We start from the raw sequence: 56,783 nt of genomic DNA, 5'->3' as shown, positions 1-56,783 counted from the left end.
CAGAATGGCGAGACCCTGTTCGCGCAGCCGGCGCAGTACGTCGAATAGGCGGCGCACTTCGTCGTCGTCGAGACTGGAGGTCGGCTCGTCGAGGATCAGCACTTTCGACGACAGCTTCAGCGCGCGCGCAATGGCGACCATCTGCTGCACGGCGACCGAATAACTCGTCAGCACGCGCGTCACGTCGATATCGAGCCCGATGCGCGCGAGCAACTCACGCGCCTGCCGGTTCGTCGCGTCCCAGTCGATGCGATAGCCGGCAAGCGCGCCGCGTCGCGGAAAATAGCCCGCGAAGATGTTCTCCGCCACCGAGAGATTCGGGCAGAGATTCACTTCCTGATAGACCGTGCTGATGCCGAGCTTCTGCGCGTCGAGCGGCGATTCCGGGCGAATCGCGCGGCCGTCGAGCAGGATTTCGCCGGCGTCGAGACTCACGACGCCGGTGAGCACCTTGATGAGCGTCGACTTGCCCGCGCCGTTCTGTCCCATCAGCGCGTGAACCTCGCCCGGATGAAGGACGAGGTTCACATCCTGCAACGCATGCACGCCGGCGAAGCGCTTGTCGATGCCTCGCAACTCCAGTACGGGTGATGTCATCGGAGATCAGTATTTGCGATTGGGGAATTCCTTCGCCGCGACCTCCATCGGGAAGATGCTTTCCTGCGTAACGATGCGCTTGGGCACGGACTTGCCCGCCTTGATGTCCTTCACGACCGACATCAGTTGCGGCCCGAGCAGCGGACTGCATTCGACCGATACGTTGAGCTTGCCCGCCATCATCGCTTCGAACGCGCCTTTCACGCCATCGACGGAAATGATGATGATGTCCTTGCCCGGCTTCATGCCCGCTTCTTCGATAGCCTGGATCGCGCCGATCGCCATGTCGTCGTTGTGCGCGTAGAGCACGTTGATCTTCTTGCCCTCGGCCTTGAGGAACGCTTCCATCACTTCCTTGCCCTTCGCGCGCGTGAAGTCGCCGGTCTGCGAGCGGATGATCTTGAACTTCGGATCGGACTTGATGATTTCCTCGAAGCCTTTCTTGCGATCGATCGCGGGCGCGGAACCCACCGTCCCCTGTAACTCGACGATATTGATCGGCCCCGCATTGCCTTTTTCCTTCTCGACGAGCCAGCGGCCCGCCTTGCGGCCTTCCTCGGTGAAGTCGGAGCCGATGAAGGTCACATAGAGCGTCTCGTCCTTGCTGCTGATCGCGCGGTCGGTGAGCACGACGGGAATCTTCGCGTTCTTCGCTTCAACGAGCACGGTTTCCCAGCCGGTTTCGACGACGGGCGAGAACGCGATCACATCGACCTTCTGCGCGATATACGAGCGAATCGCCTTGATCTGGTTTTCCTGCTTCTGCTGGGCGTCGGAGAATTTCAGGTCGATGCCGGCTTCTTTCGCGCTCGACTTGATCGACTCGGTATTCGCGGTGCGCCATTCGCTTTCGGCGCCGACCTGCGCGAAGCCGAGCACGATGGGTTTCTGTGCGAAGGCGGGAAGCGGGAGCATTGCGCTCAGGGGCGCGGCGGCCATCGCGACTAACACGGTGCGGCGTTTCATGTCAGTGGTTCCTCCATCCGTTGGCTATTTATCGATCTTGTTCGAATGATTCTGGAATAACCTTTTAATTCGTTGTTCTATTTATCTCCTCGCCATTCCGGTATTTGGGTTTTTCAACTGTCGATGCAACGGCGCCGAGATAGATTGACTATATGAAGCTATTCGCCCACTTTTAATTCACGTTAACCCGCTTTTTGCGCTTAACAGTCATACCATCTCGCCGCCTTCGCCGCGTTGCAGCAATAACTGGTAACAGCGGCGTAACGGCTCGTAAGCTCTCGCGAAAAGCGTGTTTTCCTCGTGCGATCGCCGTATCGCGCGCTCACGGAAGATTGCCGCGTTGCAATCCGCAACGGTCTTCCAAACTGAAGGAGCGCGCAGCATGAACGTCACCAGCCCGAGCACCCAACACACGACGCAAGCGTTGTCGCACACGCTGCCCATCAAGCGCGGCACCGAAACACCGACGGTGGAAACCGGCACGCCGAACGCGAAGACGACGCCAAGCAATCCGGCGCATCTCGGCAATCACATCGACACGACCGCGTGAATCATGGCGACGTCCTTTCGTCTCGTACTCGTGTGCGCCGCGCTCGCGGCGTGCCCGATCGTGCTCGATGGCTGCGCGCTCGCCGCGTTGCCGTGCCGCGTGACATCGGCCGCGCTGAAGATCGTGCCGGTCGTGGGTCACGCCGCGTCCACGCCCTTCGATGCCTGCGCCACCGCCATCGACTGACATGAAGCGAACGTTCCTTGGTTGTGCCTTTCTCGTTTGCATGGCGATGCCTGCGTTCGCGGCGGCGCAAAAGCCTTTCGACTTCCGCGGCCTGCGGCTCGGCATCTCGCTCGATGCGTTCCGCCACGAGGAGCCCGCGCGCGCGACGCCGCCCGGCAGCGTCGCCGTGTGCGACACGGATCTCGAAGCGGCTTCGCTCGGCATGGTGCTGCGCGACGCGCACAGCCTGTCGATCGCGTGCAAGTGGGCGCATCGCACGCAAAACGGATGGAGCGAATCGCTGGCGGTCGTCGATGGCGCGCCCGCGCGCGATCACGTGCTGCGCTTCATGGCGATGCCGGGCGATGCGTCGCCGCGGCTCTATCGCATGTCGTTCGTGATCGACGCGCGTGTCGCCGATGACTTCGCGCAGGCGCTGTCGTCGAAGTTCGGCACGAGCCGCGTCGAGCGCGCGAATGGCTACCAGACGCGAACGTGGGAGAACGCGGCGAGCTCGATCACGCTGGAAGCGAACGGGGCGGCGGCGTCGGCGCGCGTGATCTATCGCCTGAAGGCCTACGAAGCGTGGCTGCGCGATACGACCGACCGATGGCGTCTTGCCGCGGTGCACGACACGCCCTGAATCAACGGAGAGGATTGTTCATGAAACTGGCGTCATTGCCATGCGCGGCGTTCGTGCTCGCGCTCGCCGCGTGCTCGTCGTCCGGGTCGCGCTCGATCGTCGAGATGCCGACTTATGCGCCGGCCGTCGCGCAGCCGGTCAACGTCAACACGTTGGGCGCGATCTATCAGGCGGGCAGCTCGGTCTCGCTCTACGAGACTTCGCGCGCGCAGAAGGTCGGCGACGTGCTGACGATCCGGCTCGCGGAGTCGTACCAGGGCAGCAATTCCGCCGATGCCAGCGCGAGCCGCGCGAGCAGCATCAGCGCCGAGGCCGCCGACAAGTCGAGCGGGGCGGCGGCGCGGCTCGCGCGGCTCTTCAACGTCGGCTCGGCGGATACGTCGTTCAAGGGTAACGGGAGCACGAGCAATCTTTCCGCGATGAGCGGCACGCTGGCGGTGTCGGTCATCGGCACCTTGCCGGGCGGTAATCTCGTGGTCGCGGGCGACAAGATCATCGCGATGAGCGGCAATCAGGACCGGTTGCGCTTCTCGGGCATCGTCAATCCGAAGGATATCGAGGCGGGGAATTATGTGGCGTCGAACAAGGTGGCCAACGCGCGTATCGAACAGGCGGGGGTGGGGATGCTTGCCGATTCGACGACGATGGGGTGGTTGCAGCGGCTGTTTATGAGTGTGCTGACCTTCTGAGATCCTACACACCCATATCCGCCGCAATCCGCCCCGCCGCTGTCGGATCCCCATGCGGCACAAAAATATACCCCTGCCCCCAAACCGTCTGCACATAACGCGGCTCCGACGGATCGACTTCAAGCAGCCGCCGCAGTCGCCATATCGCCACATCGAGACTGCGATCGCGATGCGCGCCGTTCCCGCGCATCTTTTCGTTCAGCTCCGTGCGCGTGAGCACGATCATCGCGTTCTTGACGAGCGTCTTGAGCAGCGCGAACTCGCCCGAGCGCAGCGTGATGCGCTCGCCGTCGCGGCGCAACTCGCGCGCGCCGAAGTCCATTTCGAAGGGGCCAAAATGATAAGGCGGCCGAATCTCCGGCGCGCTGGCCGTGGCCGGTGAAGCGCTCTCGAAGCGCCTCAAAATCGAGCGGATGCGCGCGAGCAGTTCGCGCGGATCGAAGGGTTTGCCGAGGTAATCATCCGCGCCGAGTTCCAGCCCGATGACGCGATCGAGCACGTCCGAGCGCGCGGTCAAGAGGATCACGGGGATATCGTCGCGCGCATTGCGCAATTCGCGCAGCGCGCTGATGCCGTCCTTGCCGGGCATCATCACGTCGAGCACGATCATCGAGGGACGCTCGGCCTGCACGCGGCGTTTGAGGTCCGTGCCGTCGCTTAGAACGGAGACATCGAAGCCGTGCTGCTGCAGATAGTCGCGAACGTGATCGCGCACGACGGGGTCGTCGTCGACCATCAGTACATGTGGTGTCATTCGCGGATTCTAAGCGCAAGGCCAGCGCCGTCGCGATGGCCGCGAACTTTCCATTTCTTTCCGTTACGGCGTGTTTCAACGGCGATGCGCGGCCCGGTCTCCGGCGTGCGCGGGTCCACGGGAATTAGCACGCACGTGCTCCGCGCGTTCATCGCGTCCGGGATGGCTTCCGTAAACATCCGTAATGTCGCGCCGCGCGCACGACGCGCGATTACGGATTAAGGCCGAATAAAATTTTGAGATGTCTACATCGGTTCTCATCGTCGACGACGACCCCGCGGTGCGCGATCTGCTGCGCCGCTTCTTCAACACGCAAGGCATCGACGTCTCCGTGCTGCACGACGGCGGCGGGCTGCGCCGGCGGCTGGAACTCGAACGTCCGTCCATCGTGGTGCTCGACATCATGATGCCGGACATCGACGGCCTGCGCGCGCTGCGCGATCTGCGCGCTGCGGGCGAGGACATTCCGGTGATCTTCGTGACCGGTTGCGATAGCGTGCCGCAAAAGATCGCCGGGCTGCAGTCGGGCGCGGACGACTACCTCGCCAAGCCGTTCGATCCGCGTGAGTTGCTCGCGCGCATCGAGGCTGTGCTCAGACGCCGCGCGAGCGCACCGAGCCGTCCCGAGCCCGCGCCGCGCGAACGCTTCGGGCGCTTCGAAGTGGATTTCGTGACGCGCTCGCTGTCGAGCGGCGGGGAACGCATCGCGCTGCGCGACAGCGAGTTCGCGCTGCTCAAGGTGTTCATCAAGCATCCGTACAAGGTGCTGTCGCGCGTGCTGATTCACGATCTCGTCCATCGCGACGATCTGCCTTTTCGCGATCGCGGCCTCGACGTGCCGATCTGGCGCCTGCGCCGCCTCATCGAAGACGATCCGTCGCATCCGCGTCATGTGCAGACCGTGCGCGGGCAGGGCTACGTTTTCGTTCCCGACACGGACGCTCCGGCTTTCGACTGGACCGGGGCGTAACCACGATGCGTTCCGGTTTCTGGCAGTCCGCGCGCAGGCCGCGCGGTTTCATCGACACGCTGTTCGGCCGCATGGCGATCGTGTCGATCTGCGTGCTGCTCGCGCTTCAGGGCGGATGGTTCGCGATTCTCCACGTGCAAGGGCCGCACAAGGAAGCCGATGGTTACGCGCGCGCGTTGCTCATCGTGCTCGAAGCCGCGCATAACGATGTCGCGCTCGGCGGGCGGCTCATGCGCGAAACGCGCGTGCATATCGTGCCGGTGTGGAACATGCCCGAGCCGCTCACGCTGCGCGATCCCGCGAAGACGCGCCATGCGCACCTCGCGCGCCAGCTCGCCGACCGCTTGCCGGAAGGCTCGCAGATCGCCATCGATATCGACGGCCACAACAAGTCGCGGCTCTGGGTGCGTTATCCGCAGAGCAACGTGTGGATCGTCGCGCCGATCGACCTGCCGCCGCCCGCGCCGTTCATCACCGAGGGCATCGTGCTGCTCGCGGGCGCGCTCGTGCTCTCGCTCATCGCGACATGGCAGTTGCAGCGTCCGCTCGCACGCGTCGCGCAGGCGGCGCGACGCTTCGGCGGCGGCGAGCGGCCGGTGCCCGTCGAGGAAAACGGTCCGCGCGAATTGCGCGAACTGATCGGCGCATTCAATCAGATGATGAAGAAACTCACCGACGCCGACGACGATCGCGCCGTGATGCTCGCTGGCATCGCACACGATCTGAAGGCGCCGCTCACGCGCCTGTCGCTGCGCGCGAGCGTGCTCGCGAAGGACGAGCGCGAGCGCGCCCATTTCCTGCGCGATATCGATTCGATGACGCGCATCGTGCAGCAGTTTCTCGAATTCGCGGGGCGCTCGTCTTCGGACAACACGAAGACCGGTGTCGATGCGTTCATCGCGGAGCAGTTCGCATCGCCCGAAGATGGCGACGAGCCCTTGTTCGCGCTGTCGCTCGAAGCCGGCGATACGTTCAGACTGCCGCGGACTTTCATCGATCGCCTGATGACGAATCTCGTCGACAACGCGCTCGAGCACGGCGAGCCGCCTGTGGAGATCCGCACGGCGCGTCAGGGCGATGACTGGCTGATCGAAGTGCGCGACCACGGACCCGGCATTCCCGATGAACGCCTCGACGACGTATTGCGGCCCTTCGTGCGGCTCGATCCCGCGCGCAGCGGCAACGGCCATTGCGGACTCGGGCTCACCATCGTTGAACGCCTTGCGCGTGAAGAGCGCGGCCGCTGCGAAATCGGCAATGCCGAAGGCGGCGGGCTGATCGTGCGCATCGTCATTCCCTGCGAAGAAACATGAAGCCCGCTTCGTCCATGCGTTCGACGCTTTTGTCGCGTCGTGCTTTCATCCGGGGCGGCGCACGCGTGGCGCTGCTTTCGAGCACGTTCGGCGCGAGCGCGCTGCTGTCGGCATGCGGCGGCTCGGGCGACGATCAGAGCGTCACCGAAACGCCGAAGCTGTCCACCGTCGAAAACTTCCGCGATGTCGCGGGGACGGGCGATGGCTATCCGACCGTCGATGGCGCGCGCTTGCGGCGGGGCGTGTTCTATCGCTCGGGCGCGCTCACGCCCGACGATGCCGACGCGGCAGCCCTCGCGCGTTTGTCGCTGAGCGCGGTGCATGATCTTCGTGTGGTGGGAGAGGCGTCGCTTGCACCGGATCGCGTGCCGTCGGGCGCGGTGCGTGAGACGCATGAGATCGCGCCGATCGACGCCGCCGCCGCGGCACCGGCCGACGCCGCGGCCGCGAGCGCATGGATCGTCGAGCGCCAGCGGCAACTCGTCACGGACCCGGTCGCGCGTTTGCAGTTCGGCCTTCTGCTGACGCGACTCGCGCGCGTGTCGGGCCCGCAGGTGATTCATGGCACGGCGGGCAAGGATCGCACCGGCTGGGCGGCGGCGCTTCTGCTCTCCATCGCGGATGTGCCGCTCGACGTGATCATCCAGGACTATCTGCTGACGAACACCGTGGCGCAGACGCAGATCGATGCACGCATGACCGCGCATGCGACGCGGCTCGGAACCGATACGCAGACGGTCGCGCCGCTGTATCAGGCGCAAAGCGCGACCATCGAAGCGGCGTTCGACGAGATGCATCGCGAATACGGGACGTTGAGCCGCTATCTCGCGCAGGGCTTGTCGATGACCAGCGCGGATGTGGCGATGTTGCGGGCGAAGTTGATCGCGTAGACAACGCGTTCAGGCTTGTGCCGCATGCTCCCGGTACGCCGCGAATTTCGATGTCTTCCCGATTCCGGGATTGAAGCAATTGCACGGATCGAGTTGCTTGTAAAAACCGGCAAGCTGCGGCTTCGCCGCGTACAGATGCCCAACGTTGTGCTCGGCCGGATACTCGGCGCCGCGTTCATCGAGCAGTTCGAGCATCTCGTGCTCCAGCGCCATGCAGTCGTTGCCCTTGGCGACGATGTAGTCCTGATGGAACACGTGACACAGAAAGTGCCCGTAATACAGCTTCAATACGATCGGGCGCTCGATCTTTTCCGGCAGCCGCTCGAACCAGTCGCGGTCGTTGCGCCGTAACGCGATATCGAGCGCGACGATATCCTCGACCTCGCGATGATGCACCGCGCGATAGCGCACCGCCGCGCTCGCCGCCGCGAAGCGATGCAGAAAGGCTTTGCGGCCTTCTTCATCGGTGCATTCGAAAAACGCGCCGCCGCCGTCCGCGAAACGTTGCGCCAGAAACGCGCGTGCTTCCTCGATGCCCGCCGCCGGCACCTTCAGCATCAGATGATGCTCATACTGTTCGCGATATCTCGTCAGACGCGCGGGCAGATGATCCGGCAGACGTTCGCTCAGCCATTGCAGCACGCGATCACTCATATGCTTCGGCATGAAGCCGAGGCGCTCGAACCACGCATCGCAACGCGTCTTCAGATTGAAGAACAGGGGCAATCGATCCGTGCCGAACTTGTCGATGATGACGAAGAGGTCCTTGCCGTATTGCTTCGCGACATCGAACGCATCGCGATGCAGATACTCGCCCGCGATCGGCAGATGCGTGAAGTTCGCGAGCGCGTGGCGTCGAATGTCGGTCAGCACGTTCGTGTCGTTCGTGCCGATGTAGAACACCTTCGCGCCTCGCTCGGCGGCGAACGTGTCGAGACGCACCGCGAACGTCATCACCTTGCCCGCCGAGCCGGATGCTTCGAACAGACGCCGCGGATCGGCGTTGAAGCGCGCGGGCGTGGCAGCGTCGATATCGCGGACATGTGTCGCGTATTCGTGATCCGAGGCGGCCGCGCCTTCGCGAACATCGGCATCGGTGAACGTGCCGTTTTCGATGCGCGCGAGAATCTCGTCGGGCGTGCTGCCGAGCTCGATGCCCAGATGATTCACGAGGCGCAGCACGCCCGATGCATCGACGGCGGCGAACACCGCCATCTCCGTATAAGCCGGCCCGCGATGCACGAGCGAGCCGCCCGAGTTGTTGCTGATGCCGCCCAGCACCGATGCGCCGATGCACGACGAGCCGATCACCGAATGCGGTTCCCGTCCGAGCGGCTTAAGCGCGCGTTCGAGTTGATCGAGCGTCGTGCCGCCGATGCAGACCACTTGACTCCCGCCCTTGATCAGATGCACGCGCTTGATGCGCGTCGTGCTGACGATGACGATGTCGCGATCGTAGCTATCGCCATCGGGTGTCGAGCCGCCCGTCAGACCGGTGTTCGATGCCTGCGTGATGACGATCGCGCGCGCGGCGACGCATGCGGCGAGCACGCGCCATTGCTCGACGAGCGTGCCGGGCCGCACGACCGCCAGCACGCGGCCGCTGCCGAAGCGATAGCCGGTGCGATAGCGGCGCGTTTCGCCATCGCCGGTGAGCACGTTGTGCGTGCCGACGATATCGCCGAGCGATGCGAGCAGGCTCGTGCGTGACGCGCCGACCGAACGGGCGGAAGGGGCGGTGACGGACATGATGGCCTCACGCGCGGCGCGGTGCCGAAGACGACGACTCCGCCGACGAACCCGCCGTCGCGCGCTGCGTGAGCGTCAGCACCGCGCCGACGACGAGCGCACCCGCGACCACGACGAGCCCTGCGTTCGTGCTGTGCGTGACATCCTTCATCCAGCCGATGATCGACGGACTCACGAAGCCGGCGAGATTGCCGATCGAGTTGATCATCGCGATGCCGGCTGCCGCGGCGGTGCCGGTCAGCACGCTGCTCGGATAGGTCCAGAAGACCGGCATCATCGACAGCACGCCGGCCGTGCCGACCGACAGCGTGACCAGCGCGAGCGTGAGGTTGCCCGTGTGAAGCGTGCTTGCATAGAAGCCCGCCGCGGCCGCGATACCCGCCAGCGCGAGATGCCAGCGGCGTTCGTTGCGGCGGTCGGAAGAGCGCGCGACGAGAATCATCGACACCATCGCGACCGCGTACGGAATCGCGGTGAAGAGGCCGACGTCGAGCGCATCTTTCACGCCCGCCGTCTTGATGAGCGTCGGCAGATAGAAGCTCACGCCGTAGAGGCCCATCATGCAGCAGAAGTAGATCGCGGCGAGCCGCCACACACGGCCGTTCGACACGACGCTCCTCAGCGAATGATCGGCGCCGGCGGGTTCATCGCGTGCGATGTTGTCTTCGAGAAGCTGCTTCTCCTGCGCGTTGAGCCACGACGCGGCGCGGATGCCGTTCGGCAGCATGAACAAGGTCAGGATGCCGAGCACGAGCGACGGAACCGCTTCGAGCAGGAAAAGCCATTGCCAGTTCGACAGGCCGTGAACGCCGTTGAACGCCTGCATGATCCAGCCCGACAGCGGACCGCCGACCACGCCAGCCACCGGAATGCCGATCATGAAGAGCGCGTTCATGCGGCCGCGCCGCTTTCCCGGATACCAGTAGGTCAGATACAGCACGATGCCGGGAAAGAACCCGGCTTCGGCGACGCCGAGCAGAAAGCGCAGCGTGTAGAACATCGCGGGCGTCTTCACGAAGAGCGACGCTGCGGATACCAGCGCCCACGTCACCATGATGCGGCTGATCCACACGCGCGCTCCCACGCGATGCAGCAGGATGTTGCTCGGCACCTCGAACAGGAAATAGCCGATGAAGAAAATACCCGCGCCCAGCCCGTACACGGACTCGCTGAACTTCAGGTCGTTGAGCATCTGCAGCTTCGCGAATCCGACGTTGACGCGGTCCAGATAGGCCGCGACGTAGCAGATGAAAAGGAAGGGCAGCAGACGCAAGGTCACTTTCGCGTACGTCGCGTTTTCGAACTCGGTCGTGGCTGTCGGGCTGGTTGGGTTCATCGTGAGAGTCTCCTGAATCGTGCGGCTTGGTGCCGCTAATGGCTTTGCTGCAGCGCATTGTTCCGCGCCGGCAAGAGACTGTCGAGATGCCGAACCACTGGTCCTACCACTTCTTTTTCGCGTGCCAGACGTGCTTTTCCGCGTGAATCAATGGGGACGAGGGCGCGCGGGCTTTCGCACGCTTGTGCGCCTGAGCGCGGCGCGGGATCACGTCCAGCCCTTGAGCCGCAAGGTCGCGCGCACCAGGCGCTGCTCTTCGGCCTCGATTTCCCGCATGCAGGCGGTCGTCGTCGTGATATGCGTGCTCGCGGCCTTGCGCGCCTGCTCCGGCTGTTTGGCGAGCACGGCCTTGTAGAGACGGGCGTGCTGTTTGTCGATGACGCGCTTTTGCGCCTCGCGATGGTAGAGGTTGTTGACCGAAGCGAAGACCGAACTCAGCAGCAGATCCGTGAGCGAGCTCAGCGTGTGCACCAGCACGGGATTGTGCGACGCCTCGCAGATCGAGAGATGGAAGTTATAGTCGAGCCGCGCGCGGGCCGATTCGCCCACGTCGCTCTCGTTCGCGGCGAGCATCTCTTCGTATCGGCGGGTGATGAGCGCGAAATCGGCCTGCGTGCCGCGCAGCGCCGCCAGCCGCGCCGATTCGGCCTCGAGCATTTCGCGCACTTCGAAGATGTCGTACAGGGTGCGCGGCTGCGAGCCGAGCAGATGCATCATCGGTGTGAGCGCGGGCTGCGTCGTCAGCGCGGCGACGAACGAGCCGCGTCCATGCGAAGTCTCGATGATGCCGCGCGTGCGCAGCACCTTTAATCCTTCCCGCACCGCCGATCGCGACGCGCCCAGCTTCGCGGTCAGCCGTCGCTCGGAAGGCAGCGCCTGACCGGGTTTCAGCACGCCGTCGACGATGAGCGCTTCGATACGTCCGGCGACGACATCCGCGATCTGTAACGCCTCTTCCTGGTTGTCTTCGAGCATGCTTCGCCTCACTGGTCCGACCACTTGCAAAAGAATCTTCGCTCAGGGCGATGCTAGCATTCCTGAAGTCGGCGTGAGTGCTCGGCCATTCGAAGTAATCGGACCAAAAAAAGACGGCTCGCCAGAAAACAAATGGCGAGCCGCAAGAGGGATCGGTCAACAACTACAGCGTGGGCAGATTAGCATTGCTTCGACGCGCGAAATCGCATCGGAAAGATGCCGTAAGGAAAGCGCGCCTTACTGTGTGCGGGAGACCACCATCCGGTCCACCAGCGCATCCAGCTTCTGCCGCGCGCTCGCGAAACGGTCGATGTTCAGACCATTCGTGTCATAACGCGCGGTCACGAGAATCTGCCCATGCCGCACGAGCGTCAGATCGATCGCCGACAGATACGACACCGGCTCGCTCGAAAACGCGCGCCGGTCCCAACTGGTCGTTGCGCCGTAGACGAGCATCGCCTCGCAACCGGGCGGCGACGTGCCGGGGTTGTAGACCACTGAATTCACGCCGCGCCGGCGCAATGCGACTTGCAGCACGGGCACGAAATCGCCCGTCGCCACGCTCTGATTCAATTCGATGCATACGGATTGCAGCGTGGCGGGCGGCCCCGTCACCGAAGTCGGCGAAGAGTAGTTCGACGCAACCGTGAAGCCCGCCTGCACGAGCGAGCCCGCGGCATCGGCGGCGGTGATCAGTGTCCACGTGCAGCCGGAAAGCGCGCACGCGCCGACAGCAAGGAGTGCGCGAGAAACGTGCGTTCTGAGCATGCTCTTGCCGTCGTCCGCGTGCGGATGCTCAGCGGACGATGCGCAGGCGCATCGTGTTCGGCGTTTCTATCGTGGCGGTCATCGTGGTCACGCGCTTGCTGGTCACGTTGCGCAGCGCGAAGTGCTGGCGCGTTGCCGTGTTCACGTCGTGACGCACGTCGGGAAAGCAGGCGGCGATGTCCGCGCCCAGTTCCTGCAGCGGGTCGCCCACGACGCCGTCCGGGCCCCAATGCGCTCGCCAGCGGCAGTCATAGACATGCGCGCTGCCGCGGCATGCGCCCTGGCCGGGCGAAGCGGACGGCATCAGCGGGCGACTCTTGGCGAGCGTATCGAATGAGGGCGCATCGACGATCGTCTGCAGCGCGGAGCAGACGTCGGGGAGATCTTCGGCGGATGCGGAAAGCATCGGCCCAATGAGCGATACGGCGACCAGCGCGCGACGCATCGAGAGGAGACGGAGGTTGCCTGAAGGTTGAGCTTGCATGACTTGGCGTAGTATCGAAGGAAGATGGGCGTGATGTCCACGGCGGACATCACGCATCGAGATCTTCCTGCTATGCGCCGCGATTCGATATGCGGAGCAAAGCGCCAATCGTGCAGGTTATTTCAAGCTATTAATTCGGCGGCAACTTTTTTCTTTTCTTGCCGCCGATCGACTTACATCGGGTGGTTCTGCACGAAAGCCTTGTACGCCCAGTAGGCGGCCTTCTTTGTGACGCCGTCGCCTTCGAGAAGACCGTAGGCGCCTTCGCCGTCGTCATAGAGCTGGAAAGCCTGAATCGACTGGATGTTGTACTTCGACGCGACGCTCGCGAATTGCGCCATCATCAGATTGCCGGTCATGTATGTCGCGATCTGATCGTATGAACCGAAGTCCGGGCGCACCCCGAACTCGTTGATCCAGATCGGCTTGCCCATGTCGTGGAGCATCTGGAGCACGTCATGGCATCCCGTGCCGCCGCAGGCATGCGTGATGTCGCCTTCGTTCGAATACCAGTGCCACGAAGTGACGTCCCAGCTCACGGCCGGATGACCCCAGGTGCCATCCGGCTGCGAGCCGTCCGCGAGCATCTGGAAGAACGCGGTGTGCATCCAGGTACCGCCCAGCACGATCTTCGCCGAGCCGTCGACGGACTTCACGCCCGCGATCAAGCCGCGGATCGCGCCGCGCGCGAGCGTGTAGGACCAGTTGTTGTACTGATACCAGACGGTGCCATCGACATTGCCGATGAGGGCCTTCGCTTCCAGCTCGTTGCCGACCTCGTAGTACTTGTAGTGATAGCTGTTCGCGGTTTGCTGACCGAGTTTGAAGCCCGCGTCGTAGGCGTCGTCCTCGCTGTCGTAGTTGAGGTTCACGAGCATCACGGGATACACCGTGATGCCGCCTTCCTCCAACGTCTTCGCGACGCCGGCGACCATGTTCGCCGATGTCTGGCTGTAGACGTCATTGCGATAGATCGTCGCGCCGAGATCCTGCAACTGCGAGAGCTGCGTCTGCACGCTCGTGAAGTCGTATGCGCCGCCGTTGCTGTTATGGCCGTTCGCGCCGTAGAAGATCGAGCCGCTGCCGCTGGCGGCTTTCGCGGTGGATTTCGGCGATGCGGCGCTCTTGCCGGTCGAGGCGGTGTCGGCGGGGCTGTCGCTGCCGCCGCAAGCGGCAAGCATCACGCTTGCTACGACTGCCGCCGCGATGGACTGGGAAAGGACGGGAAGGGCAGAACTGTTCATATCGATGAGTTTGACCAACCGGGATGCGCACAGCGGTCGCGTGCGTTGCGCATCTGAGGCGATTGGTAAGTATCGTTAGTAATCCGAACGACTGCCCGATGTAATTTGAAGCACGAGGCGCAGACGGTGCGCCAGAACATTCAGGGGCAGTGCAGAGATCGGATAGCGGGACCGCCGCCAGATATCTGGCGCGCGCTCGAAGATGACAGGCTCGATTCGAGCGCTTGGCATCGGTAACATGTGCAACGACTGCATGTCGGGGACGTCAAAATTGCTGACGATGACGCGAAGTACTTTCTACGCGGGACATGCGTTGCCGGTATCAACTCAGCGAGGCAAGATTACTTTGTTCTGATGTGGAAGTAAACCGGACATCAGAAAAAACATCTTGCCTGTAGTGACATTTCGAACAGTCCCTTCTACGTTTTGCCTCTTTGCACGTAACCGTTTCTATGGGGAAGAGAGGCGTGCACGGAGCGTAAAGCCGCTACGACTTCCGCAAAAACGCCACGAAGCTCCGCGTGACGTCCGAATGAGTTTCGGCGCGCGTCAATCGCAGGATCTGCGAAGGAAACGGATTGCGCGTAAGCGGCCTGAAGACGGCGCGTTGCGATTGCGTCTTCGCCAGCGCCTGCGGCACCAGCGCGACGCCCATGCCGAACTCGACCATCGTCACGACGGTCTGCCACAAGCGCGCTTCGTGACGAATGGTGGGACTGAAGCCCGCATCGACACACGTTGCGATGATCTGATCGTGATAGTGCGGAGACACGGCGCGCGGAAAGAGAATGAACGGATCGCGCGATAACTGGCTCAGCTCGATGCGTCTTCGTTTCGCGAGCCGATGATCAACCGGCAGGCAACACAGAAACGCTTCCGACGACCATAGATGGCTTTCGACCTCCGCCGGAAAATGTCCCCAATGCGCGAAACCAAGATCGATGTTCAACTGCTGCAATGCGCGCGCCTGTTCCGCCGTGTTCATCTCCTTCAACACGATTTCGACGGAAGGGTGATCGGCTTCGAAGCGCTGCACGGCTTCGGGCAAGCCGCGATACAGCATCGAATTGACGAAGCCGATGCGCAGGCGCCCCGCGAGTCCGTGCGCCGAACGTGTCGTCACTTGCGCGACTTCCTCGGCCTGCTGCAAGAGGCGCTGCGCTTCACCGAGCAATACGTGGCCCGCGTTGGTCAGCGCCACGGACTTGTTGCTGCGCTCGAGAAGCTTCACACCGAGGTGTTCTTCGAAACGACGGATATCGAAGCTCAATGCCGGCTGCGAAATGAAAAGCCGGCGCGCTGCGCGCCCAAAATGCAGTTCCTCCGCGACCGCGACGAAATAGCGAAGCTGCTTCAGTTCCATCGGCTTTCTCCGGCGCTACGATAAACGGATCTTATCGTACGTGCCAGCAATTGTATTGGACGGTTATCGAAAGCGAACGTAGTCTGGTTTCAAGGATGGCGCAGCGCGGGTTGCGCCGCACAAAAGCCAGGAGACAGTTCATGCAAGACATCCGTCCCGATGCGGGCACGTCCAACATTCCCGACAGCCGCGGCATCAACTTCTTCAACAAGGATCCGTCGTTCGGCGCGCTGCTGAAGAGTTATCTCGGCGAGACGGTGTATCGCGGCATCGAAGAACAACTCGTCGATCTCGGTCAGCGCGCATCCGATGAACTCGACACATGGGCGACCAATGCCGATCATCATCCGCCGGAATTGCGTCAGCGCACGCGGCGGGGCGAAGCGTTGCAGCATATCGACAAGCATCCGGATTACGTCGCGCTCGAACGTGTCGCGTATGCCGAGCTCGGTCTCGCGGCGATGAGTCATCGTGAGAACGCGCCGCCGCCACTCGTCAAATACGCGCTCACGTATCTCTTCGTGCAGGCGGAGTTCGGCCTGTGCTGTCCCGTCAGCATGACTGATTCGCTCACGCGCACCTTGCGCCGCTTCGGCACGAAGGCGTTGATCGAGCGCTATCTTCCGATGCTCGCCTCGCAAGACTTCGACACGCTGTACCAAGGCGCGATGTTCATGACCGAGCAGGCGGCGGGCTCGGATGTCGGACGCATCGCGACACGCGCGACACGCAGCGTCGATGCGCACGGCAATGAAGTGTGGACGCTCACGGGCGACAAATGGTTTTGCTCGAACGCGGACGCCGATCTCGCGATGGTGCTCGCGCGCCCCGACGACGCGCCCGACGGCATCAAGGGCCTCGCTCTTTTTCTTCTGCCGAAGACGCGCGAAGACGGCACGCGCAACGCGTATCGCATCGTGCGGCTGAAGGACAAGCTCGGCAGCCGTTCGATGGCGAGCGGCGAGATCGTGCTGGAAGGCGCGCAGGCGTATCTCATCGGCGAAGTAGGGCGCGGCTTTCATCAGATGGCGGACATGATCAACATGTCGCGGCTTTCGAACGGTGTGCGCGCGGCGGGGCTCATGCGTCGCGCGTTGACCGAGGCGCTGCACGTCGCGCGAAATCGCGAGGCGTTCGGCCGCAAGCTCATCGACATGCCGCTCATGCAGCGCCAATTGCTCAAGCTGATGCTTCCCGCGGAACAGGCGCGCTCGATGTTCATGCAGATCGCGACGCTGCTCGCACGCGCGGATCGCGGCGATGCGCTCGCGGCGAAGTGCGTGCGCATCCTCACGCCGCTCATCAAGTTCCGCGCTTGCCGCGATGCGCGCCGCGTGACGGGCGATGCGATGGAAGTGCGCGGCGGTGTCGGCTATATCGAGGAATGGGCCGATCCGCGTCTCGTGCGCGATGCCCATCTCGGCTCGATCTGGGAAGGCACGAGCAATATCGTTGCTCTCGATGTCGCGCGGGCCGCGCGTCGAGAAGGCGCGCTCGATGCACTCGTGCAGCACGTTGGCGCGATGCTCGACGATTGCGCGTTGCCATCGGCGAGCATCGCGATGTTGCGCGATGTGTTCTCACGCGCATGCAGCGCGCTCGACAGCGTCGCCGAATGCGGCCGCGACGAATCCGTGCGCGAGGCGGCGAGCGCGCTCTATCACGCGACGACCGCCGTGCTCATGGCGGCAGAAGCCGCACGCGTCGCGCCCGATCATCGCAGGCTCGCGCTCGCGCATCTTATCGTGCGTCACAAGCTGATGCCGCGCGATCCGCTCGCGCCGCATGACATGCGCGACGACGCGCCGCTTCTGCGCAAGCTCGTCGATGAAACGCCCGTCACCATCGACGAAGCCATGACGCTTCTGCCGCGACGCGAAGGAGACGCACGATGACCACGGCACGTATTCACGGCGCGCTGCACGGCCTGCGCGTGATCGATCTGAGCCGCGTGCTCGGCGGCCCGTATTGCACGCAGGCACTCGCGGATCACGGCGCCGAAGTTATCAAGCTTGAACCGCCGGGCGGCGATGAAACGCGCGGCTGGGGGCCGCCCTTCGTCGGCGAGACGGCGTCGTACTTCGTCGGCGTGAATCGCAACAAGCAGGGGATTTGCGTCGATCTGTCGTGCGAGGAAGGGCGCGCGGTGCTGTGGCGACTGCTCGACGGTGCGGATGTGCTCGTCGAGAATTTCAAGCCGGGGACGCTCGCGCGCTGGGGCATGGATTACGAGCGCGATATCGCGAAGCGCTATCCGCGCCTCATTCATTGCGCGGTGTCGGGCTTTGGTCCCGATGGCCCGCTCGGCGGCCTGCCGGGATACGACGCCGCGATTCAGGCGATGGCAGGCCTCATGAGCGTGAACGGCGAACGCGATGGTCCGGCGCTGCGGGTCGGTCTGCCGGTCGTCGACATGGTGACGGGTCTCAACGCGCTGGCCGGTATTCTGCTCGCGCTCGCGGAACGCGAAAAGAGCGGACGCGGGCAGTCCCTCGATATCGCGTTGTATGACTGCGCCGTGTCGCTGTTGCATCCGCATCTGCCGAACTACTTCGGCAACGGACGCACGCCGCAGCGCAGCGGCAACGCGCATCCGAACATCGCACCGTACGACAGCTATCGCACGGGCACCGCGCCGATTTTTCTCGCGGTGGGCAACGATCGTCAGTTCGCGAAGCTCTGTGCGCATCTCGACGCGCCCGCGCTCGCCGACGATCCGCGTTTCATCGATAACAAGAGCCGTTGCGCGCATCGCCGCGAGTTGAAGGAAGCGCTCGAAGGATTGCTCGAAACGCATGAATGCGAGCCGCTCGCGGCGGCGCTGATTCGCGGCGGCGTGCCATGTGGCCCGGTGCATACCGTCGATGCCGTCGCGGCGCATCCGCATACGCTGCATCGCGAGTTGATCGTCGAGCTGGGTGCGTATCGCGGCACCGGCACGCCGATCAAGCTGTCGCGCACGCCCGCGACGTATCGCACGCCGCCTCCCGCGCTGGGTGGCGACACGCGCAAGGTGCTCGACACGCTCGGCATCGATGCGGCCACGCAGCAGCGCCTGTTCGAAGCGGGCGTACTGAAGGGCTAGACAACCGAACGGACGAACCGGCACGCAGACCGGTCATCAACAGGAGACGACTCATGCACAGCAATGCACACGGCGGCCCCGCCCGCCAGCCCGGCCGCGCGGCGTTCGCCGCGTTCCTCGGCACGACGATCGAGTGGTACGACTTTTATATCTACGCGACCGCATCGGCGCTCGTGTTCGGCAAGCTATTCTTTCCATCGGGCGATGCGTTCTACAGCACGCTCGCATCGTTCGGCACCTTCGCGGTGGGCTTCTTCGCGCGGCCATTCGGCGGGCTCGTGTTCGGGCATCTCGGGGACCGCGTGGGCCGCAAGAAGGCGCTCGTCGCCACGCTCGCGATCATGGGCGTGGGTACGGTCGGCATCGGCTTCCTGCCGACCTATGCGACCGCCGGCGCGCTCGCACCCGCGCTGCTCGTGTTGCTGCGCGTCGCGCAGGGCATCGCGATCGGCGGCGAGTGGGGCGGCGCAGTGCTGATGGCAGGCGAACATGCGCCGCAAGGCAAGCGGACGTTTCTCGCATCGTTCGCGCAGCTCGGCAGTCCCGCTGGCCTGATTCTCGCGTTGCTCGCGTTTCGCACGGTCGGACATCTGCCGCGCGAGGCGCTGCTCGACTGGGGCTGGCGCGTGCCGTTCATGGCGAGCGCGCTGCTGCTTGTCGTCGGCGTGTTCATTCGTGCGCGCGTCGCGGAGTCGCCGGAGTTCACCGCGTATAGCGAGCGGCAGAAGCCGGCGCGCCTGCCCATCGTCGATGTATTGCGCAACGCGTGGCCCACGGTGCTGCTGTGTCTCGGCGCGAATGTGATCGGCGTGGCGGGCGCGTGGTTCGTGAATACGTTCATGCTCAGCTTCACGACGGAAACGCTCGGCCTCGAACGCGCGCTGATCCTCGATTGTCTCTTCGTCGTCGCGTTCATTCAGCTCTTCACGCAGCTCGCGTCGGGATGGATCGCGCAGCGCGTCGGCGCGAATCGCTTTCTCGCATGGGCCGCGGGGCTGGCGATGCTATCGCCTTATCCGATGTTCGTGCTCGTGTCGACGGGACGGCCTGTTGCGATCGTCATTGGTATCGCGATTGCGGTGATGTGCATGTCGAGTTCGTATGCGGTGATGGCCGGACTCATGACCGACGCGTTCGATGTCGGCGTGCGGTATTCGGCCATCTCGCTCTCGTATCAGTCATGCGCGGCGCTGGCGGGCGGATTGACGCCGCTTATCGGCACTGTGCTCGCGCATGCGTGGCCGGGGCAGTGGTGGCCGCTTGCGTTGTTCTACAGCTCGCTTGCGGCCGTATCGCTCGTGTGTCTGCTTGGATTGCAGCGGCGCAGGGTGCATACGCGCGCCGCCGCAACAATGGCGATGATGGAGTGATTGCGTAGCTGCTTACGGCGCCGCGACCCCCTGCGTCTTCGGGCTATACGACGTATAGAAACTCGCCCCTGCCCACGCGGGCGCAGGATCGTTATACAGCGGCGCGCCCTGAGCCCAGTTCGCTCCGTCATGCCAGTCGCCGTTGCCGTTGAACTTCGCCACGGCCGGATACGGATACACCGGACGCGATGCCGTCACCGCGCTCGTCGTCGCATCGGTCTGATAGGTCATAACGGCATTCGGCGCCGTGCTCTGCTCGACCCAGCCGGTGATCTGCGATACGAGATCGATGTTCGGGAAGCCTTCGCCGCCGCCGCAATGACCCACGCCCGGCACCAGATACAGGCGCGAGAATTCGTTCGCGCTGGCTTCGCCCATCGTGTCCTTCACGGCCTGGTAATAGCGGATCGTGAAGAGCGGCGAGATATGCTGATCGGCCCAGCCGTGCCACAGAATCAGCTTGCCGCCCGCATTCTTGAACGCCGACAGATCCGGGCTCGTCGCATCGTTGAGCGCATGGTTGGTCTGCAGATAGTTCGGATAGAAGCTCGCGTCGGTATAGCCGAAGGTGTCGATGTTCGGCATCGTGGGCGATCCCGTGAAGATCAGGTTATACGCGCCGGTCACGATCATGTAGCTGAAGAGGCTCGTCACGGGCACGGGCGCATCCGTCGAGTTCGATGTCGGCACCTCGACGCCGATCCAGTTCGCTTCCGAGCCATACAGCGGCGAGCCGCCCAGCATGAGCATGTTCGTGTTCGCATCGGTCGGGCCGCTGTAGATCTTCTTCGCCGTCGCGACTTCCGCAGCGCTCAGGCAGTTGCTCGTGCTCGACGCGCTGGCCGCGCATTGAATGGTCGCGGGATCGAAATGACACGTGCGCGGATCGGCGATGAGGCCATCGGCCACGCTCGTCTGACCGCCGCATGCGGCGACGACGGCCTTGTGCAGCACCTGAGCCTTGTCGGCGTAGAGCACGGCCTTGCCGGCGCTCGTGCCCGTCGTGCTGTTCGATTCGACGTTCCAGCCGTGATAGAGCGAGTTCTGGATCTGGAAGTGCGCAGCAGGCGCGCCGGCGACGATGCCGTTGTAGTCCGACGGATAGCGTTGCGCGGCCATGAGCGCCTCGCGGCCGCCATCGGAGCAGCCGACGAAGTACGAGTATTTCTGTTCTTGTCCGTAGTACGCCTTGATCAGCTTCTTCGCGGCGAGCGTCGTGATGTGCTGGCCGCGATACGCGAAGTCGGCCTGTTTCTGCGGATCGGTCGTCCATGCGGAACTCTGTCCCGAGTGGCCCATGTCGGTCGCCGCCGTGACGAAGCCGCCTTGCTGAACGAGCGGACAGGTATAGCTGAAGCTGAACGAGCTTTGCTTGGTCGGATCGCTGAGATTGCCGCACAGGCCGCCGCAGCCCAGCTCGGCGAAACGCTGCGTCCACGAGTCGACCGGCAACGCGACCTCGAACGTGTTCGACGGTGCGAGCGTGCCTTTCACCGTGCAGAAGTTGACGGTCGCGCCGTTCACGGTCGCGGCCGTGACCGTGGCCGAGCTGATGGTGCTGCCGCCGCCGCCGATATCGCTGAGATCGATCGATGCCAGCTTCGAACAATCGACCACGGGCTTAACCACGGCCAACGGTGTTTTCGCGGCGCTGTCGCTGCCCGTGCTGCTGCTGCTACCGCCGCCGCATGCCGCGACTGTGGCGGCCACGATGCACGCGGCCAGCAATGTCAATAGTCGCCTGGGATCCAGAGCTCTCATGGTTATCTCCTTGACTTCCTTTTGAATGGCGCGCGTTCGCATCGCCCGCACGACGATGCGTGCAGGCGATCGAACGCTCGAAGCGAAACGATTCGTTGCTGATCAGAAGCGGTGGATGATGCCCACGCCTGCTGCGAACATGCTGCGCGATGCCGACGGTGCGCCCTGGAAGCCATCGCCGATCGTCGCGATCGCTGCGCCTTGGCGCGGGGTCGTCGTCGCGTTGTTGTTCGGGTAGAACAGCGTATTGCCGTTCGCACGCTGGAACGCTTCCAGTGCGTACAGACCCGTGCGCTTCGAGAGCGAGTAGTACTGGGACAGGTTGAACTGATGGTACGAAGCCGCGTCGCTGATGCCGTTCGCCTTGCTCGCCCACGTGTAGCTGTAGCCCGCCGCGAAGTCCCATGCCGACGTCGCCTTCCAGTGCAGCACCGTGCCGGCCGTATTGAACACGGCTTCGTCGGTAAAGCCGGAGTTCACGCCCGGGATGTACTGAACGTTCGTGTACGTGACCGAGATGTCCCACGCGCTGTTGAACTGGTAGCCGCCCGCAACCGCGAAGCGCTGCTGAGCCTGCGCGCGCTGATAACCCGCCGTCACCGCCGACACGCCTGCCTGGCCGCCGCCCGTCGTGCTCGTCGTATCGTTGACCGTGGTCGACTGACCGCTGTAGAAGCCGCCGCCGTTGGCCGCGTTGTTGATGCGCGAGAACGCCACCGCACCACCGATCGGGCCTTGCTGATACTGGATCGCCGCCGACCAGGTCGAACCTTGGTACACGCTGTCGGGCACGCCCGCGAACGAGTACGAACCGCTCACCGTCACGCCGTAGAGCTTCGGCGACGTATAGACGACCGAGTTGTTCGCACGGTAGATCGTGTCCAAACCGTCCAGATCGCCCGGGTGCGCGCCGAAGTAGCCGGTCAGCCAGTTCGTCGGGCTATACGGCGAGAGCAGCGTGTAGTACGAGGTGTACTGGCGGCCGAGAGTCAGCGTACCGTAGCCCGGGTTCGTCAGACCGACCCATGCCTGGCGGCCGAACATCGCGTTGGTGAACTGCTGTTGCCCGCTGTTGATGTCGAAGCCCGATTCCAACTGGAAGATGGCCTTGTTGCCGCCGCCCAGGTCTTCCGCGCCCTTCAATCCGAAACGGCTGCCCGCCCAGATGCCCGACGCCATCTTGACGTTCGAACGGCCCGGGGTGCTTCTGTTCAGGTTCGTCTGGCTGCTTTGGTAGACGATCGAATCGTCGACGATACCGTACAGCGTGACGCTGCTTTGCGCGGATGCCGGCGTTGCGACGGCAGCCGCATACAACAGCACGCCCGCACTCAATGGCTTCAGTTGACCTTTCACTCTTGAACACCCCTCATCGTTGTCGTTCGATTGATGACGCGATGGCATGACGCGCAACGCGCCCATTTGCCCGCGGGTTCGAACGTACGCCGTTCACGGAGCGCAAAAAGAAAGGGTTAACCTGTGGATGAGCCTCGACCGTCGATTGCAAGGCAGCGTCGCGATGACGCGGAACCCTTGCGTAGCGAGCGCGTCCACGCAATGTTCGACGGAACCGAAGCCGGAATCGCGATAAACAAAACTGATGACGGCGTTAAGCCTTTGAATTGGCCTGCCTGCGCTTCCTGTTCGGCATCGCGCGCTTTCGATTCGCATCGGCATATTCGCGGATCATGTCGATCAAGGCGCGCAAGCCGGCGGGCACATGACGCCGGCCCGGATAGTAGAGGCATAGCCCGTCGAGCGGCGGCGTCCATTCTTCGAGCACGCGCACGAGCGTGCCTGCCACGAGGTCGGCGCGGACATTCCATTCGGTCAGATAGGCGAGACCGAGCCCGGCGCGCGCCGCCGCGAGCATCATGCCCGGTTCGTCGAGCGTCAACGCGCCGTCGCCGTCGATGCGCACCGTCTGACCGTGCCGCTCGAATTCCCACTGATAGATCGACCCGCTCGGCATCCGGCTGCGAATGCAGCGATGCGCGGCGAGATCGGCGGGCGTGCGCGGCCGCTTGTGCTCCGAGAAGTACGCGGGACTGCCGACTACGGCAAAACGCTGACGCTCGCCGAAGGGCACCGCGATCATGTCCTGCGGCACGGTTTCCAGCAAACGGATGCCCGCGTCGAAGCCTTCGACGACGATATCGATCAGACGCCCTTCGGTGACGATATCGAGCTTCATGTCGGGATAGCGCTGCAGAAACGCGATGAAGACCGGCATCGCCTGATGCGCCGCGCCCACCGACGTGTTGATGCGCAAGGTGCCCGACGGCGTGTCGCGAAAGCTGCCGGCCTGTTCGAGCGCATCGCGGATGGTCGACAGCGCGGGCGCCACGTTCTGCACGAACTGCGCGCCGGCCTCGGATAGCGACACGCTTCGGGTCGTGCGGTTGAAGAGCCGCACGCCGATGCGCGCTTCGAGCCCCGCGATCGAATGACTGAGCGCGGACGTCGATACGCTCAGTTCGCTCGCGGCGGCGCGGAAGCTGCGATGTCGCGAGACGGCCAGCACGGCTTCGAGTTCGGCTAGACCGGACGTTTTCATTATGCTAAATCGCTCAAGAGGTCATGCCGGATTGTACGTCTAGTCGAATCAATGCAAACGCCTTATCTTTGGGCTGACTACATCGAATCGGACCAATCGGACATGCACTACATCGACCAGATCTACATCGACGGCGCATTCGTTACGCCGCACGGCAGCGAGCTTTTCGACCTCTACGATCCGTCCACCGAACAGGTCATCGGTCGCGTGCGTCTCGCCGACGCCGAGGACGCGCGCCATGCGATCGCGGCCGCGAAGCGCGCATTTCCCGCGTTCTCGCGGACCGACAAGCGCGAGCGCATCGACATGCTGAAGCGCATGCATGCCGCCGTGGTCGCGAAAGAGGACGAGCTTTTCGAGGCGATCGTCGCGGAATACGGAGCGCCGGTGTCGCGCGGGCGCTGGATGGCGCAGCACGCGGGCAACGTGCTGCTCGAAGCGGCGAAGGTGCTTGAAGCGTTTTCGTTCGTGCGCGAAGCCGGTACGGCGAAGGTCGTCATGCAGCCGCTCGGCGTCGCGGGACTGATCACGCCTTGGAACAGCGATGCCGGTTTCATCTGCGGCAAGCTCGCGGCCGCGCTTGCGGCGGGCTGCACGGCCGTCATCAAGCCGAGCGAGATGAGCGCGATGCAGACGCGCGTCGTCACCGAAGCGCTGCATGAAGCGGGGCTTCCCGCGGGCGTATTCAATATCGTCACGGGACGTGGCGAAACCGTCGGCGCGGAGATCAGCGCGCATCCCGATATCGCGAAGCTGTCGTTCACCGGATCGACGGCCGTCGGCAAGACGATCCTGCGCACCGCCGCGGATACGCTCAAGCGCGTGACGCTGGAACTCGGCGGCAAGTCCCCGATGATCGTGCTCGATGACGCGAATTTCGACGCAGCCGTGCCGCTCGCGCTCGACGCGGGCTTCATGAACAGCGGGCAGGCGTGCATTGCCGGCACGCGCATTCTGGTGCCGCGCGCGCGGCTCGCGGAGTTCGAGGACAGGATCGTGAATGCGGTCGGCAAGATTCGATCAGGCGATCCGCGCGATCCGCAAACCAGCATCGGACCGATGGTGAGCCGCAAGCAATGGGAGCGCGTGCAGCGCTATATCCGTATCGGCATCGATGAGGGCGCGCGGTTGATCGCGGGCGGCCAGGGGCGTCCGGACAATGTCGATGCGGGCTGGTTCGTGCGTCCGACCATCTTCAGCGATGTGAAGAACGACATGACGATCGCGCGCGAGGAAATCTTTGGTCCTGTGCTGTCGATCATCGCGTACGGCGATACCGAGGATGCGATCGCGATCGCCAACGATACGCCGTACGGCCTGCAAGCCTACGTCGCTTCATCGGACGCCGCGCGCGCGAATGCGGTGGCGGAGCGCATCGAGGCGGGGCGCGTGCTCGTGAACACGCTCGCGCACGAACCGGCCGCGCCGTTCGGCGGATTCAAGCAGTCGGGTATCGGGCGCGAATACGGCACCTTCGGTATCGAGGCGTTTCTCGAACCGAAGGCGTTGCTTGGCGTGCGCTAACCTCTCGTAAATCTCACGCAATCCGCGAGTCGAATCCGCCGGTGTCCGCGTTCCGATTGCGCCGAAGCGCCGACGCGGGCGGGAAATAGCGCGCGACGCACAGCACATAGGTAATCAGCGCCGAGACGGTATACATCGCGGACCGCTCCATGAAGAACAGAAGGAGCACCGCGATTGCGAGAAGGAACAACTCCACACGCGGCGCGAGCGCGGACAGTTGCAGATCGCGTTGCTCCAGCGCCGTGCCGAGCAGAATCACCAGAGGAATCAGCGCGACGACCATGTGAATCGGTTCGAGGATCGGCGCGGCGAGCAGCATCGTCATGCACGCGAGCGCGTAGTCCATGCGTCTTTCGCGACTGCGGCGGATCACGAGATAGCATGCGAACAGACAGATGATTACGGCGAATATTGTCTGCGTCGTGTGAAGCGTTGCCTCGGATGCCGGCATGCCGAGCTTCTCCGATATCGTCTGCAGGGCGCCGCGCACGGAGCTATTACCGGGCAGCCCGCCCGCGCTCAGGATCTGCGCTTGCGCGCGTGCGATCTCGACGGTCAGGTACTCCCAGATAACGCGAAAGCCCAGCCTGCTTGCGGTGAAGAGCGTGAGCGCGATGGCGCAGACGCCTGTCGATATCACCGTGCGCCATTCACGTCGCAATAACAGCAGGCCGACGACCGCGAGCGGCGTCACCTTGAACACCACTGCAAATGCCAGAAAGAGGCCCGCCAGCCAGCGATTGCCGCGTTCGATCAGGAAGAACGGCGTCGCGAGCAGAAAGAACAGAAGCTGGTTCGATTGCCCGAGATAAGCGTCGTGCAGCACCGGAAAGCTCAACAACGTCACCGCGATGAGCAGCGCGGTCACACGCCTGTCTTCACCGCGATACGACATCTTCGCAAGCAGAATCGCGCCGACGATGCACAGCACGACCGACATCGCGACCCAGACGAGTTTCGCGGTAAACGACGGCAACAACGCGAATGGAGAAAAGATCACCGCGAACTGCGGCGGATAACAATAAATGAGAATGTCGTCCAGGTTGGCGCCTAGATTCGACAGATAGGCAACCAGATGCTCGTTGTTATAGATGAGCGATGGATCGTGCGGCGCGTTCAGCACGGTGCTGAACGCGTAATAGTAGAAATTGAAATCGCTGAAGGCCCGTGCATGATCGGACACATAGGTCAGCGAATAGTGGTAGATGATGACCATGCGGATCGCGAGAAACCCCGCTGCGACCAGCATGAGAAAAGCCGCAATGATCCGGATGTTATCGGTGGATCTGGCGCCAGTCCGAGCGTTCAGCATGGACGTTCTCCCGTATGTCGGCTATCGCGTAGTAAGGACGCTGTAATCAGGATCTTCGGGATCGATCCGCTATTCGTCTCATGAAAGCAACCCTGGACGGGATAGCAGATCCTTACGGCCTACGAATCGTGACAGCATCGCCGGGGCGGCGTCAATCGTGTTTTTGCGCACTGCAACGGTTCGATCATTATTGAAAAAGGGATGACGTGCATTTATTTTTATGCACTCGTGCCGGTCGCAGGAATTTATTAAGTCCTTATGAGACGCATCAATCGTTCGCCGCAAGAAAACGCCACGCGAAGCCATTCGCCGTTTCTTCGATTCTCCCGGCTGATGTCTGAGGAAAGTGTGCGGTGAACACAACGGCTTCGGATTCGACCGCGCGTTTCAGCAGCCAGTCGCGCGAAGCACGCGCGTGCTGTGGTTGCTGGCAGAACACCGAACTCCAATGCGGCATGGCGACCTGAATCGGGCTATGCATCACGTCGCCGGAAAAAATTGCGGTCTCGCCGTTCGATTGCATTTCGATCGCCATATGTCCCGCGCTATGCCCGAAGGTCGGCACGAAGCGAACGCCTTCGATGAGCGTCGCGCCTTCGTCGGGAATCGTGCGCGCGAGGCCCGCATCGATCAGAGGCAGCACGCTGTCTGCATAGGCCATGCGGCGTGGCTCGCCGCCGGGTGTATCGAAGAATGCGCGCTCGCGTTCGCCGAATACATGCGTCGCGTTCGGGAACACCGGCGCCCAATGTCCGTTCTCCCAGTGCGTATTCCAGCCGACATGATCGACATGCAGATGCGTGAGCAAAACATAATCGATCTCGTGCCGATCGAAACCGGCGGCTGCGAAGCGTTCGAGCACGGGATTGTCGAGTTGGTCGAAGAGCGCGCTGAAGGGACGCGACTTGCCGTTGCCGATGCCCGTATCGACGACGAACACGAGACCGTCACGCTCGATCACCCATAGATGCGTGCGCAGTTCGATTGCGTCCGTGCCCAAGTCTTCGTTCCAATCGGGATAGAGCTTCTCCGGCGCGAGCGCGAATGCCGTTTCGTCGATGCGCGTTATCGTCATGTCGCCGATACGGCAACTAAATACGTGATGGTTCATCAGCAAGCCTCCTTTCGCGCGGCCGATATACGAGCCGTCGCCAGCGCATAGAGCAATGCACTCGCAAGCGCCGCGCTTCCGCCGACGATCGCCAGCGCATGCGGGCCGCCGAGTCGTTCGTTCAGATAGCCTACCGCGAGCGGTCCGAGACCGCCGCTGATCGCGTTGGTCATGAAGACGAGCAAGGCGATGGAGCGGCCGCGCATGCGGTTCGGCACGGCGATCTGCAACGGCACGGGCGCAAGCGCCATCGCGATGCTCGCGGCCAGTGCGCAAGCGCCATACAGCATGATCGCGAGCGTGCTGTGAGCGACGAGCGGCATCGCGATCGCGGCGGGCACGAGCGCGGCCACCGCGCCCGTCGATATCGTCAGCACCTTTCGCAGCGTGCGTTCGTCGGTGACGCGCCCCGCAAGCAGTCCCGCAGCCGCGACGCCCATCATTCCGCCGATCATGTAGGCAGGCGCGGCCATCTTGCCGACCTCCGATGGCGCGAGATGAAAATGCCGCATCAGAAGCGTCGGAAACCACGCGGCATGCGAATAGAACAACGTGATGAGCGCGACATACGCGGCGAAGTAGGGCGCGCAGAAGCGATTGCGCACGAACAGTTCGATGAGCACTTCGCGCAGTGAGGGCAGTGCATCATCGCCGGCGCGCATGCGTTCGTCGGCTTCATGTCTTGCGGGCTCGCGCACCGTGAATGCGACAAGCGCCGCCAGCACGAGACCCGGCAGACCGACGAGCACGAACACCGCCTGCCACGGCGTAAAGCCGTGCGCCGCGAGCCGCGCGCTCGTATCGCCGCCCGTCGCGGACAGCAGCATGCCGCCGCCGAAGAGCGCGAGGCCACCGCCGATATACGGCCCGAGCATGAACACGCTGCTCGCACGCGTGACCTTGCGCGGCGGAAAGATGTCGCTGAAGATGGAAAGCGCCGCGGGACTCAGCGCCGCTTCTGCGATCGCGGTGCCGGCGCGTGCGGCGAGCAGTTCAGCGAAGCTGGTCGCGAAGCCGCAGAGCGCCGTCGATATCGCCCAGATCGCGACGCATGCCGCGATCAGGCGCACGCGGTTGGCGCGATCCACGAGACGCGCGACGAAGACGCCCGCTGTCGCATAGCACATCGTGAACGAAAAGCCTTGCAACAAGCCGATTTGCGTATCCGTGATGCCGAGCGTCAGCTTGATCGGCTGCACGAGAATGCTGACGATTTGCCGGTCGAGATATGAGAACGCGAAGCAGACGAAGAACAACAGCACGATATACGTCGGATGCCGCACGTCGATGGACGTGTCCGCACGCGCGGGCAGGGGATGAGCGCTCATGCATGTGCTCCTTGAGTGTCAGTCGAGAGAGGTTTCGGCGGAGATGAGCGCGATGCAATCGCCCGCTTCGACGCGCGCGAAGGTGCGCGCGCACATCACGCGGCCCGCGCCGCGAAACGCGATCTCGCGCGGCGCGCGCCAGGGCTCGTGCGGATCGAAGAGACGGCCCGCGAGCTGGCCTGCGTGCACATCGTCATCGAGCGAAAAGGCGGCTTCGAACACGCCCGCATGCGGCGCGTAGACATAGTGCTGCGCGCCCTCGACGCGGAAATAGCGCGTCGCCGGTGCGGGCGTGATGCGCGCGTCGTGCAAGACGCCGAGACGCTGCAGCACACGCTGCAAGCCATGTTCGACGATCGCGAGATTGCCCACATCGCAGCCCGCGTGACCGCCGAACTCGCCGCATAGAAAGAGCTTGCCGTGACGCTCGGCGGCCGCCGCGAACGTGCGGTCTTCGCCGAGCAGGTCCATCACCATCGTGTTCGGCGCACCGAACGCGCGCACGAGATCGAGATAGCGCGCGCGGCGTTCTTTATCGTCCTTCGATGGCGGCGAAGCGAGCAGCGTCGGCGCATGATCGAACGACGCGCCGCCCGCATGCAGATCGATGACGACATCCGCGCGCGGCAGCAATTCGGTTTCGATGTAATGCGCGATCATCTCCGTGGGCTTGCCGTGGCGCGCGCCCGGAAAGAGGCGGTTGAGATTGCCGCCGTCGATGGGCGACGTGCGCGAGCCGTTGAGAAACGCGGGCATATTGAGCGCGGGAATCACGATCAGCCGGCCGCGAATCGCGAGTTCCGGCATGCGCTGCATCAGCTTCATCAACGCGACGGGGCCTTCGTATTCGTCGCCATGATTGCCGCCCGTGAGCAGCACGGTGGGACCATCGCCCGCATTCAGGACGGCGAGCGGAATCGGGATATGACCGTAGGCGGAGCGGTCGTGCGACCACGGCAAACGCAATGTGCCGGTTTGAAAGCCGATGCGTTCGTAGTCGATATCGGTGGCGATGAGCGAGGGGAGCGTTGACATGAGCGGAGTTCGAGTCGAGTGAGTTCGACTCCACTATTGCCGACGATAAAGCGCGTGGCCAATGCCGTTTCATGCGGCAGGTGATGCCTCGCAGGCATCGCGGCTATTCGGGCCGATGCGCTCTCAGCAGATCGATGAAACGCTGCAAGGCCGCGTTGCCGTGTTGCGCGAGAAAGCAGAATTCCAGCGGCAGACGCACGGACAGATCCGTTACGTCGACGAATCGCACGCGAGCGGGCGGACGATCGCGATTGGCCGCATTGACGAGCGCCGCGCCGACGCCCGCCGCGACGAGCGAGAGAATCGCCGTTTCGGTGGAGGCTTCCTGACGGATATCGAGCGTGAGACCGCGCTCGGCGCAAGCGGAGACGAGGCGGTCGTAATACGCGGCATACACATGCCGTGGAAACGCGATGAAGGGCAGCCCGATCAATTCGCCCGCCTTGACAGGCCCGTTCTTGCCGAGCGGACACGCATCGGGCACCGCGAGCACGACGCCCTGTTCCAGCAGCGGCACGCTCGCGAAGCCTTCGGGCAACGCGCCGAAGCGATAACAAAAGCCGCCATCGAGACGCTCGGCCGCGATGGCGTCGAGTTGCTCGGGCGTGTTCATCGGCTGCAATTCGAGGGCGACGTCGCTTGCGGATTGCTGAAACGCGCTCAGCGCCGACGACACCAGCCCGCTCCACGATGCATTCTCGACGAAGCCGACGCGCAAATGCCCCTGCACGCCCGACGCGATGCGATGCGCGAGCCGGTTCGCCGCATCGACGCGCGCGAGGATATCGCGCGCTTCACTCAGATACGCGATGCCCGCGGGCGTCAGCTTCAGTCCACGCGGTGTGCGCTCGAAAAGCGTTGCGCCGATGGCCTCTTCGAGATCCTGAATCTGCCGCGAGATGGCGGGCTGCGTGACATGCAGATGCTCTGACGCGGCGCGCACGCTGCGCAATTCCGCGACCGCGATGAAGTAGCGCAGATGGCGCAGTTCCATGCCTCACTTTTCCGTGGCGACTTTGTCCTGTGTGCGCGTGGTGAAGTCGGACGCGTCATGGCGCTCGTGCAACTGGGTGGAAGGTTCGCCGAAGGTACGGTTGACCATGCGGCCGCGCTGCACGGCGGGACGCGCGCCGATGGCGTCGGCCCAGCGTCGCACATGCCTGTATTCGTGGACGGAAAGGAACTCGGCCGCATCGTACAGCCAGCCGTTCACGAGGCCGCCGTACCACGGAAAGATTGCTATATCGGCGATGGTGTACGCGTCGCCGGCGATATACGCGCTGTCCGCGAGACGCTTGTCGAGCACATCGAGCTGACGCTTCACTTCCATCGCGAAGCGGTCGATCGGATACTCCATCTTGCTCGGCGCATAAGCATAGAAATGCCCGAAGCCGCCGCCGAGATACGGCGCGCTGCCCATTTGCCAGAAGAGCCACGACAGGCATTCCGCGCGCTTTGCGGGGTCAGTGGGCACCAACGCGCCGAACTTTTCCGCGAGATAGAGCAGGATCGCGCCGGATTCGAATACACGCACGGGCGTCGTGCCGCTGCGGTCCACCAGCGCCGGAATCTTCGAATTCGGATTGATGTCCACGAAGCCGCTGCCGAACTGATCGCCATCGCCGATGCGAATGAGCCACGCATCGTATTCCGCGCCGCGATGGCCGAGCGCGAGCAGCTCTTCGAGCATCACCGTGACCTTCACGCCATTGGGCGTCGCCAGCGAATAAAGCTGCAGCGGATGACGGCCGACCGGCAACGCCTTTTCATGCGTCGGTCCGGAGATCGGCCGGTTGATACTGGCAAAACGACCGCCGCTTTCCTTGGTCCAGGTCCACACGGCCGGCGGCACGTACTCGGGCAATGCGCTCATGCTTCACGCTCCTCGTTGCAAATTCGATTGAATTCGCCCGAGGTTAGCAGTTCGACGGCAAACGTGCTCGACCGCGCCTGGTACGATCAGCGCGTATCGCGGCATGACGCAGCGTCATCGGCCTGCTTCGCGCTTTTCCTGTTCTTCGACGGTGAGTATGGCTTCGGGCATCGCGTCGAGGCGCGCTTTTGGAATGGGCACGCCGCTTTCGTCGGAGAGACCGTAGGTGCCGTCCGCGATCTTCGCCAACGCACGCTCGATATCGCCGATGCGCCCGTCGTTCACGTCGCGCAATGCCTGATTCGCGATGTCCTGCTCCATGCGCTGGGCATCGTCCTCATACTCTTCGGCTTCGGAGCCGCGCTCTTCCTGCAACCGACGCTCGGCCGCGATGCCGCCTTCCTCGTTGCCGAGCAATTCGCGTTTCAGCGCCAGCAGACGCTCGCGTTGTTTCGCGATGAAGTCGTCACTCAAGCCGCTTTGTTGACTGGCCATGTTCATGCTCCATGAAAAGATGACTGAAAGCGAAGGCGGCCGACAGCGCCGCCTTCGCTTCATGCAGGCGATCAGCTTTCGCTCTTCGCGGACTCCTTCTTGCCTTCGGCCTTCGTCGCGCTTTTCTTCGCGGCGGGCCTGGCTTTCTTTTCCTTTTCCTTCGATTGCGCCGGAGCTTCGACCTTGGTGAACGCGACCTTGTCGGCTTCCTTGTCGAAGCTCACATCGACCGTATCGCCTGACTTCAGCTTGTCGCCGAGAATCTCTTTCGCGAGATGCGTCTCCAGTTCCTGACGAATCTGGCGTTTCAATTCGCGCGCGCCGAACTCGGGCCGATAACCCACATCGGCGAGATGATCGATGACCGGTTCCTGAACCTTGAGCGTAATGTCCTGCGCCGCGGCGGTGCGCTTGACGCGATCGATCTGAATCTGCACGATCGAGCGGATGTTCTCGCGCGAAAGCCCATGAAACACGATGATTTCATCGATACGGTTCAGAAACTCCGGACGGAAGTGGCCTTTGAGCACGTCCAGCAGCTTCGCGCGCATGGCCTTCTCCGAGTCGCGTTCCTTGTCGCTCTTTTCGAGGTTGTCCATGATGACGGACGTGCCGAGATTGCTCGTCGCGATGATGATCGTGTTGCTGAAATCGACCACGCGACCTTTGCCGTCGGTGAGGCGGCCGTCGTCGAAAACCTGTAGCAGCACGTTGTTCACGTCGGGATGCGCTTTTTCGATTTCATCGAGCAGGATCACGCTGTACGGACGGCGGCGCACGCGTTCGGTCAACTGACCGCCCTCGTCATAACCGACGTATCCCGGCGGCGCGCCGATGAGTCTCGCCACCGCATGCCGCTCCATATACTCCGACATGTCGATGCGAATCACAGCCTGCTCGTCGCCGAACACGGTTTCCGCGAGCGCCTTCGCGAGTTCGGTCTTGCCGACGCCGGTCGGGCCGAGAAAGAGGAACGTCGCGATCGGCCGGTTCATCTGACCCATGCCCGCGCGTGAGAGACGCACTGCATCGCTCACGGCGACAACGGCTTCGTCCTGTCCGACCACGCGCTCGCGCAGCTTGTTCTCCATGTCGAGCAGCTTCTGACGCTCTTCCTGCGTGAGTTCCGTGACGGGAATGCCCGTGAGACGCGACACGACTTCCGCGACCGATGCGACCGTCACTTCGAGCGTCTCCGATCCGGTCTTGCGCTGCCACGCTTCGGTCAGTTCATCGAGCTTCGCCTGCTTCTCGTTGATGCGTTCCTCGAAGCCCTTCGCCTGATCGAAGCGCTTGCGCGACGACGCGTAATCCTGCTCGCGCTTCAATTGCGTGATCTCCGCCTCGAGTTCCTGAATCTCGGGCGGACGCGACTTCGAACGGATGCGTACCCGCGCCGCCGCCTGATCGATAAGATCGATAGCCTTGTCCGGCAGATAACGCGATGTGATGTATCGATCCGATAACTCCGCCGCCGCGACGAACGCATCGTCGGCGAAGGTCACCTGATGATGTGCTTCGAGCTTGTCGCGCAAGCCGCGCAGAATGACGATGGTCTGCTCGACTGTCGGCTCGGGCACGAGCACCGGCTGAAAGCGCCGTTCCAGCGCCGCGTCCTTCTCGATGTACTTTTGATACTCGTTGAGCGTGGTCGCGCCGATCAGGCTCAGCTCGCCGCGTGCGAGCGCGGGCTTCAGCACGTTTGCGATATCCAGTCCGCCTTCGCCGCCGCCCTGACCCGCGCCGACGATCGTATGCAGCTCGTCGATGAACACGATCAACTCGTCCTGCTTCGCGGAAATCTCGTCGATGAGCTGCTTGGCGCGCTCTTCGAATTCACCGCGATACTTCGCGCCCGCGACCATCGAATTGATGTTGATCTCGACGAGCCGCTTGTTGCGCAGATCCTCGGGCACGTCGTCATTGACGATGCGCTGCGCGAGTCCTTCGACGATCGCCGTCTTGCCGACGCCCGGCTCGCCGATCAGGACAGGGTTGTTCTTCTTGCGCCGCGCGAGCACTTCGATCGTGCTCTCAATTTCCTGCGCGCGCCCGAGCACAGGATCGAGCTTGCCTTGCCGCGCCATCGCGGTGAGATCGCGGCCGAACTTGTCGAGTGTCGGCGTGCCGGTGGGTGTATCGACGCGCCCGTCTTCCGCGCCCTTGCCGACGACTTTCACCACCTTCTGGCGCAAGGCCTCGGACGTGACGCCGTATTTCTTCAGGAGCGTGCCCGCGATGCTGTCGGGCACGGAAGCGAGACCGATCAGCACATGCTCGGGACCGACATAAGAATGACCGAGTTCGCGCGACGCCTGGAACGCGTACTGGAACGCCTTCTTGAGACGCGGCGAAATCGTCATCTTCTCGACCGGCGCGTCGGGTTCCGCCTTGCCTTTCTGCGCGTGCTCGTCGATATAGCGCTTGATGTCGTCGGGCGAAAGCTTCAATTCCTTGAACAGCGCCTGAACGACGTCGGTATCGGCGAGCACGTACAGCACCTGTTCGGTGTCGAGCTCGGTCTTCTGCAGTTCGTGGGCTTTTTCCGCGGCACGCTGCAGCAGTTCCATCGTCTGCTCGCTGAAGGCATCGGTGACATCGACGGAATCGCGCGGCACCGAGGCCACCATGTCGTCTTCGTCGTTCTCATCGCCGGCATCGGGCATACCGCCCATCAGGCGCGACAGCCCGCCGCCGCCCAACAGCGAATCGAACGGATTCAACATGCTTTGATGCCGCATCAACTGGCGGTAGTCGTATTCGCAGATCGACATCGACTTGCGTTGGCCGTTCTGCACGACGGTCACTTGTGCAACCGCGGGCCGGGCATGACAAATTTCGCAAAGGGCAGCCATGATCGTTATCTCCATGTTCAGGGCGGTCGATGCCCGGCCCGAACGATCACGCGCCCTACGATGCAATCGTCAACTCAGGCCGCACCACCGCCAGATGAGCAGTGCATTCCCCTCATAGGTTTTCTTATCGGCAATTCTTCTGATGCGGCTACTCGCCGGCCGCGATGGAAACGGAAGCCTCGCTCGTCAACATCAGGAACGTGAGCGTTTCGCGCAGATAGAGCTGTACGGCTGTGTCGGTATGGCTCGTATAGCCGATCGACAAATCCTGTCCGATATGCAGTTCGTAGTCGCCGCCGCGCGTGGACAGCACGCAGCCGCCCTGAAGCGCGGGCGCCCATACGAGATCGCCGCTCACGATGCGCTTGATGTGCTGGATGACCGGATAGCCCTGATCGCTCGCTTCGGCGAGCGCGGTATAGGCATCCGCGCCGAGCAGCACGGAGTAGGGACCATCGACGCCGGCGAGGCGCAGCTTTTCCAGCGCCTGGCTGATCGCGGCGGGATAGTCGGCGACGTCGGCGGGCAGAAACGTGGGCGCGTTCGAACTGCCTTCGCGAATGCCGGTGATGCCGGCGGCCGCGAAGCCGTCGAAGATCGCGCTGTCTTCGGCGAGCGCGAGCTCGTTCGCGGCGGTTTTGGCGGGCTGCCAGTCGCCGTCGTTCGAGCCGCGCTCCACGCTGTCGATGGCTTCACGCTGCAGCGTGAACGGCACGGTGAGCTGCACGAGCTGCTTCACGTCGTACAGGTTCGCCAGGACACCTTGCTTCGGCGCTGCGATCTTCGTCTGATGTCCCGTGCCGATGCCCGATAGCGCGACGCCGCCGGGACTCTTCACGTCGACGACACGGCGGCCCGCGAGGGCGCGCTTGAAGGTGCGGGCGACTTCCGCTTCGATCTGCGACCATGCGGCGCCGGAGATCGGCGCAAGCTCTCGATGCAGGTTATTCATCTTGTGACGTTCCTTTGAGTGAGCCGATGTTCAATGTGCCTTCGCTTTCGTTCTCTTGCTGGCTATCGCCGATGGAGGTTGGCGCTGCGTTCGGATTCCGGTCGGGCAGCTCGTCGAGCAGATCGTTCGACGGCACGAAGAAAAGGCCGCCCGTTACCGCGCGGCTGTAGTCGAGCAGCCGGTCGTAGTTGCCCGGCGGCCTGCCAACGAACATGTTCTCCATCATCTGCTCGATCGGCGCGGGCGTGCGCGCATAGCCGATGAAATACGTGCCGAACTCCTTCGCGCCCGGACGGCCGAAAGCCATGTTGTGCCGGAGAATCTTCACTTCCTTGCCGTTATCGTCGATCGTCGTGAGCGAGCTGTGCGAACAGGAAGGCTTGATCGATTCGTCGAGCTCGACATCGGATAACTTTTCGCGCCCGATGATCTTCTCCTGCTGTTCGACGGTGAGGCCATTCCACGCATCCAGGTTATGCAGATACTTCTGCACGATCACATAGCTGCCGCCCGCGAAATCCGGATCTTCTTCATCGATGATCGTGTAGCGTGCGGCGCTCGTGCCGCTCGGATTTTCGGTGCCGTCGACGAAGCCCACCATGTCGCGCAAATCGAAATAGCGAAAGCCATGCACTTCATCGACGACCGTGACCGCATCGCCGAGCTTGTTGAGCATCTGCGATGCGAGCTCGAAGCACAGGTCCATGTGATCGGCGCGGATATGCAGAAGCATGTCGCCGGGCGTGGCGATCGCGCGGCGATCGCCCTGGCCGAACTCGCGAAACGGATGCAGCGAAACGGGGCGCGGCGCGCCGAAGAGCCGATCCCACGCATCGGCGCCGAAGCCGCATACGCAGGACAAGTTTGCTGTGGGCGCACGGGTGCCGACCGCGCGGACCAGCGCCGCGATATCGCCGCACCATGAGCGCACGACATCGGCTTTGTCTTCGCCGTGTGCCACGGTTGCGACGATGAAGATCGCGCTTCGGGAAATCGGATTACAGACTGCTTGTGGTTCGGGTGTGTTGTTGGGCATCTGAAGAGTTCGATTGCATGAAGCGGTTGATCGAATCGATCGGCAAATCACGACGGATGCCCGCGCTTTTCAAAAGCGGCGCGCGAATGATCCCTGTGATATTCCAGGCGCGTTCCGGAATCGACGAAATGGTCTATTTACCGGGCGTGAAAGTGTGCCCGGAAAGCCGTTCCGTTTCGGTGGTGAACCACGTTTGCGCGTGCCGGCGTGTTGCAACCCAGGAATGATTGGCGTGATCGGTGAGATGTTGCCTGATCACGCGCCGCGCCCGTTCGATGCCGTCGCGTATCGCCTCGTCCTGGGTGCGCCATTCCGGCTGAACGGTTTCGGGCCAGGGAGCGAGCGCGGCCTTGCCATCGCGATTCACGGACAGGTCGGCCACCCATGCGCCGCGTTCGTTGCGCCGCGTCGCAACTGAGATTTCGAATCCCGCATAAACGTCAAAGGCAGATTCCATCTGTTCCTCCGATGCGGATCAAGACTGCGATAAGGGCAACCTGAAGATTCATAGGATTATATTGCTGATGTATTCCACGCGCTTTGAGCGCAAGCAGTGGACTGACAATACACCAACTCGATGCAATGAATACTCCGGAACGCACGGTTTTGTAACATGACGGCGAGCGCGATGCCGTGATCCATATCATCCTTATCGACTGACAGGAGCGACTGTGAAACTGACCGACTTCGACACGCTGACGTTCGACTGCTACGGCACGCTGATCGACTGGGAAACAGGGATTTTCGAGGCGCTGCGCCCGTTGCTGGATCGCGTCGAACCGGCATTGACGCGCGATCAGGTTCTGGAGGCGCATGCGCGTCACGAGTCATCGCAGCAGAAGTACACGCCGGGCAAGCGCTATCAGGAGCTTCTGGCTATCGTCTATAAGCGGCTTGCTGAAGAATGGGGCGTGTCCTTCACGCAGGACGATTGCATCGCTTATGGCCGCTCGATTCGCGATTGGCCGGCTTTCCCGGATTCCGCGGATGCGCTCCGGTATCTGAAGCAGCATTACAAGCTCGTGATTCTGTCGAATGTCGACAACGAGAGCTTTGCCCATAGCAATGCAAGGCTACAGGTGGAATTCGACGCGATCATGACGGCGGAAGATACCGGATCGTACAAGCCTTCGCCGCGCAATTTCGAATACATGCTGGAAAAGCTGGGCGAGCGCGGTATCCGGAAAGAAACCATTCTGCATACCGCCGAAAGCCTTTTCCACGATCACAAACCCGCGAACGGATTCGGCCTCGCATCGTGCTGGATTTATCGCCGTCATTCGCAGCCCGGTTTCGGCGCGACGATGGACCCGGGCGCTCAGCCGAAAATCGACTTCCGATTCAACAGCATGGCGGAATTGGCAAACGCGCATCGCGAGGCGTTGCTCGATAAGTAGCCTGCGTGTCGGATCGAATTGGATCGGATGACTAACTATCAGTATGATGCAACTAACCGTCAGTGTTTTATGCCACCGTTCACAGCTTCGCCATCGAGTAATTGCCGTCAGTCGAAGTCCACCATGCTGCCGCGCCGCAGTTCGTCCAGCCGTCGAATCTGCGCGGGCATGATCCGCCCCAGCGACAGCGATGGGAGGCGATCGAGATCGAAGAATGCGACGGCATCTGTTTCCGCGCCGATCACGTCGCCCGCTCGCACGATCTCACCGAGGAAAACGAGCTTCCAGATATGAAACACTGAAGGCGGATGAGGATGCTTCGCCGTATCCCAGGCCGCGAGCAGGCGAACGATCTCGACCGTATAGCCGCTTTCCTCGCGCGCTTCCTTGGCGGCGTTTTCGGCGGGTGAGAGCCCCACGTCGGCCCAGCCGCCGGGAAGCGACCACAGTCCATCGGCGGCCTCGCGCACGAGCAGGATCTGTCCGGCGTCGTTGAACACGGCGCATCGGACGTCGAGTTTCGGGTTCGCATAGCCCGACTCGAACGCGAAGAGTTCGGCCACCTTGCCTGTTTCCATCGAGGCGATATCGGCGATTTGCGCATGAGCGATCGCCGCTATTTCCTCGTAACGCTCCTTGTCGAAGACGCCGGTCGTGTAGTGCAGTCCTGTTTGCGCGAGTGCGAGCAGGCGGCGAGCCTGTTCGAGTCGTCGACTGGATGATGGGTTATCGGCTTGCATGATGGCGCTCACTCCTCGGTCTCGATGTATGACTGCGCCGCGATCAGCAGCCAGTGTTCGAATGTTCGCAGCAGCGGCGAGTTCTGCTTGCGCTCGGGATAGACGAGGTAATAGCCCTTGTCGCTCGGCAAGGACAACTCGAAAGGCCGCACCAGTTCGTGAGCGCGAAGCTCATGCGCGACCAGGAACCTCGGCACCAGTGCGATGCCGAGACCCGCTTTCGCCGCTTCGACGAGCATCGAGAACAGCTCGTATCGCTGACCCTTCATGCTGTCGACGTCATGCATGGCCGCCTGAGCGAGCCACTGCCGCCACGCATCCGGACGCGCCGACTGATGCAGCAACGTGAAGCCGGCGACATCCCGCGGCGCGAGTTTCGCTCTGCCCGCAAGCAATCGCGGGCTGCACACGGCGGTGATCTCCTCTCCGAACAAATACTTCGCGACTGAACCGGGCCACACCGGATCGCCGAAATGAATCGCGGCATCGAATGGCGTGTCCTTGAACAGAAACGGCGCGGCTCGCGTGGTCAGATTCACGACGATGTCATCGTGCGCCGCATAGAACTCGGGAAGCCTCGGAATCAGCCAGCGCGTGGCGAATGTCGGGATGACCGCGAGTTCGAGAATGCCGCCCGCGCTACGGTGCGCCATCGCGGCCAGCGTGTCGCGTTCGAGGCGCTCCAGGTTCTCGCGCACGCGCTTCGCGTAGATTTCGCCCGCTTCGGTGAGACTGATTCTTCGCTTGAAGCGGTTGAAAAGCGGCGTCCCCAGATATTCCTCCAGGCTCGCGACCTGACGTCCCACCGCGCTCTGTGTCAGCGACAGCTCTTCGGCCGTGCGAGTGAAGCTCAGATGTCGGGCTGCCGCCTCGAAGGCGATCAAAGCATCGATGCTCGGTATCTTGCGTCTCACACATCCTTCCCGTTACGCACAACGTTGAGTATTTTTTTCGTTTGCAGGCCATTAATGGTGCCATGAGAATCGATCCGACATCACCGCTTTATGAACCGGACGTTCTTATCCAAAACATGAACCACTCTATCGACGACGACGCATTTTCTTTCCAGGCTTTCCTGAAAGGTCATTTTCCCACGTCGAAGCATGTCATCGACAAGGCGCGCAGTTCGTCATATTCGAAGCTGCTGGAAGGACCCGTTGCGATCATGGCCGGCAATGTCCCAGAACGCGCGGACGCCAATTCGGCCGCCATTCTGGGCTACAACTGAACGCGAGGGCAGCCGATGCATCGGATCGTAATCGTAGGGGGCGGCGCGGGCGGTCTCGAACTCGCCACCCGGCTCGGCAACCGGTTAGGCAAGGCGGGACGCGCGCACGTGACACTGGTCGATCGTTGCGCCGTGCATGTATGGAAGCCGCTATTGCATGAAGTCGCCGCCGGCAGCCTCGATACTCACGCCCACGAAATTGCCTATGCGGCCCACGCTCACTGGAACGGCTTCACGTTCGTGCATGGCGAGATGACCGCGCTTGACCGCGCGAGCCGTTCCGTGAAGATCGGTCCGATGTTCGAATCCGATGACAGCGATGCCGAAGTGCTGCCGCCTCGTGGCCTCGAATACGATACCCTGGTGCTCGCCCTCGGCAGCCGGACGCATTTCTTCGGCGTGCCGGGCGCGGAAGAACACGCCATCGCGCTGGATACGCTCGAACAGGCGGAGCGCTTGCGCAAGCGTCTGCTTCAGGTGTGCCTGAGAAAGCGCGCGCACGGGACGACGGAAACGAACGAGGCGGTGGACATCGCCATCATCGGCGGGGGCGCGACGGGCGTCGAGCTTGCGGCGGAACTCAGGCGCATGGAGCACACGCTGAAGCAGTTCAGGCTGCTCTCCGAAAGCCCTCGCGCGGCCATGCGCATCTCGCTGCTGGAACGAGGCGATCGCGTGTTGCCCGCGCTTGCGCAAAGGGTGTCCGATACCACGCGCGACACGCTCGAAAAGATGAATATCGCGGTGAAGGTATCGACATCCGTGACGAGCGTGCGGCCGGAAAGCGTCGAGGTTGCGGGCGGCGTATCGATTCCCGCCGACATCACGATCTGGGCCGCCGGCATCAGGGCGCCGGGCGTTCTCGCATCGCTCGACGGCATCGCGGTGAATCACATCAACCAGGTCAAGGTCACGCCTTCGCTGCAGAGCGAAACCGACGCGAACATCTTCGCGCTGGGCGATTGCGCGAGTTGCGCGTGGACGGCGGACGTACTCGTGCCGCCGAGAGCCCAGGCCGCGCACCAGCAAGCGATGTTCTTATGCAAGGCGCTCGTCGCGCGCATCGAAGGGCGCGCGATCGGTGCGTTCATGTACAAGGATCACGGCTCGCTCGTGTCGCTGGGTTCGCCGACCGCGGTAGGCAGCGTGGCCGGCATCACCAGCACCGGGAAGTTCTTCGTCGAAGGATTCATCGCGAAGCTGATGTACGCGGCGCTTTATCGAAAGCATCTCGTTGCCGTATCGGGCTTGCGTCGGACTGTGTTCGGACTCGCGGCGCATGGACTCGGACGCCTGCTCGCGCCGCGAGTCAAGCTGCATTGACTGGCTTCATCGCTGTGTCGATTCGAGCATGGACAACTTGCGCTTCAGACGATCGATGCGTTGCGCGAGTGGCAACGCCAGGGTCGGACCTCTGAGCGAATCGATGCGCGCATGCCAGTACGCGAACGGGAACGTGCCGTCGCAAGCCTGTTCGACGACGCGCTCGAGATGCAGCAGGTCTCTTTCGATGATGAATTGAAGCATGACTGAGGCGCACGAACGCGTTCGGGTGGAAGGCGTGATGTAGCAACCGCCGTGCCAATGCATGCTGTCCGTGCGCCGCCCGATCCGTCGGCGCGGATAGAGGCGAGAAAACGGTCAGTCGCGTCCGCGCGAACGAGCCGATGTGGACGATTCCGTCCAGTTCACCCGGCGCGAACGCGTCGGTCCGTGAGCATGGGCGAGCCCGATTCCTCGCGAAGTTCGGCCAGCAGATCCATCGCGGCATCCACGCGCGGCGTTGCGCCCGGAACGAGCGTGCGCAACGCACGTTCGAGCGTATCGATGCCCTCGTCGATACGCCCCGATGCACGCAGCAACCCGGCGAGATGACGCGCGGCGTCCACGCGCGCGGGCACGGAACCGAGCGCGAGCGCCGTCGAAAGCGCCGTGCGCAATCCCGATTCCGCGGCGCCCGCATCGCCGAGCGCCCATTGCGCGCGCGCCTGCGTGACGAGCAGTTCGCCCATATAGACCCGCTCCTGGCGCGCGAGCGTTTCTTCGATCGCGCCGGCGAGCATGGCCTTGCAATCCGCGGCGCGGCCCGCGCGCAAGAGCAGTTCGCCGTGCTGCCAAGCTTTGAACGAGAAGAACAGCGCGCCGCCGTTGCTCATCATATGGTTGTCGAAGCCATCCAGCATGACGGCTTCGGCTTCATCGATGCGGTCAAGCGACGCGACGTAACAGCCGCGCAGCACCTGTCCCACGCCGCGATAAAACGCGAAGCCGTGTCTGATCGAGATGCCTTCCAGTTCGCTCGCGAGCCGGCCGAGCCGTTCCATGTCGTCGAAGAGACACGCGAGCCACGCCGCGCCCTGCAGGTTGATCGCGTGCGCGAACGCATGTCCGCCCGTGTCGGATGCGCGCTCGATCAGCATGTCCATCGCGTGGCGCGCCCGATCGAAAGCGCCGGTGTGAAAGGCCGATAGCCCTTCGAACGTCAATGCCAGCGCAGCCAGATCGATGCCTTGCGAACCGGTGCGCGCATCGTGCCGTCCGATGCCGGAAAGATTGCCGCGCGCAAGGCAGGCCAGCGCTTCCTCGCTATCGCCGAGCCAGAACAGCGTGTTGGTCAGCGCGACATGCGCTTCGTCCAGCGCGATGGAATCGCCGCTGTTTTGCGCGCGTTGCAGCATGTCCTGCGCCGTCGCGCGCGCGTGCTTGAGTTGCAGCGTGGTGAGCTGTGTCGTCCAGATGCCGAACTGGATCATCGCGATTTCGCGCGCATCGCAGAGTCCCTCGCCGATCTTCAGCGCGGCCGCATAGCACGCGGTCGCTTCGGCGTGCAGCCAGCCGTGCACGCTGCGCAGACTCATGCCCAACAGACGATACGCATCGAACTGCAGACGCCGCACGTCCTCCTCGCCATTCGCCTGCAGCGTTTCCAGACAGCGGCGCAGAAGCGGCGTGGCTTCCGCGAAACGGGCATCGTCGATGAGCGCATTCGCGCGCGCCAGATCGGTGCGTGCGTTTCGATGATGCTGCTCCCGCGCCTTGAGCCGACGTTCGATGGTCTTTCGCCCGACCCCGAGCAGGACGGCCGCCGCGCTCTTGTTGCCGCCGCTGCGTTCGAGCGCGCGGTCGACGAGCAGATCTTCGGCAGCGGCGAGCTTGTCGCGGCCTTCCAGTTGCAGAAGCATGTCGGCGAGATTCGCGCGCGAGACGCGCTCGGCCTTCTCGTTGGCGAGAAACGGCGCGAGTGCGTCGGCGTCGATCGTCGTGCTTTCCGCGAGCACGCTCAACTGGCTGACGAGATTGCGCAACTGGCGGATGTGTCCGGGCCACGGATGCGCGCAGAGCTGCCTGATTGCGGCGGCGGAGAATTCGAGCTTGCGCGGATGTTGTCCGGCGAAGTGCGTGAGCAGCGACGGAATGTCCTCGACACGCTGATCGAGGCCGGGCACGGCCAGCACGAAAACGGCGAGACGATAGTAGAGGTCTTCGCGAAAGCGCCCTTCGTTCGCGAGCTCGCGCAAATCGCGATGCGTCGCCGCGACGATGCGCCCTTCGAAGCGCAGATTCGTCGACGAACCGACCGGGCGGAAGGTGCGCGTTTCCAGCACGCGCAGCAGTTTCGGCTGCAATGCGAGCGGCAGTTCGCCGATTTCATCGAGCAGCAGCGTGCCTTTGCCGACTTGCTGAAAGAGGCCCTGACGCGTTTCGCCCGCGCCGGTGAATGCGCCTTTGACATGCCCGAACAATTCGGCTTCGACGAGATGCTCGGGAATCGCGCCGCAATTGATATCGACGAACGGGTGATCGCGCTGCTCGCTGCCCGCGTGAACGCGGCGCGCAACCAGCTCCTTGCCGGAGCCCGTAGGCCCGAAGATGAGCACGGGATGCACGGTCGGCGCGATCCGGTCGATCATGCGCACGAGCTGACGAAACGCCGGCGATTTGCCGATGAAACTGCCATCCGCGTCGCCGTGGACAAACGTAACGATTGGGTTACGACTCATTGCTGAGCGCTCCAGGTCAGTGATGGCGGAAACGGTCTGTGCCGCAGTTAACGGCGTTTGTCCGCGATCCTTGAGCACGCTGGAGGCAGCGGCGGCCTATTTTGTTAGCGCTTCATTTTCTCGTCGTCAAGGCGGCAACAATGCCTATACTCGGAGCTAACCCCGCGCCTGTTACGGTCGGCATAATGTCAGACATCAATTAACAGTTGTAATTCGATCGGGGGCCGCAAACCATGAGCGAACAACGAGCAAAACGAGACCCGGAAGGCACGCGACGGCGCATTCTGGAAGCCGCGACCGAGCAGTTCACGAAGTTCGGCCTCGCCGGCGCGCGGGTCGACGCCATCGCCACGGCGGCGGGCACGAACGAACGCATGCTCTACTACTACTTCGCAAGCAAGGAAGGGCTGTACGTCGCCGTGCTCGAATCCATGTACGCGCAGTTCGCGGAGCGGGAGCAGCGCCTCGACCTTTCCGGCCTTCAGCCCGCCGATGCAATCCGCGAACTGGCGCAATCCATCTGGACGCATTTGCGGGAAAACCCCCAGTGGCTGAGTCTCATCAATAACGAGAATCTGCATGAGGGGCGCTATCTGGAGCGTTCGAGCCACCTGCGCGAAACCATCTCGCCGGTGGTCGACCTGCTGCGCGTCACGCTCGAACGCGGCGCGGCAGCGGGGCAGTTCCGTCAGGGCGTCGATCCGCTCGACTTCTACGTGACGCTCGTCGGCATGGGCTATTACATCGTGTCGAACCGCTACACCATCGATGTATTCGTCGGCCGCAATTACGTCGAGCAACGCCATCAGGCGTCGATTGCCGCCATGCAGCTCGACATGTTGCTCGCGTATCTGCGTCCGGCCAGCTAGGCGGCGCGCGGCTTACCTGATGAAGCCGAGCTGCGCGCTGATCCTGTCGAGAATGGGCTTCTTCTTCTCGTTGAACACGGCCTTGTTCTGCTGAATCAGGTTGTTGCCCTTCGTGTCGATGGAAATGATCAGCGGCCCGAACTCCCGCACGCGATTGATCCACAGGGTTTCCGGCATGCCGAGATCCTGCCACTCCGCCCCTTCGATCTCCTCGACGAGCGTCGCGGCCAGCACCGCGCAGCCGCCCGGAAAGATCGCGTGCACGGCCTTGTGCTCCTCGCAGCCCGCGGCCGTTTCCGGGCCCATTCCGCCTTTGCCGACGATCAGCTTCACGCCGGTCTGTTCGATGAACTCGCGCTCGAACTTCTCCATGTGCATGCTCGTCGTCGGGCCGATGGACACCATTTCGAAACCGCCGTCGTCCTTCTTGCGCACGATCGGACCCGCGTGAAAGATCGCGCCGCCTTCGAGATCGACAGGCAGTTGCCGGCCTTGTTCGATCAGCCGCCGATGTGCGACATCGCGGCACGTCACGAGGCGCCCCGTCAGGTAGACGACGTCGCCGACCTTCAAATCCTCGAGATCTTCGCTCTTGATGGGGGTCGTCAGAATCTTTTTCACAGCACCACTCCTTCGTGGGAAAGGACTTCGTAGGACAGGTCGGCATGGATGCGGATCTTGCCGCGCCGATGCGCCCAGCAGCCGGTATTGACAGCGACGCCGATGGTCGACGGATGCCGCGCCGACGACTCGATGTTCACGCCCATCACGCTGTTGTTGCCCTTCAGACCTTGCGGGCCGATGCCGAGCTCGTTGAGCCCGTCTTCCAGCAGTTCTTCCATCAACGCGGCGCGCGGGTTGTCGCTCTTCGAATCGACGGGGCGCAGGATCGCCAGCTTGGAAAGGCGCGCGGCGGTCTCGACCGACGTCGATACGCCGATACCGACCAGGAGCGGCGGACACGCGTTGACGCCGCGCTCCGTGATCACGTCCATCACGAATTCGGCTACGCCTTCGTAGCCTTGTCCGGGCATCAGCACCTTGGCCGCGCCCGGCAGCGTACAGCCGCCGCCGGCCATATAGACGTCGATGGTGCAGCTATCCTTCTCCGGCACGATGCGCCAGTCGAGCCACGGAATCTGTGTGCCCGTGTTGGTGCCGGTGTTCTTTTCGTCGAAGGTTTCCACGGCGTTGTGGCGCAGCGGTCCCATCCGGGTCGCGCCCGCGGTGGCTTCGCGCAGGATTTCCTCGAGCTCGCCGAGCAGCGGAAAGTTCGCGCCGGCCTCGACGAAATACTGGATCACGCCCGTGTCCTGACAACTCGGGCGATTCAGCTTGTCGGCGGCTTCCTGATTGCCGTCCATCGAGTCGTAGATCGACTTGGCGAGCGGATTCGTTTCCATCGTGCGCAATTCCGCGAGCTTCGCCTTCACATCCCTGGGCAGACGCTTGCCGATGTAAGCGGTGAATTTGGCCATCGTGTCCGTGACGGACTGAATGGCGAGTTCCTTATCCATGTTGCATTCCTCTGACGACGTATCGTGGTGATTGGGGGAGAGGCGTCGGGTTTCAGTGCACGGCCGCATTGCCGGGCGTGACCGGCGCTTTCTGGGTGCGGGCCAGCAAGAGCGTGAGCACGGCGGACAGCACGAGCAGGCCCGCAACGAAATAGAGCCCGCCCGCGAAGCTGCCGGTCTGATCCTTCACCCAGCCGATCATCGCCGGGCCGGCGAAGCCGCCGAGATTGCCGATCGAATTGATCGTGGCGATGCCTGTCGCGGCTGCGGCGCCGGAGAGGAACATCGTCGGCATGGTCCACAGGGGCGGCTTCGCGCAACTGATGCCGATATTCACGAGCGTCAGCGCAGCGATGAGCCCGACGACGCTGTTGGCCATCGCGGCCACCACGAGACCGATCGCCGCCGCGACACACGCCAGCACGACGTGCCAGGTGCGCTCGCCGGTGCGGTCGGAATGGCGCGACCAGAAGATCATCGCGACCACGGAGACGATCGGCGGAATTGCGTTGAGGAGGCCCGTCGTCATCGACGAAACGCCGAGCTGGCGGATGATCTGCGGCGCCCAGATGCCGAGCGTATAGAGGCCCGCCGACGTGCCGAAGTAGATCAGCGACAGGGCCAGCACTCGCGGATTCGCGAGGCCGCTGATGATGCCGTGCTTCGCGCCCGACGTCGCGCGGCTGGCGGTCTCCACGTTCATCACGTTGACGAGCCATGCGCGTTCGTCGTCCTTCAGCCATTTCGCCTTTTCGGGCTTGTCGGTCATGTAGAAGAACACGACGACGCCCAGAATGAGCGCGGGAATGGCTTCGAGAATGAACATCCATTGCCAGCCGCGCAGACCCATCACGCCGTTCATTTCGAGCAATGCGGCGGAGAGCGGCGAGCCGAGCGCCGTGGAGATCGGCGCGGCGGCCATGAAGAAAGCCGTCACGCCCGCCCGGTGCCGCGCCGGGAACCAGTAGCTGAGATACAGGATGATGCCGGGGAAGAAGCCCGCTTCCGCCGCGCCGAGCAGAAAGCGTATGACGTAGAAGCTCGTCGGCCCTTGGACGAAGGCCATCATCGCGGAAATGATGCCCCACGTGACCATCACGCGGGCTATCCAAAGCCGCGCGCCGACCTTGTGAAGCACGATGTTGGAGGGCACTTCGAACATGAAGTAGCCCCAGAAGAAGATGCCCGCGCCGAAGCCGAGCATCGAGGAGGTGAAGCCGAGATCGGTCTTCATCGTGATCGACGCGAAGCCGATGTTGACGCGGTCGATATAAGCGATGAAGTACAGCAGCATGATGAACGGCACGATGCGCCAGCTGATTTTGCGCAGGGTGCGTTTTTCCAGATCCATGTCCATGGAATGTCTCCTTGTTCCGACGATCAATCGAAGGTGTCAGCCGTCTTGTGCGGCTTCGTACTAGCCAGGACCAAGGTTAAAACCGATGGAATCGCGTATGAATCGAACTAAACTAAATACATCGTTGCAAAAAATTCACGAATGAACATGGACTCGGAACTGGGTTTCTTCTGCCTGCTCGTGAAGCAGGGCAGTCTCGCGGCCACCGCGCGCGAACTGAATCTGACGCCGCCGGCGGTTTCGCGCCGGCTTTCGGCGATGGAAGATCGTCTCGGCGTGCGCCTGCTCAACCGCACGACGCGGCGCATCAGCCTGACGAGCGAAGGCGAGGTGTACTTCTCGAATGCGCAGCGCATCCTGAGCGACATCGACGATATGGAGCAGCTCGTCTCCAGCAGCCGCGCAGCGCCGAAAGGACTGTTGCGCGTCAACGCGCCGCTGGGATTCGGGCGCTCCTATATCGGGCCATCGATTTCGGTGTTCAGTCAGCGTTTTCCCGATGTCGAAGTGCAGTTGCATCTCACCGACCGGCCCGTCAGCCTGCCCGACGAGAGCATCGACGTCTCCGTGCGGTTCGGCGAGATGCCGGATTCGCGACTCATCGCGAAGAAGATCGCGTCCAACCGGCGGCTGCTGGTTGCGTCGCCGGGTTATCTGCGTGGCGCGGGTCAGCCCGTTCATCCGCATGACCTGACGCATCATCAGTGCATCGTGCTGCGGCAGAACGATTCGGCCTATGGCAACTGGCGGCTGAGCCGCGGCGGGCGCACGGAGACGATCAAGGTGCACGGCAAGCTGAGCACCAACGACGGCGAAGTGGCGCTCAACTGGGCGCTCGAAGGCCACGGCATCTTGATGCGCGCGGAATGGGACATCGCGAAGTATCTTCGCAGCGGCCGTCTGGTGCAGGTTCTCGACGACTACGACACGCCGCCCGCCGACATCTACGCCGTTTATCCCGAACGCCTGAACCTGTCCGCGAAGGTCGCGTGCTTCGTCGATCACCTGCGCGACTATCTGGGCCAGCATGCCGACGGCCCGACGCGCGTCAGTTCGAACTGGTAGCGCCATTCGTGCATAAAACTTAATAATGCATTAAGTTTGACGCCGGTTTCCGCGCCGGGATGTGGGTAAAGTGCAGTCACACACACATCTGGAGGACGGAGACATGAAGACCTATCGCATCGCGACCATTCCCGGCGACGGCATCGGCAAGGAAGTCGTTCCGGCAGGACAGCAAGTGCTCGAAGCGCTGGCACGCAACACGCAAAATTTTGAATTCCAGTTCGAGAATTTCGACTGGGGCGCCGACTATTACCGTGAGCACGGCGTGATGATGCCCGCCGATGGCCTCGACGCGATCCGCGACAAGGACGCGATTCTGTTCGGCTCGGCGGGCGATCCCGACGTTCCCGATCACATCACGCTGTGGGGCCTGCGTCTCAAGATCTGCCAGGGATTCGACCAGTACGCCAACGTGCGCCCGACGCGCATCCTGCCGGGCATCGACGCGCCGCTCAAGCGCTGCAAGCCGGAGGATTTGAACTGGGTGATCGTGCGCGAGAACTCGGAAGGCGAGTATTCGGGCGTCGGCGGCCGCGTGCATCAGGGCCATCCGATCGAAGCCGCAACCGATGTATCGATCCTCACGCGCGCCGGTGTCGAACGCATTATGCGTTTTGCATTCAAACTCGCGCAGTCGCGTCCCCGTAAGCTGCTGACGGTCATCACGAAGAGCAACGCGCAACGTCACGCGATGGTAATGTGGGACGAGATCGCGCTGGAAATCTCGAAGGAATTTCCGGACGTGAAGTGGGACAAGGAACTCGTCGATGCATCGACCGCGCGCATGGTCAATCGTCCCGAGACGCTGGATACGATCGTCGCGACCAATCTGCACGCCGACATTCTCAGCGACCTCGCCGCCGCGCTCGCGGGCAGCCTCGGCATCGCGCCGACGGGCAATATCGATCCGGAGCACCGCTATCCGTCGATGTTCGAGCCGATCCACGGCTCCGCGTTCGACATCATGGGCAAGGGTCTGGCGAATCCGGTCGGCACGTTCTGGTCGGTCGTGATGCTGCTCGAACATCTCGGCGAGTTCGACGCCGCGAAGCGCGTCATGCAGGCGATCGAAGCCGTGACCTCCGACAAGTCGCTGCACACGGGCGATCTCGGCGGCAAGGCGACCACCGCGCAAGTGACCGCCGCCGTGTGCGCGCTGATCGGCACGAAAGCCGCCCACGCCGCCTGAAAGGAGCTGAAAAGCATGCGCCGCACTCGAAATGCAAAGATCGTCGCTACGCTGGGACCGGCGAGCACCAGCCGCGAGACCATCGAAGCGCTGTACAAGGCGGGCGCGGACGTGTTCCGGCTGAACTTCAGCCACGGCACGCACGAGGACCATCAACGGCGGCTCGAAGTCATTCGCGCCATCGAGAAGGACGCGGGCCGGCCCATCGGCGTATTGCTCGATCTGCAGGGCCCGAAACTGCGGATCGGCACCTTTGCGAATGGTCCGGTCACGCTGGAGAAAGGCGCGTCTTTTCGGCTCGATCTCGACGCGGCGACGCCCGGCGATCTCACGCGCGTCGCGCTTCCTCACCCTGAAATCTTCGCGGCGCTCGAAGCCCGCACGAACCTCTTGCTCGACGATGGCCGCGTGCAACTGCGCGTCGAGCGCTGCGGGCCCGACTTCGCGGAAACGACGGTCATCGTCGGCGGTCCGCTTTCCGAGCGCAAGGGCGTCAATGTCCCCGATGTCGTGCTGCCGCTTTCGGCCATGACGGAGAAGGATCGACGCGATCTGGAATTCGGCATGACGCTCGGCATCGACTGGCTCGCGCTGTCTTTCGTGCAGCGCGTCGAGGACATTCGCGACGTGCGAAAGATCGTCGGGGACCGCGTGGGCATCGTCGCGAAGCTGGAGAAGCCCGCCGCGATCGGCAGTCTCGATGCGATCGTCGATGAAGCCGATGCCGTGATGGTCGCGCGCGGCGACCTCGGCGTCGAGATGCCCGCGGAGCAGGTGCCCGCCATTCAGAAGCGCATCGTGCGCGCGTGCCGCAAGGCCGGCAAGCCGGTGATCGTCGCCACGCAGATGCTCGAATCGATGGTGAGCGCGCCGGTGCCCACGCGCGCCGAAGCATCGGACGTCGCGACCGCCATCTACGACGGCGCGGACGCGGTGATGCTGTCGGCGGAGTCGGCGAGCGGCAAGTATCCCGTGGAAGCCGTGCGCACGATGGACCTCATCATCGCGCAGACCGAACGCGATCCGTACTACCGCGAAGTGATCGCCGCGTCGCACGCCGCGCCGCGCGCGAATACATCGGATGCGATCGGCTATGCGATGCGCCACGTGTCGGGCCTGCTCGATGCAGCCGCTACCGTCGCTTATACGTGCTCCGGTTACTCGGCGCTACGCATGGCGCGCGAACGGCCGGGCGCGCCGATCGTCGGCATGACGCCGCAGATCGGCACGGCGCGCCGTCTCGCGCTCGTCTGGGGCGTGCATCCGGTCGTGTGCAAGGAAGTGGTCGACGTGCTCGAAGTGAGCGAGCTTGCATGCGAAACCGTGCGCGCGGAAGGCTTCGGCACGACAGGCGATACGGTCGTGATTTCAGCGGGCATGCCGTTCGGCACGCCGGGCACGACCAATCTGCTGCGCATCGCGCAGATCGAATGAAGCAGGGCCGGGCGTAGAATCTCCGGCGCGTGGCGGCGAGCCCATTCGTCGCCTGACCGGAGACGGATGGCTCATGGAAATCAAGTGGATCGAGGATTTCATCGCGCTCGCCCGCTATCAAAGCTTTTCGCGCGCGGCGGAGTTTCGCAACGTCACGCAGTCCGGGTTCAGCAGACGCATCCAGTCGCTGGAGCAATGGGTCGGTGCCGATCTCGTCGATCGCAGCGGCTTTCCGCCGACGCTCACACCCGCAGGGCAACTCTTTCGCGACGCGGCCGAAGACATTCTCGACAAGCTCTTCGACACGCGCGCGATCATCCGCACCGAGCAGCGCATCGCGGGCAAGAGTCTGCAGATCGCAGCGGGCCATACCATCGCGCTCAACTTCTTGCCCGCGTGGCTGCGAACGCTCGCGACGCATGTCGGCGAAGTGCGCGCGCGGGTGATTCCGGCGAACGTCCACGATTCGATTCTCATGCTCGTCAACGGCAATTGCGAGTTGATGTTCGCCTATCATCATCCGCAGTTGCCGCTGCATCTCGATCCGCAGAAGTACGAGTACGTGACTGTCGGCGTCGATACCTTCATGCCGGTCTGCAAGCCCAATCAAAGGCTCGCGCCCACGCACCGCCTGCCCGGCGCGAAAGATCGCCCGATGCCGTACATCGCGTACACGGACACGAGTTACTTCGGACGCTGCTTCGCGTTGTTGATGGCGCAATCGAAAGTATCGCCCGCTTTACGTCTGCATTACGAGTCCGACATGGCCGAGGTCGTGAAGAAGCTCGTGCTCGAAGGCGAGGGCGTCGCGTGGCTGCCGAAGAGTTCGATTACCGCCGAACTGGATGCCGGCGAACTCGTGGCCGCCGGCCAGTCCGAATGGCAACTGGCGCTCGAGTTGCGCGTGTATCGCGATCTCGCCAATCGCAGCGAATTGCTCGACACGCTCTGGCGTCATCTTCGCGCGTCCTTCGGACCTGCCGAGTAGCGATTTTCGACGCTATGCGAAAATTGCATAGCCATATGCAGCACTAGCATTCACGTTTTTTCTGCCTTCCCTAAGATTCCGTCCTGACACAAGAAAGCGCGGCGCTTCGATCTTCGATGCGCTTGCCATTCCCCGAGCGCACGCCGGTCGCGACCGACCGTTCGTGCGCCATCCCAGGACGGAGACACATGAAGAATCGCCTCACCCTCTATATCCTCGCCGGCATGGTGCTCGGCGTGGCCGTCGGCTATGTCTGTCATCGCATGGCGGCGGATGCCGAGCAAGCGAAGGTCATCGCCGGCTACTTTTCCATCGTCACGGATATCTTCCTGCGGCTCGTGAAGATGATCATCGCACCGCTCGTCTTCGCGACGCTCGTGTCGGGGCTCGCCGGCATGGAAGGCACGAGCGATGTGCGCAGAATCGGCCTGCGCTCGATCGCGTGGTTCGTGTGCGCATCGCTCTTTTCGCTCGCGCTCGGACTCGTGCTCGCCAACCTGTTTCAACCGGGCGCGGGCCTGCACATGACCCAGACGAGCGCCGACGTCGCCACCGGCCTCAACACCGCGGGCCTGAACTTCAAGGACTTCGTGACGCACGCGTTTCCCACGAGCCTGCTCGATGCGATGGCGCGCAACGACATCCTCCAGATTCTCGTTTTCTCCGTGATGTTCGGGATCGTGCTCAGCGTGATCAAGTCGGACCCGCGCGTGAGCCCGCTGATCGCGGGCGTAGAGGGTCTCGTGCCCGCGATGCTCAAGCTGACCGACTACGTGATGCGTCTCGCGCCCCTCGGCGTGTTCGGCGCGCTCGCATCCGCGATCACGGTGCACGGGCTCGATGTGCTCACTACGTACGGCAAGCTCGTCGCGAGCTTCTACGCCGGGCTCGGGCTCTTGTGGGCCGCGCTGATCCTCGCCGGCTACGCGTTTCTCGGCAAGCCGATCTGGGCGTTGCTCAAGGCGATCCGCGAGCCCGCGATGCTGGCCTTTTCCACCGCGAGCAGCGAGGCCGCGTATCCGCGTCTGACGGAGAAGCTGGAGGAATTCGGCGTCGATAAGAAAGTGGTCGGCTTCACGTTGCCGCTCGGTTACGCGTTCAATCTCGACGGCTCGATGATGTATCAGGCTTTCGCGGCGATCTTCATCGCGCAGGCATTCGGCATCGACATGCCGATCGGCACGCAGATCGTGATGCTGCTCGTGCTCATGCTGAGCAGCAAGGGCATGGCCGGCGTCGCGCGCGGCTCGGTGGTGGTCGTCGCCGCCGTGGCGCCGATGTTTCATCTGCCGCCGTCGGGCGTCGTGCTGGTGCTCGCGATCGACCAGATTCTCGACATGGGGCGCACGGCGACCAACGTGATCGGCAACAGCATCGCGACGGCGGCCATCGCGAAGTGGGAAGGCAAACGCGTCGCAAGGCAGGAACGCCGCGCGGCGATGAGCACGCCTTCGTTCGGTCAACTCGAAGGCGACACGAAATGAATGGCAAGGACACGGCGCCCGCTCGCAAGTTCGGCGTGGTCGGCGGGCTCGGTCCGCTCGCGAGCGCGGACGTCTTCTTCAAGCTGATCAAGTCGACGCCCGCCACGCGCGACGCCGAGCACTTCGACGCGATCTTCGAGCAGCAGCCGTTTCGCAGCGCGGACGCGGACAGCGAGACGCTGACGCAGCGCAAGCTCTATATCTTCGATCTGATCGCGAGCTTCGAAAAGCGCGGCGTCACGACGGTCGTGCTGCCGTGCTTTCTGAGCCACACGTTCATCGACGAGTTGAAGGCCAACTCGCCGCTGCAGATCGTCGACATGATCGAAGCCGTGCGCAGTCATGTGCGCAGAAAGTTCCCGGCGGTTCGGCGCGTCGGCGTGCTCGCGTCCGCTCATACGCGGCGCAAGCAGTTGTTCGAGAAGTATTTCGCGGCGCCCGAGTTCGAGGTGATTCATCCGCGCGCGAGCGAAGGCGTCGATCTCGTCACCGAAGCCATCTACGGCACGGACGGCGTGAAGAGCGGCAACCTTCGCGGCCGTCCGGTCGAGTTGCTGCGCGCGGCTTGCGAGGATCTCATCGCGCAGGGCGTCAACGTCATCGTGCCGGGGCTCACGGAGATCGCGCTCGTCGCGGAGGAGCTGGGCGCATTGCGCGTGCCGCTCGTCGATTCGAATCTCGCTTACGCGCAGTACGTCGTGTCGGGCCAGTACCATTCGCCCGAGACGATCTTCAAGGTCGGCGTAGTGGGCGGCGTCGGACCGGCGGCCACCGTCGATTTCATTCACAAGATCGTGCGTGCGACACCCGCTACGCGCGATCAGGACCATATCAAGCTGCTCGTCGAACAGAACCCGCAGATTCCGGACCGCACGGAGAATCTGATCGGCGACGGACCCGATCCGACCATCTCGCTCTATGCGACCTGCAAGAAGCTGGAGACGGGCGGGGCCGATCTCATCGCGATTCCGTGCAACACGGCGCATGCGTTCGTCGAGCGCATTCAGCCTTATCTCGGCATACCCATCGTGAACATGCTGACGACAACCGTGCGCCATCTGCGCGAGGCGTTTCCGTCGGTGCGTTCCGTGGGCGTGCTCGCGACGTCCGGCACGATCGCGAGCGGCGTCTACGAGAAGGCGCTCGAATCGCAAGGCTTGCGGCAGGTCGTGCCGGAACCCGCATTGCAGGCGCGCGTGATGGAAGCGATCTACGGCAAGGAAGGCGTGAAAGCCGGCTTCACGACCGGGCGATGTCAAGAGGACATCGCCGCCGCGATCGACGGGCTGATTGCCGCTGGCGTCGAGGTCGTCATCCTCGGCTGCACGGAACTGCCGCTTCTGTTGCGCGAGGCGCACGTCATCGGCACGAACGGCGCGCGCGTGAGCATCATCGATCCGACCGATGTGCTCTCGAAGGAATGCGTCGCCCATGCGATGAAGCCGCCGCAATAACCAGAACCGCATCAACTCATCCACGCGACGAACCCGCACACGACGTGTGCCGGATGACTTCGTTCGCCCGTCATATTCAGAACCTGAAGAGGAACCCATGCTTGCACCTACCGAACGCATCGAACACGACCTTCTTGGCGATCTCGCCGTGCCCGCCACCGCGTACTACGGCGTGCACACGCTGCGCGCGCTGGAGAACTTTCCCATCACCGGCATTCCGATCTCCGCTTACCCGAATCTCGTCAACGCGCTGGCGAGCGTCAAGGAAGCGGCGGCGCTCGCGAACCACGGCCTCGGGCTGCTGAACGAA

General features: G+C 63.1%; 53 protein-coding genes (2 of these 53 only partly in view). 22 read left to right on the top strand and 31 right to left on the bottom strand.

Translation table 11 applies throughout. From position 1 onward, the window contains the following. Positions 1-597: the beginning of a sugar ABC transporter ATP-binding protein gene (locus IAG25_RS22490; RefSeq protein ID WP_187606816.1), read on the bottom strand. Its footprint begins 924 nt before the window's first position; the window shows 597 of its 1,521 coding nt (coding positions 1-597); it begins with the start codon at positions 595-597; the stop codon falls past the left edge of the window. Positions 598-603: 6 nt separating this feature from the next. After that, positions 604-1,563, bottom strand: a complete 960-nt coding sequence (locus tag IAG25_RS22485; RefSeq protein WP_187606815.1) for an ABC transporter substrate-binding protein — start codon at positions 1,561-1,563, stop codon at positions 604-606. A gap of 382 nt (positions 1,564-1,945) precedes the next feature. Here IAG25_RS22485 and IAG25_RS22480 point away from each other — a divergent pair, with 382 nt between their 5' ends. Genes IAG25_RS22480 through IAG25_RS22465 form a run of 4 tightly spaced genes read left to right on the top strand, consistent with a single transcriptional unit; the run spans position 1,946 to position 3,610 of the window. Beyond that, positions 1,946-2,113, top strand: coding sequence for a putative motility protein (locus tag IAG25_RS22480; protein ID WP_187606814.1), 168 nt, complete (start codon positions 1,946-1,948; stop codon positions 2,111-2,113). A gap of 3 nt (positions 2,114-2,116) precedes the next feature. Then, positions 2,117-2,299 carry a DUF6726 family protein gene (locus tag IAG25_RS22475; RefSeq protein WP_187606813.1) on the top strand — a complete coding sequence of 61 codons (183 nt, stop codon included), beginning with the start codon at positions 2,117-2,119 and terminating at the stop codon, positions 2,297-2,299. Position 2,300: 1 nt separating this feature from the next. Then, positions 2,301-2,921: a hypothetical protein gene (locus IAG25_RS22470; RefSeq protein ID WP_187606812.1), complete on the top strand. Its 621-nt coding sequence runs from the start codon at positions 2,301-2,303 to the stop codon at positions 2,919-2,921. Between the two features lie 20 nt (positions 2,922-2,941). Beyond that, on the top strand, positions 2,942-3,610 hold the full coding sequence (locus IAG25_RS22465; protein WP_051626780.1) for a flagellar basal body L-ring protein FlgH: 669 nt from the start codon (positions 2,942-2,944) through the stop codon (positions 3,608-3,610). Positions 3,611-3,614: 4 nt separating this feature from the next. On the opposite strand, the gene IAG25_RS22460 is transcribed toward IAG25_RS22465, so the two are convergent. Beyond that, positions 3,615-4,364: a response regulator gene (locus IAG25_RS22460; RefSeq protein ID WP_187606811.1), complete on the bottom strand. Its 750-nt coding sequence runs from the start codon at positions 4,362-4,364 to the stop codon at positions 3,615-3,617. Positions 4,365-4,605: 241 nt separating this feature from the next. Between IAG25_RS22460 and IAG25_RS22455 the strand changes: the two genes are divergently transcribed. Genes IAG25_RS22455 through IAG25_RS22445 form a run of 3 tightly spaced genes read left to right on the top strand, consistent with a single transcriptional unit; the run spans position 4,606 to position 7,537 of the window. Next, a complete protein-coding gene (locus IAG25_RS22455; protein ID WP_187606810.1) occupies positions 4,606-5,334 on the top strand; it encodes a response regulator in 729 nt (242 codons plus the stop codon). A 5-nt stretch (positions 5,335-5,339) separates the two neighbouring features. Continuing rightward, entirely contained in the window at positions 5,340-6,647 is a 1,308-nt protein-coding gene (locus tag IAG25_RS22450; RefSeq protein ID WP_187606809.1) for an ATP-binding protein, read from the top strand. Beyond that, positions 6,644-7,537, top strand: a complete 894-nt coding sequence (locus tag IAG25_RS22445) for a tyrosine-protein phosphatase (RefSeq protein WP_187606808.1) — start codon at positions 6,644-6,646, stop codon at positions 7,535-7,537. Before IAG25_RS22450 ends, IAG25_RS22445 begins: the two co-directional genes overlap by 4 nt. A 9-nt stretch (positions 7,538-7,546) precedes the next feature. Here IAG25_RS22445 and dld read toward each other — a convergent pair whose 3' ends face one another. From dld to IAG25_RS22410, 7 genes are all read right to left on the bottom strand, one after another. Then, positions 7,547-9,286: a D-lactate dehydrogenase gene (gene dld / locus IAG25_RS22440; RefSeq protein WP_187606807.1), complete on the bottom strand. Its 1,740-nt coding sequence runs from the start codon at positions 9,284-9,286 to the stop codon at positions 7,547-7,549. 7 nt (positions 9,287-9,293) lie between these two features. Beyond that, positions 9,294-10,622, bottom strand: coding sequence for an MFS transporter (locus IAG25_RS22435; protein ID WP_187606806.1), 1,329 nt, complete (start codon positions 10,620-10,622; stop codon positions 9,294-9,296). A 207-nt stretch (positions 10,623-10,829) separates the two neighbouring features. Beyond that, a complete protein-coding gene (glcC, locus tag IAG25_RS22430) occupies positions 10,830-11,597 on the bottom strand; it encodes a transcriptional regulator GlcC (protein WP_187606805.1) in 768 nt (255 codons plus the stop codon). A 237-nt stretch (positions 11,598-11,834) separates the two neighbouring features. Next, positions 11,835-12,365 (bottom strand): hypothetical protein, encoded by a 531-nt coding sequence (locus IAG25_RS22425; protein WP_187606804.1) that lies wholly within the window; start codon positions 12,363-12,365, stop codon positions 11,835-11,837. A 28-nt stretch (positions 12,366-12,393) separates the two neighbouring features. Then, positions 12,394-12,849: a hypothetical protein gene (locus IAG25_RS22420; protein WP_255503855.1), complete on the bottom strand. Its 456-nt coding sequence runs from the start codon at positions 12,847-12,849 to the stop codon at positions 12,394-12,396. 173 nt (positions 12,850-13,022) lie between these two features. After that, positions 13,023-14,093, bottom strand: coding sequence for a lipopolysaccharide biosynthesis protein (locus IAG25_RS22415; protein ID WP_187606803.1), 1,071 nt, complete (start codon positions 14,091-14,093; stop codon positions 13,023-13,025). Positions 14,094-14,580: 487 nt separating this feature from the next. Further along, positions 14,581-15,456, bottom strand: a complete 876-nt coding sequence (locus IAG25_RS22410) for a LysR family transcriptional regulator (protein WP_187606802.1) — start codon at positions 15,454-15,456, stop codon at positions 14,581-14,583. Between the two features lie 140 nt (positions 15,457-15,596). Between IAG25_RS22410 and IAG25_RS22405 the strand changes: the two genes are divergently transcribed. The 3 genes from IAG25_RS22405 to IAG25_RS22395 are packed head-to-tail and all read left to right on the top strand — an operon-like array spanning position 15,597 to position 19,911. Then, entirely contained in the window at positions 15,597-17,351 is a 1,755-nt protein-coding gene (locus IAG25_RS22405; protein WP_187606801.1) for an acyl-CoA dehydrogenase family protein, read from the top strand. Continuing rightward, positions 17,348-18,541, top strand: coding sequence for a CaiB/BaiF CoA transferase family protein (locus tag IAG25_RS22400; RefSeq protein ID WP_187606800.1), 1,194 nt, complete (start codon positions 17,348-17,350; stop codon positions 18,539-18,541). Before IAG25_RS22405 ends, IAG25_RS22400 begins: the two co-directional genes overlap by 4 nt. A 53-nt stretch (positions 18,542-18,594) precedes the next feature. Continuing rightward, a complete protein-coding gene (locus IAG25_RS22395) occupies positions 18,595-19,911 on the top strand; it encodes an MFS transporter (protein ID WP_187606799.1) in 1,317 nt (438 codons plus the stop codon). A 12-nt stretch (positions 19,912-19,923) separates the two neighbouring features. Here IAG25_RS22395 and IAG25_RS22390 read toward each other — a convergent pair whose 3' ends face one another. The 3 genes from IAG25_RS22390 to IAG25_RS22380 all read right to left on the bottom strand — a co-directional run bounded on the left by IAG25_RS22390 (position 19,924) and on the right by IAG25_RS22380 (position 24,229). Then, positions 19,924-21,672 carry a tannase/feruloyl esterase family alpha/beta hydrolase gene (locus IAG25_RS22390; protein ID WP_255503854.1) on the bottom strand — a complete coding sequence of 583 codons (1,749 nt, stop codon included), beginning with the start codon at positions 21,670-21,672 and terminating at the stop codon, positions 19,924-19,926. A gap of 102 nt (positions 21,673-21,774) precedes the next feature. Next, positions 21,775-23,028 (bottom strand): porin, encoded by a 1,254-nt coding sequence (locus IAG25_RS22385; protein ID WP_309243956.1) that lies wholly within the window; start codon positions 23,026-23,028, stop codon positions 21,775-21,777. A gap of 253 nt (positions 23,029-23,281) precedes the next feature. Next, positions 23,282-24,229: a LysR family transcriptional regulator gene (locus IAG25_RS22380; protein WP_187606798.1), complete on the bottom strand. Its 948-nt coding sequence runs from the start codon at positions 24,227-24,229 to the stop codon at positions 23,282-23,284. 102 nt (positions 24,230-24,331) lie between these two features. Between IAG25_RS22380 and IAG25_RS22375 the strand changes: the two genes are divergently transcribed. Further along, positions 24,332-25,753 carry an aldehyde dehydrogenase family protein gene (locus tag IAG25_RS22375; RefSeq protein ID WP_187606797.1) on the top strand — a complete coding sequence of 474 codons (1,422 nt, stop codon included), beginning with the start codon at positions 24,332-24,334 and terminating at the stop codon, positions 25,751-25,753. A gap of 13 nt (positions 25,754-25,766) precedes the next feature. Here IAG25_RS22375 and IAG25_RS22370 read toward each other — a convergent pair whose 3' ends face one another. From IAG25_RS22370 to IAG25_RS22320, 11 genes are all read right to left on the bottom strand, one after another. Continuing rightward, positions 25,767-27,065 carry a glycosyltransferase family 87 protein gene (locus IAG25_RS22370; protein ID WP_255503852.1) on the bottom strand — a complete coding sequence of 433 codons (1,299 nt, stop codon included), beginning with the start codon at positions 27,063-27,065 and terminating at the stop codon, positions 25,767-25,769. A gap of 268 nt (positions 27,066-27,333) precedes the next feature. After that, positions 27,334-28,176 carry an MBL fold metallo-hydrolase gene (locus tag IAG25_RS22365; protein ID WP_187606795.1) on the bottom strand — a complete coding sequence of 281 codons (843 nt, stop codon included), beginning with the start codon at positions 28,174-28,176 and terminating at the stop codon, positions 27,334-27,336. Then, entirely contained in the window at positions 28,176-29,504 is a 1,329-nt protein-coding gene (locus tag IAG25_RS22360) for an MFS transporter (RefSeq protein ID WP_187606794.1), read from the bottom strand. Before IAG25_RS22360 ends, IAG25_RS22365 begins: the two co-directional genes overlap by 1 nt. Before the next feature lie 18 nt (positions 29,505-29,522). Beyond that, positions 29,523-30,539, bottom strand: coding sequence for a succinylglutamate desuccinylase/aspartoacylase family protein (locus tag IAG25_RS22355; RefSeq protein WP_187606793.1), 1,017 nt, complete (start codon positions 30,537-30,539; stop codon positions 29,523-29,525). 103 nt (positions 30,540-30,642) lie between these two features. Beyond that, positions 30,643-31,533, bottom strand: a complete 891-nt coding sequence (locus IAG25_RS22350; protein WP_187606792.1) for a LysR family transcriptional regulator — start codon at positions 31,531-31,533, stop codon at positions 30,643-30,645. Positions 31,534-31,536: 3 nt separating this feature from the next. Then, complete coding sequence (yghU, locus tag IAG25_RS22345) at positions 31,537-32,412, bottom strand: glutathione-dependent disulfide-bond oxidoreductase (protein WP_187606791.1); 876 nt, start codon at positions 32,410-32,412, stop codon at positions 31,537-31,539. Positions 32,413-32,526: 114 nt separating this feature from the next. Further along, on the bottom strand, positions 32,527-32,907 hold the full coding sequence (locus IAG25_RS22340) for a TraR/DksA family transcriptional regulator (RefSeq protein ID WP_187606790.1): 381 nt from the start codon (positions 32,905-32,907) through the stop codon (positions 32,527-32,529). Positions 32,908-32,978: 71 nt separating this feature from the next. After that, the gene (locus IAG25_RS22335) at positions 32,979-35,762 is read right to left on the bottom strand and encodes an ATP-dependent Clp protease ATP-binding subunit (RefSeq protein ID WP_187606789.1); all 2,784 of its coding nucleotides are present in this window, start codon (positions 35,760-35,762) and stop codon (positions 32,979-32,981) included. A gap of 148 nt (positions 35,763-35,910) precedes the next feature. Further along, on the bottom strand, positions 35,911-36,714 hold the full coding sequence (locus IAG25_RS22330; RefSeq protein WP_187606788.1) for a family 1 encapsulin nanocompartment shell protein: 804 nt from the start codon (positions 36,712-36,714) through the stop codon (positions 35,911-35,913). Next, positions 36,707-37,750 carry a Dyp-type peroxidase gene (locus tag IAG25_RS22325; RefSeq protein WP_187606787.1) on the bottom strand — a complete coding sequence of 348 codons (1,044 nt, stop codon included), beginning with the start codon at positions 37,748-37,750 and terminating at the stop codon, positions 36,707-36,709. Before IAG25_RS22325 ends, IAG25_RS22330 begins: the two co-directional genes overlap by 8 nt. Positions 37,751-37,883: 133 nt before the next feature. After that, on the bottom strand, positions 37,884-38,207 hold the full coding sequence (locus tag IAG25_RS22320) for a DUF6566 family protein (protein WP_187606786.1): 324 nt from the start codon (positions 38,205-38,207) through the stop codon (positions 37,884-37,886). 214 nt (positions 38,208-38,421) lie between these two features. Here IAG25_RS22320 and IAG25_RS22315 point away from each other — a divergent pair, with 214 nt between their 5' ends. Next, on the top strand, positions 38,422-39,147 hold the full coding sequence (locus tag IAG25_RS22315; protein WP_187606785.1) for a haloacid dehalogenase type II: 726 nt from the start codon (positions 38,422-38,424) through the stop codon (positions 39,145-39,147). A gap of 107 nt (positions 39,148-39,254) precedes the next feature. Here IAG25_RS22315 and IAG25_RS22310 read toward each other — a convergent pair whose 3' ends face one another. After that, positions 39,255-39,887 carry an NUDIX hydrolase gene (locus IAG25_RS22310; RefSeq protein ID WP_187606784.1) on the bottom strand — a complete coding sequence of 211 codons (633 nt, stop codon included), beginning with the start codon at positions 39,885-39,887 and terminating at the stop codon, positions 39,255-39,257. An 8-nt stretch (positions 39,888-39,895) separates the two neighbouring features. Beyond that, positions 39,896-40,801, bottom strand: coding sequence for a LysR substrate-binding domain-containing protein (locus IAG25_RS22305; protein ID WP_187606783.1), 906 nt, complete (start codon positions 40,799-40,801; stop codon positions 39,896-39,898). Positions 40,802-40,863: 62 nt separating this feature from the next. On the opposite strand from IAG25_RS22305, the gene IAG25_RS22300 reads away from it, so the two are divergent. Next, positions 40,864-41,115, top strand: a complete 252-nt coding sequence (locus IAG25_RS22300; RefSeq protein ID WP_187606782.1) for a hypothetical protein — start codon at positions 40,864-40,866, stop codon at positions 41,113-41,115. 15 nt (positions 41,116-41,130) lie between these two features. Further along, positions 41,131-42,438 (top strand): NAD(P)/FAD-dependent oxidoreductase, encoded by a 1,308-nt coding sequence (locus tag IAG25_RS22295; RefSeq protein WP_187606781.1) that lies wholly within the window; start codon positions 41,131-41,133, stop codon positions 42,436-42,438. Positions 42,439-42,444: 6 nt separating this feature from the next. On the opposite strand, the gene IAG25_RS22290 is transcribed toward IAG25_RS22295, so the two are convergent. Then, on the bottom strand, positions 42,445-42,642 hold the full coding sequence (locus IAG25_RS22290) for a hypothetical protein (protein WP_187606780.1): 198 nt from the start codon (positions 42,640-42,642) through the stop codon (positions 42,445-42,447). Positions 42,643-42,803: 161 nt separating this feature from the next. Continuing rightward, positions 42,804-45,116, bottom strand: coding sequence for a sigma-54-dependent transcriptional regulator (locus IAG25_RS22285; protein WP_187606779.1), 2,313 nt, complete (start codon positions 45,114-45,116; stop codon positions 42,804-42,806). A gap of 233 nt (positions 45,117-45,349) precedes the next feature. Here IAG25_RS22285 and IAG25_RS22280 point away from each other — a divergent pair, with 233 nt between their 5' ends. Further along, entirely contained in the window at positions 45,350-45,985 is a 636-nt protein-coding gene (locus IAG25_RS22280) for a TetR/AcrR family transcriptional regulator (protein WP_187606778.1), read from the top strand. A 12-nt stretch (positions 45,986-45,997) separates the two neighbouring features. On the opposite strand, the gene ttdB is transcribed toward IAG25_RS22280, so the two are convergent. Genes ttdB through IAG25_RS22265 form a run of 3 tightly spaced genes read right to left on the bottom strand, consistent with a single transcriptional unit; the run spans position 45,998 to position 48,859 of the window. Continuing rightward, the gene (ttdB, locus tag IAG25_RS22275; protein WP_187606777.1) at positions 45,998-46,606 is read right to left on the bottom strand and encodes a L(+)-tartrate dehydratase subunit beta; all 609 of its coding nucleotides are present in this window, start codon (positions 46,604-46,606) and stop codon (positions 45,998-46,000) included. Continuing rightward, the gene (ttdA, locus tag IAG25_RS22270) at positions 46,603-47,502 is read right to left on the bottom strand and encodes a L(+)-tartrate dehydratase subunit alpha (protein WP_035500503.1); all 900 of its coding nucleotides are present in this window, start codon (positions 47,500-47,502) and stop codon (positions 46,603-46,605) included. Before ttdA ends, ttdB begins: the two co-directional genes overlap by 4 nt. A gap of 52 nt (positions 47,503-47,554) precedes the next feature. Continuing rightward, positions 47,555-48,859 (bottom strand): MFS transporter, encoded by a 1,305-nt coding sequence (locus IAG25_RS22265; protein WP_035500504.1) that lies wholly within the window; start codon positions 48,857-48,859, stop codon positions 47,555-47,557. A 141-nt stretch (positions 48,860-49,000) separates the two neighbouring features. On the opposite strand from IAG25_RS22265, the gene IAG25_RS22260 reads away from it, so the two are divergent. From IAG25_RS22260 to aspA, 7 genes are all read left to right on the top strand, one after another. Continuing rightward, on the top strand, positions 49,001-49,924 hold the full coding sequence (locus IAG25_RS22260; protein WP_187606776.1) for a LysR family transcriptional regulator: 924 nt from the start codon (positions 49,001-49,003) through the stop codon (positions 49,922-49,924). A 103-nt stretch (positions 49,925-50,027) separates the two neighbouring features. Next, positions 50,028-51,113, top strand: a complete 1,086-nt coding sequence (locus IAG25_RS22255; RefSeq protein ID WP_035500507.1) for a tartrate dehydrogenase — start codon at positions 50,028-50,030, stop codon at positions 51,111-51,113. A gap of 15 nt (positions 51,114-51,128) precedes the next feature. Next, the gene (gene pyk / locus IAG25_RS22250) at positions 51,129-52,547 is read left to right on the top strand and encodes a pyruvate kinase (RefSeq protein WP_035500509.1); all 1,419 of its coding nucleotides are present in this window, start codon (positions 51,129-51,131) and stop codon (positions 52,545-52,547) included. 73 nt (positions 52,548-52,620) lie between these two features. Next, entirely contained in the window at positions 52,621-53,535 is a 915-nt protein-coding gene (locus tag IAG25_RS22245; RefSeq protein WP_187606775.1) for a LysR substrate-binding domain-containing protein, read from the top strand. Between the two features lie 188 nt (positions 53,536-53,723). Continuing rightward, positions 53,724-55,019: a dicarboxylate/amino acid:cation symporter gene (locus IAG25_RS22240; protein WP_187606774.1), complete on the top strand. Its 1,296-nt coding sequence runs from the start codon at positions 53,724-53,726 to the stop codon at positions 55,017-55,019. Beyond that, entirely contained in the window at positions 55,016-56,473 is a 1,458-nt protein-coding gene (locus tag IAG25_RS22235; RefSeq protein WP_187606773.1) for an amino acid racemase, read from the top strand. The genes IAG25_RS22240 and IAG25_RS22235 overlap by 4 nt, the downstream gene beginning before the upstream one ends. A 97-nt stretch (positions 56,474-56,570) precedes the next feature. After that, on the top strand, positions 56,571-56,783 hold the beginning of the coding sequence (aspA, locus tag IAG25_RS22230) for an aspartate ammonia-lyase (protein WP_187606772.1). Its footprint extends 1,206 nt past the window's final position; the window shows 213 of its 1,419 coding nt (coding positions 1-213); it begins with the start codon at positions 56,571-56,573; its stop codon lies off the right edge, out of view.

It is taken from the genome of Caballeronia sp. EK, from assembly GCF_014384845.1.
Taxonomy (GTDB): domain Bacteria; phylum Pseudomonadota; class Gammaproteobacteria; order Burkholderiales; family Burkholderiaceae; genus Caballeronia; species Caballeronia jiangsuensis.
The sequence above is the reverse complement of the archived record's forward strand: the minus strand, read 5'-3'. Positions and strand labels throughout refer to the sequence as shown.

Bases quoted from the DNA above. Each gene is read 5' to 3' on its own strand.
- IAG25_RS22350 (WP_187606792.1), bottom strand. From the start codon at position 31,533: ATGGAACTGCGCCATCTGCGCTACTTCATCGCGGTCGCGGAATTGCGC.
- IAG25_RS22455 (WP_187606810.1), top strand. From the start codon at position 4,606: ATGTCTACATCGGTTCTCATCGTCGACGACGACCCCGCGGTGCGCGAT.
- IAG25_RS22360 (WP_187606794.1), bottom strand. From the start codon at position 29,504: ATGAGCGCTCATCCCCTGCCCGCGCGTGCGGACACGTCCATCGACGTG.
- IAG25_RS22410 (WP_187606802.1), bottom strand. From the start codon at position 15,456: ATGGAACTGAAGCAGCTTCGCTATTTCGTCGCGGTCGCGGAGGAACTG.
- IAG25_RS22420 (WP_255503855.1), bottom strand. From the start codon at position 12,849: ATGCAAGCTCAACCTTCAGGCAACCTCCGTCTCCTCTCGATGCGTCGC.
- IAG25_RS22255 (WP_035500507.1), top strand. From the start codon at position 50,028: ATGAAGACCTATCGCATCGCGACCATTCCCGGCGACGGCATCGGCAAG.
- IAG25_RS22340 (WP_187606790.1), bottom strand. From the start codon at position 32,907: ATGGCCAGTCAACAAAGCGGCTTGAGTGACGACTTCATCGCGAAACAA.
- IAG25_RS22400 (WP_187606800.1), top strand. From the start codon at position 17,348: ATGACCACGGCACGTATTCACGGCGCGCTGCACGGCCTGCGCGTGATC.
- IAG25_RS22235 (WP_187606773.1), top strand. From the start codon at position 55,016: ATGAATGGCAAGGACACGGCGCCCGCTCGCAAGTTCGGCGTGGTCGGC.
- IAG25_RS22470 (WP_187606812.1), top strand. From the start codon at position 2,301: ATGAAGCGAACGTTCCTTGGTTGTGCCTTTCTCGTTTGCATGGCGATG.
- glcC (WP_187606805.1), bottom strand. From the start codon at position 11,597: ATGCTCGAAGACAACCAGGAAGAGGCGTTACAGATCGCGGATGTCGTC.
- IAG25_RS22395 (WP_187606799.1), top strand. From the start codon at position 18,595: ATGCACAGCAATGCACACGGCGGCCCCGCCCGCCAGCCCGGCCGCGCG.
- IAG25_RS22310 (WP_187606784.1), bottom strand. From the start codon at position 39,887: ATGCAAGCCGATAACCCATCATCCAGTCGACGACTCGAACAGGCTCGC.
- IAG25_RS22240 (WP_187606774.1), top strand. From the start codon at position 53,724: ATGAAGAATCGCCTCACCCTCTATATCCTCGCCGGCATGGTGCTCGGC.
- IAG25_RS22480 (WP_187606814.1), top strand. From the start codon at position 1,946: ATGAACGTCACCAGCCCGAGCACCCAACACACGACGCAAGCGTTGTCG.
- IAG25_RS22380 (WP_187606798.1), bottom strand. From the start codon at position 24,229: ATGAAAACGTCCGGTCTAGCCGAACTCGAAGCCGTGCTGGCCGTCTCG.
- ttdA (WP_035500503.1), bottom strand. From the start codon at position 47,502: ATGGATAAGGAACTCGCCATTCAGTCCGTCACGGACACGATGGCCAAA.
- IAG25_RS22330 (WP_187606788.1), bottom strand. From the start codon at position 36,714: ATGAATAACCTGCATCGAGAGCTTGCGCCGATCTCCGGCGCCGCATGG.
- IAG25_RS22365 (WP_187606795.1), bottom strand. From the start codon at position 28,176: ATGAACCATCACGTATTTAGTTGCCGTATCGGCGACATGACGATAACG.
- IAG25_RS22475 (WP_187606813.1), top strand. From the start codon at position 2,117: ATGGCGACGTCCTTTCGTCTCGTACTCGTGTGCGCCGCGCTCGCGGCG.
- IAG25_RS22450 (WP_187606809.1), top strand. From the start codon at position 5,340: ATGCGTTCCGGTTTCTGGCAGTCCGCGCGCAGGCCGCGCGGTTTCATC.
- IAG25_RS22370 (WP_255503852.1), bottom strand. From the start codon at position 27,065: ATGCTGAACGCTCGGACTGGCGCCAGATCCACCGATAACATCCGGATC.
- IAG25_RS22245 (WP_187606775.1), top strand. From the start codon at position 52,621: ATGGAAATCAAGTGGATCGAGGATTTCATCGCGCTCGCCCGCTATCAA.
- IAG25_RS22265 (WP_035500504.1), bottom strand. From the start codon at position 48,859: ATGGACATGGATCTGGAAAAACGCACCCTGCGCAAAATCAGCTGGCGC.
- IAG25_RS22390 (WP_255503854.1), bottom strand. From the start codon at position 21,672: ATGAGAGCTCTGGATCCCAGGCGACTATTGACATTGCTGGCCGCGTGC.
- IAG25_RS22300 (WP_187606782.1), top strand. From the start codon at position 40,864: ATGAGAATCGATCCGACATCACCGCTTTATGAACCGGACGTTCTTATC.
- IAG25_RS22355 (WP_187606793.1), bottom strand. From the start codon at position 30,539: ATGTCAACGCTCCCCTCGCTCATCGCCACCGATATCGACTACGAACGC.
- IAG25_RS22465 (WP_051626780.1), top strand. From the start codon at position 2,942: ATGAAACTGGCGTCATTGCCATGCGCGGCGTTCGTGCTCGCGCTCGCC.
- dld (WP_187606807.1), bottom strand. From the start codon at position 9,286: ATGTCCGTCACCGCCCCTTCCGCCCGTTCGGTCGGCGCGTCACGCACG.
- IAG25_RS22320 (WP_187606786.1), bottom strand. From the start codon at position 38,207: ATGGAATCTGCCTTTGACGTTTATGCGGGATTCGAAATCTCAGTTGCG.
- IAG25_RS22415 (WP_187606803.1), bottom strand. From the start codon at position 14,093: ATGAACAGTTCTGCCCTTCCCGTCCTTTCCCAGTCCATCGCGGCGGCA.
- yghU (WP_187606791.1), bottom strand. From the start codon at position 32,412: ATGAGCGCATTGCCCGAGTACGTGCCGCCGGCCGTGTGGACCTGGACC.
- IAG25_RS22435 (WP_187606806.1), bottom strand. From the start codon at position 10,622: ATGAACCCAACCAGCCCGACAGCCACGACCGAGTTCGAAAACGCGACG.
- IAG25_RS22425 (WP_187606804.1), bottom strand. From the start codon at position 12,365: ATGCTCAGAACGCACGTTTCTCGCGCACTCCTTGCTGTCGGCGCGTGC.
- IAG25_RS22290 (WP_187606780.1), bottom strand. From the start codon at position 42,642: ATGCTTCAATTCATCATCGAAAGAGACCTGCTGCATCTCGAGCGCGTC.
- IAG25_RS22280 (WP_187606778.1), top strand. From the start codon at position 45,350: ATGAGCGAACAACGAGCAAAACGAGACCCGGAAGGCACGCGACGGCGC.
- IAG25_RS22485 (WP_187606815.1), bottom strand. From the start codon at position 1,563: ATGAAACGCCGCACCGTGTTAGTCGCGATGGCCGCCGCGCCCCTGAGC.
- IAG25_RS22460 (WP_187606811.1), bottom strand. From the start codon at position 4,364: ATGACACCACATGTACTGATGGTCGACGACGACCCCGTCGTGCGCGAT.
- IAG25_RS22285 (WP_187606779.1), bottom strand. From the start codon at position 45,116: ATGAGTCGTAACCCAATCGTTACGTTTGTCCACGGCGACGCGGATGGC.
- IAG25_RS22295 (WP_187606781.1), top strand. From the start codon at position 41,131: ATGCATCGGATCGTAATCGTAGGGGGCGGCGCGGGCGGTCTCGAACTC.
- IAG25_RS22260 (WP_187606776.1), top strand. From the start codon at position 49,001: ATGAACATGGACTCGGAACTGGGTTTCTTCTGCCTGCTCGTGAAGCAG.
- pyk (WP_035500509.1), top strand. From the start codon at position 51,129: ATGCGCCGCACTCGAAATGCAAAGATCGTCGCTACGCTGGGACCGGCG.
- IAG25_RS22375 (WP_187606797.1), top strand. From the start codon at position 24,332: ATGCACTACATCGACCAGATCTACATCGACGGCGCATTCGTTACGCCG.
- IAG25_RS22335 (WP_187606789.1), bottom strand. From the start codon at position 35,762: ATGGCTGCCCTTTGCGAAATTTGTCATGCCCGGCCCGCGGTTGCACAA.
- IAG25_RS22445 (WP_187606808.1), top strand. From the start codon at position 6,644: ATGAAGCCCGCTTCGTCCATGCGTTCGACGCTTTTGTCGCGTCGTGCT.
- IAG25_RS22405 (WP_187606801.1), top strand. From the start codon at position 15,597: ATGCAAGACATCCGTCCCGATGCGGGCACGTCCAACATTCCCGACAGC.
- IAG25_RS22325 (WP_187606787.1), bottom strand. From the start codon at position 37,750: ATGCCCAACAACACACCCGAACCACAAGCAGTCTGTAATCCGATTTCC.